This window comes from Pseudomonas siliginis, assembly GCF_019145195.1.
In the GTDB taxonomy this organism is placed as follows: Bacteria; Pseudomonadota; Gammaproteobacteria; order Pseudomonadales; family Pseudomonadaceae; genus Aquipseudomonas; species Aquipseudomonas siliginis.
In genome coordinates, this window is sequence record NZ_JAHSTW010000011.1 from 1 (window position 1) to 55,195 (window position 55,195).

General features: G+C 59.7%; 54 protein-coding genes, 2 tRNA genes, 1 pseudogene and 1 riboswitch (1 of these 58 cut by a window edge). Of the genes and pseudogenes, 31 read left to right on the plus strand and 26 right to left on the minus strand.

What is annotated here, in order from left to right:
- The 5 genes from KVG87_RS21060 to KVG87_RS21080 all read left to right on the plus strand — a co-directional run.
- Window positions 1-443 (plus strand): hypothetical protein (locus KVG87_RS21060; protein ID WP_217852397.1); only part of this gene is annotated, 443 nt, incomplete at its 5' end.
- Window positions 443-823 carry a pyocin activator PrtN family protein gene (locus KVG87_RS21065; RefSeq protein WP_217852399.1) on the plus strand — a complete coding sequence of 127 codons (381 nt, stop codon included), beginning with the start codon at window positions 443-445 and terminating at the stop codon, window positions 821-823. The genes KVG87_RS21060 and KVG87_RS21065, both read left to right, overlap by 1 nt.
- Window positions 820-1,272, plus strand: coding sequence for a hypothetical protein (locus KVG87_RS21070; RefSeq protein ID WP_217852401.1), 453 nt, complete (start codon window positions 820-822; stop codon window positions 1,270-1,272). The genes KVG87_RS21065 and KVG87_RS21070 overlap by 4 nt, the downstream gene beginning before the upstream one ends.
- Window positions 1,269-1,484, plus strand: a complete 216-nt coding sequence (gene xisR / locus KVG87_RS21075) for an excisionase family protein (RefSeq protein ID WP_217852403.1) — start codon at window positions 1,269-1,271, stop codon at window positions 1,482-1,484. Before KVG87_RS21070 ends, xisR begins: the two co-directional genes overlap by 4 nt.
- The gene (locus KVG87_RS21080) at window positions 1,481-2,698 is read left to right on the plus strand and encodes an Arm DNA-binding domain-containing protein (RefSeq protein ID WP_217852405.1); all 1,218 of its coding nucleotides are present in this window, start codon (window positions 1,481-1,483) and stop codon (window positions 2,696-2,698) included. Before xisR ends, KVG87_RS21080 begins: the two co-directional genes overlap by 4 nt.
- 111 nt (window positions 2,699-2,809) lie before the next feature.
- On the opposite strand, the gene KVG87_RS21085 is transcribed toward KVG87_RS21080, so the two are convergent.
- The 5 genes from KVG87_RS21085 to dapA form a co-directional block, all read right to left on the minus strand.
- A tRNA-Ser gene (locus KVG87_RS21085) sits at window positions 2,810-2,899 on the minus strand.
- A gap of 84 nt (window positions 2,900-2,983) precedes the next feature.
- Window positions 2,984-3,697 carry a phosphoribosylaminoimidazolesuccinocarboxamide synthase gene (purC, locus tag KVG87_RS21090; RefSeq protein ID WP_016771262.1) on the minus strand — a complete coding sequence of 238 codons (714 nt, stop codon included), beginning with the start codon at window positions 3,695-3,697 and terminating at the stop codon, window positions 2,984-2,986.
- A gap of 28 nt (window positions 3,698-3,725) precedes the next feature.
- A complete protein-coding gene (locus KVG87_RS21095) occupies window positions 3,726-4,487 on the minus strand; it encodes an MBL fold metallo-hydrolase (RefSeq protein WP_024012002.1) in 762 nt (253 codons plus the stop codon).
- Between the two features lie 6 nt (window positions 4,488-4,493).
- A complete protein-coding gene (gene bamC, locus KVG87_RS21100) occupies window positions 4,494-5,609 on the minus strand; it encodes an NlpB/DapX family lipoprotein (RefSeq protein ID WP_016771264.1) in 1,116 nt (371 codons plus the stop codon).
- A 17-nt stretch (window positions 5,610-5,626) separates the two neighbouring features.
- Complete coding sequence (dapA, locus tag KVG87_RS21105; RefSeq protein ID WP_016771265.1) at window positions 5,627-6,505, minus strand: 4-hydroxy-tetrahydrodipicolinate synthase; 879 nt, start codon at window positions 6,503-6,505, stop codon at window positions 5,627-5,629.
- Window positions 6,506-6,833: 328 nt separating this feature from the next.
- On the opposite strand from dapA, the gene KVG87_RS21110 reads away from it, so the two are divergent.
- Both KVG87_RS21110 and KVG87_RS21115 read left to right on the plus strand, forming a co-directional pair.
- The gene (locus KVG87_RS21110) at window positions 6,834-7,394 is read left to right on the plus strand and encodes a glycine cleavage system transcriptional repressor (protein ID WP_024012001.1); all 561 of its coding nucleotides are present in this window, start codon (window positions 6,834-6,836) and stop codon (window positions 7,392-7,394) included.
- Between the two features lie 10 nt (window positions 7,395-7,404).
- Window positions 7,405-7,878 carry a peroxiredoxin gene (locus KVG87_RS21115; RefSeq protein ID WP_217852407.1) on the plus strand — a complete coding sequence of 158 codons (474 nt, stop codon included), beginning with the start codon at window positions 7,405-7,407 and terminating at the stop codon, window positions 7,876-7,878.
- Between the two features lie 119 nt (window positions 7,879-7,997).
- Here KVG87_RS21115 and KVG87_RS21120 read toward each other — a convergent pair whose 3' ends face one another.
- Both KVG87_RS21120 and KVG87_RS21125 read right to left on the minus strand, forming a co-directional pair.
- On the minus strand, window positions 7,998-9,068 hold the full coding sequence (locus KVG87_RS21120; RefSeq protein ID WP_041478862.1) for an AI-2E family transporter: 1,071 nt from the start codon (window positions 9,066-9,068) through the stop codon (window positions 7,998-8,000).
- A gap of 31 nt (window positions 9,069-9,099) precedes the next feature.
- The gene (locus tag KVG87_RS21125; protein WP_041478863.1) at window positions 9,100-9,339 is read right to left on the minus strand and encodes a sulfurtransferase TusA family protein; all 240 of its coding nucleotides are present in this window, start codon (window positions 9,337-9,339) and stop codon (window positions 9,100-9,102) included.
- 96 nt (window positions 9,340-9,435) lie between these two features.
- Here KVG87_RS21125 and KVG87_RS21130 point away from each other — a divergent pair, with 96 nt between their 5' ends.
- Window positions 9,436-10,869 carry a M48 family metalloprotease gene (locus tag KVG87_RS21130; protein ID WP_076566399.1) on the plus strand — a complete coding sequence of 478 codons (1,434 nt, stop codon included), beginning with the start codon at window positions 9,436-9,438 and terminating at the stop codon, window positions 10,867-10,869.
- A gap of 81 nt (window positions 10,870-10,950) precedes the next feature.
- Here the strand turns inward: KVG87_RS21130 and KVG87_RS21135 are convergent, their stop codons facing one another.
- The 4 genes from KVG87_RS21135 to rpoE form a co-directional block, all read right to left on the minus strand.
- A complete protein-coding gene (locus KVG87_RS21135) occupies window positions 10,951-12,384 on the minus strand; it encodes a DegQ family serine endoprotease (RefSeq protein WP_016771271.1) in 1,434 nt (477 codons plus the stop codon).
- A gap of 208 nt (window positions 12,385-12,592) precedes the next feature.
- Window positions 12,593-13,558: a MucB/RseB C-terminal domain-containing protein gene (locus KVG87_RS21140; RefSeq protein WP_056783536.1), complete on the minus strand. Its 966-nt coding sequence runs from the start codon at window positions 13,556-13,558 to the stop codon at window positions 12,593-12,595.
- Between the two features lie 8 nt (window positions 13,559-13,566).
- Entirely contained in the window at window positions 13,567-14,154 is a 588-nt protein-coding gene (locus KVG87_RS21145) for a sigma-E factor negative regulatory protein (protein WP_008077804.1), read from the minus strand.
- A gap of 30 nt (window positions 14,155-14,184) precedes the next feature.
- Window positions 14,185-14,766, minus strand: coding sequence for an RNA polymerase sigma factor RpoE/AlgU (rpoE, locus tag KVG87_RS21150; RefSeq protein ID WP_003172477.1), 582 nt, complete (start codon window positions 14,764-14,766; stop codon window positions 14,185-14,187).
- Between the two features lie 556 nt (window positions 14,767-15,322).
- On the opposite strand from rpoE, the gene nadB reads away from it, so the two are divergent.
- Window positions 15,323-16,939 (plus strand): L-aspartate oxidase, encoded by a 1,617-nt coding sequence (gene nadB, locus KVG87_RS21155; RefSeq protein WP_217852409.1) that lies wholly within the window; start codon window positions 15,323-15,325, stop codon window positions 16,937-16,939.
- Here nadB and KVG87_RS21160 read toward each other — a convergent pair.
- Both KVG87_RS21160 and KVG87_RS21165 read right to left on the minus strand, forming a co-directional pair.
- Window positions 16,908-17,360: a protein YgfX gene (locus tag KVG87_RS21160; protein WP_217852411.1), complete on the minus strand. Its 453-nt coding sequence runs from the start codon at window positions 17,358-17,360 to the stop codon at window positions 16,908-16,910. The two genes, nadB and KVG87_RS21160, sit on opposite strands and share 32 nt — an antisense overlap.
- Window positions 17,344-17,598: an FAD assembly factor SdhE gene (locus KVG87_RS21165; protein WP_007911418.1), complete on the minus strand. Its 255-nt coding sequence runs from the start codon at window positions 17,596-17,598 to the stop codon at window positions 17,344-17,346. The genes KVG87_RS21160 and KVG87_RS21165 overlap by 17 nt, the downstream gene beginning before the upstream one ends.
- 150 nt (window positions 17,599-17,748) lie before the next feature.
- Here KVG87_RS21165 and ygfZ point away from each other — a divergent pair, with 150 nt between their 5' ends.
- Complete coding sequence (gene ygfZ / locus KVG87_RS21170; RefSeq protein WP_150742394.1) at window positions 17,749-18,690, plus strand: CAF17-like 4Fe-4S cluster assembly/insertion protein YgfZ; 942 nt, start codon at window positions 17,749-17,751, stop codon at window positions 18,688-18,690.
- 34 nt (window positions 18,691-18,724) lie between these two features.
- Window positions 18,725-19,546, plus strand: a complete 822-nt coding sequence (locus KVG87_RS21175; protein ID WP_056783523.1) for an HDOD domain-containing protein — start codon at window positions 18,725-18,727, stop codon at window positions 19,544-19,546.
- Window positions 19,547-19,675: 129 nt separating this feature from the next.
- Here the strand turns inward: KVG87_RS21175 and KVG87_RS21180 are convergent, their stop codons facing one another.
- Complete coding sequence (locus KVG87_RS21180; RefSeq protein ID WP_024011993.1) at window positions 19,676-21,061, minus strand: sensor histidine kinase; 1,386 nt, start codon at window positions 21,059-21,061, stop codon at window positions 19,676-19,678.
- Window positions 21,054-21,725, minus strand: coding sequence for a response regulator (locus tag KVG87_RS21185; protein ID WP_024011992.1), 672 nt, complete (start codon window positions 21,723-21,725; stop codon window positions 21,054-21,056). Before KVG87_RS21185 ends, KVG87_RS21180 begins: the two co-directional genes overlap by 8 nt.
- 444 nt (window positions 21,726-22,169) lie before the next feature.
- On the opposite strand from KVG87_RS21185, the gene KVG87_RS21190 reads away from it, so the two are divergent.
- The 4 genes from KVG87_RS21190 to KVG87_RS21205 are packed head-to-tail and all read left to right on the plus strand — an operon-like array spanning window position 22,170 to window position 26,204.
- Window positions 22,170-23,147, plus strand: coding sequence for a Bug family tripartite tricarboxylate transporter substrate binding protein (locus KVG87_RS21190; protein WP_016771275.1), 978 nt, complete (start codon window positions 22,170-22,172; stop codon window positions 23,145-23,147).
- A 55-nt stretch (window positions 23,148-23,202) separates the two neighbouring features.
- A complete protein-coding gene (locus KVG87_RS21195) occupies window positions 23,203-23,661 on the plus strand; it encodes a tripartite tricarboxylate transporter TctB family protein (protein WP_016771276.1) in 459 nt (152 codons plus the stop codon).
- 1 nt (window position 23,662) lies between these two features.
- Window positions 23,663-25,177, plus strand: coding sequence for a tripartite tricarboxylate transporter permease (locus KVG87_RS21200; protein WP_016771277.1), 1,515 nt, complete (start codon window positions 23,663-23,665; stop codon window positions 25,175-25,177).
- Complete coding sequence (locus tag KVG87_RS21205; protein WP_056783516.1) at window positions 25,170-26,204, plus strand: AbrB family transcriptional regulator; 1,035 nt, start codon at window positions 25,170-25,172, stop codon at window positions 26,202-26,204. The genes KVG87_RS21200 and KVG87_RS21205 overlap by 8 nt, the downstream gene beginning before the upstream one ends.
- A 119-nt stretch (window positions 26,205-26,323) precedes the next feature.
- Here KVG87_RS21205 and ung read toward each other — a convergent pair whose 3' ends face one another.
- Window positions 26,324-27,016 (minus strand): uracil-DNA glycosylase, encoded by a 693-nt coding sequence (ung, locus tag KVG87_RS21210; RefSeq protein WP_024011989.1) that lies wholly within the window; start codon window positions 27,014-27,016, stop codon window positions 26,324-26,326.
- Window positions 27,017-27,148: 132 nt separating this feature from the next.
- On the opposite strand from ung, the gene dspII reads away from it, so the two are divergent.
- Entirely contained in the window at window positions 27,149-28,261 is a 1,113-nt protein-coding gene (gene dspII, locus KVG87_RS21215; protein WP_217852413.1) for an enoyl-CoA hydratase/isomerase DspII, read from the plus strand.
- Window positions 28,262-28,325: 64 nt separating this feature from the next.
- Here the strand turns inward: dspII and KVG87_RS21220 are convergent, their stop codons facing one another.
- The 4 genes from KVG87_RS21220 to KVG87_RS21235 all read right to left on the minus strand — a co-directional run bounded on the left by KVG87_RS21220 (window position 28,326) and on the right by KVG87_RS21235 (window position 36,561).
- A complete protein-coding gene (locus KVG87_RS21220) occupies window positions 28,326-33,857 on the minus strand; it encodes a calcium-binding protein (RefSeq protein WP_217852415.1) in 5,532 nt (1,843 codons plus the stop codon).
- A 2-nt stretch (window positions 33,858-33,859) separates the two neighbouring features.
- Complete coding sequence (locus tag KVG87_RS21225; protein WP_217852417.1) at window positions 33,860-34,714, minus strand: hypothetical protein; 855 nt, start codon at window positions 34,712-34,714, stop codon at window positions 33,860-33,862.
- Window position 34,715: 1 nt separating this feature from the next.
- Entirely contained in the window at window positions 34,716-36,020 is a 1,305-nt protein-coding gene (locus KVG87_RS21230; RefSeq protein ID WP_225930966.1) for a glycosyltransferase family 4 protein, read from the minus strand.
- A 136-nt stretch (window positions 36,021-36,156) separates the two neighbouring features.
- Complete coding sequence (locus KVG87_RS21235) at window positions 36,157-36,561, minus strand: hypothetical protein (RefSeq protein WP_039760873.1); 405 nt, start codon at window positions 36,559-36,561, stop codon at window positions 36,157-36,159.
- Window positions 36,562-36,911: 350 nt separating this feature from the next.
- A riboswitch (guanidine-I (ykkC/yxkD leader) is annotated at window positions 36,912-37,012 on the plus strand.
- 63 nt (window positions 37,013-37,075) lie between these two features.
- Between KVG87_RS21235 and KVG87_RS21240 the strand changes: the two genes are divergently transcribed.
- The 12 genes from KVG87_RS21240 (at window position 37,076) to KVG87_RS21295 (ending at window position 50,969) form a co-directional block, all read left to right on the plus strand.
- On the plus strand, window positions 37,076-38,143 hold the full coding sequence (locus KVG87_RS21240) for a putative urea ABC transporter substrate-binding protein (protein ID WP_217852419.1): 1,068 nt from the start codon (window positions 37,076-37,078) through the stop codon (window positions 38,141-38,143).
- An 18-nt stretch (window positions 38,144-38,161) separates the two neighbouring features.
- On the plus strand, window positions 38,162-38,977 hold the full coding sequence (locus KVG87_RS21245) for an ABC transporter permease (RefSeq protein ID WP_024011982.1): 816 nt from the start codon (window positions 38,162-38,164) through the stop codon (window positions 38,975-38,977).
- The gene (locus KVG87_RS21250; protein WP_217852421.1) at window positions 38,974-39,762 is read left to right on the plus strand and encodes an ABC transporter ATP-binding protein; all 789 of its coding nucleotides are present in this window, start codon (window positions 38,974-38,976) and stop codon (window positions 39,760-39,762) included. The genes KVG87_RS21245 and KVG87_RS21250 overlap by 4 nt, the downstream gene beginning before the upstream one ends.
- A gap of 13 nt (window positions 39,763-39,775) precedes the next feature.
- Window positions 39,776-40,501, plus strand: coding sequence for an urea amidolyase associated protein UAAP1 (locus KVG87_RS21255; protein WP_217852424.1), 726 nt, complete (start codon window positions 39,776-39,778; stop codon window positions 40,499-40,501).
- Window positions 40,502-40,512: 11 nt separating this feature from the next.
- A complete protein-coding gene (locus KVG87_RS21260; RefSeq protein ID WP_125917748.1) occupies window positions 40,513-41,154 on the plus strand; it encodes an urea amidolyase associated protein UAAP2 in 642 nt (213 codons plus the stop codon).
- A 283-nt stretch (window positions 41,155-41,437) separates the two neighbouring features.
- Window positions 41,438-45,085 carry an urea carboxylase gene (gene uca, locus KVG87_RS21265; protein WP_217852425.1) on the plus strand — a complete coding sequence of 1,216 codons (3,648 nt, stop codon included), beginning with the start codon at window positions 41,438-41,440 and terminating at the stop codon, window positions 45,083-45,085.
- Window positions 45,086-45,110: 25 nt separating this feature from the next.
- On the plus strand, window positions 45,111-46,883 hold the full coding sequence (atzF, locus tag KVG87_RS21270; protein ID WP_217852427.1) for an allophanate hydrolase: 1,773 nt from the start codon (window positions 45,111-45,113) through the stop codon (window positions 46,881-46,883).
- Window positions 46,884-47,100: 217 nt separating this feature from the next.
- Window positions 47,101-48,588: a sensor domain-containing diguanylate cyclase gene (locus KVG87_RS21275; protein ID WP_217852429.1), complete on the plus strand. Its 1,488-nt coding sequence runs from the start codon at window positions 47,101-47,103 to the stop codon at window positions 48,586-48,588.
- Window positions 48,581-48,811, plus strand: coding sequence for a cysteine-rich CWC family protein (locus tag KVG87_RS21280; RefSeq protein WP_076566367.1), 231 nt, complete (start codon window positions 48,581-48,583; stop codon window positions 48,809-48,811). Before KVG87_RS21275 ends, KVG87_RS21280 begins: the two co-directional genes overlap by 8 nt.
- Before the next feature lie 33 nt (window positions 48,812-48,844).
- Window positions 48,845-49,537: a pseudouridine synthase gene (locus KVG87_RS21285; RefSeq protein ID WP_217852431.1), complete on the plus strand. Its 693-nt coding sequence runs from the start codon at window positions 48,845-48,847 to the stop codon at window positions 49,535-49,537.
- Between the two features lie 316 nt (window positions 49,538-49,853).
- Complete coding sequence (locus KVG87_RS21290; RefSeq protein WP_076566363.1) at window positions 49,854-50,738, plus strand: alpha/beta fold hydrolase; 885 nt, start codon at window positions 49,854-49,856, stop codon at window positions 50,736-50,738.
- Between the two features lie 157 nt (window positions 50,739-50,895).
- Window positions 50,896-50,969, plus strand: a tRNA-Gly gene (locus KVG87_RS21295).
- A 147-nt stretch (window positions 50,970-51,116) separates the two neighbouring features.
- Here KVG87_RS21295 and KVG87_RS21300 read toward each other — a convergent pair.
- A complete protein-coding gene (locus KVG87_RS21300) occupies window positions 51,117-51,287 on the minus strand; it encodes a hypothetical protein (protein ID WP_217852433.1) in 171 nt (56 codons plus the stop codon).
- A gap of 186 nt (window positions 51,288-51,473) precedes the next feature.
- The gene (locus KVG87_RS21305; protein WP_217852435.1) at window positions 51,474-51,716 is read right to left on the minus strand and encodes a helix-turn-helix domain-containing protein; all 243 of its coding nucleotides are present in this window, start codon (window positions 51,714-51,716) and stop codon (window positions 51,474-51,476) included.
- A 209-nt stretch (window positions 51,717-51,925) separates the two neighbouring features.
- Between KVG87_RS21305 and KVG87_RS21310 the strand changes: the two genes are divergently transcribed.
- Window positions 51,926-52,228, plus strand: coding sequence for a type II toxin-antitoxin system HigB family toxin (locus KVG87_RS21310; protein WP_076566359.1), 303 nt, complete (start codon window positions 51,926-51,928; stop codon window positions 52,226-52,228).
- On the plus strand, window positions 52,228-52,584 hold the full coding sequence (locus KVG87_RS21315; protein ID WP_076566357.1) for a helix-turn-helix domain-containing protein: 357 nt from the start codon (window positions 52,228-52,230) through the stop codon (window positions 52,582-52,584). Before KVG87_RS21310 ends, KVG87_RS21315 begins: the two co-directional genes overlap by 1 nt.
- A 66-nt stretch (window positions 52,585-52,650) precedes the next feature.
- Here KVG87_RS21315 and KVG87_RS26045 read toward each other — a convergent pair.
- Window positions 52,651-52,779 (minus strand): annotated as a pseudogene (locus KVG87_RS26045) (DUF6124 family protein); the annotation flags it as partial.
- A gap of 267 nt (window positions 52,780-53,046) precedes the next feature.
- Window positions 53,047-53,817: a trans-aconitate 2-methyltransferase gene (tam, locus tag KVG87_RS21320; RefSeq protein WP_217852437.1), complete on the minus strand. Its 771-nt coding sequence runs from the start codon at window positions 53,815-53,817 to the stop codon at window positions 53,047-53,049.
- Between the two features lie 176 nt (window positions 53,818-53,993).
- On the opposite strand from tam, the gene KVG87_RS21325 reads away from it, so the two are divergent.
- Window positions 53,994-54,404, plus strand: coding sequence for a low affinity iron permease family protein (locus KVG87_RS21325; protein ID WP_016771301.1), 411 nt, complete (start codon window positions 53,994-53,996; stop codon window positions 54,402-54,404).
- 74 nt (window positions 54,405-54,478) lie between these two features.
- Here the strand turns inward: KVG87_RS21325 and KVG87_RS21330 are convergent, their stop codons facing one another.
- Together KVG87_RS21330 and KVG87_RS21335 are read right to left on the minus strand one after the other, a co-directional pair.
- On the minus strand, window positions 54,479-54,982 hold the full coding sequence (locus KVG87_RS21330; RefSeq protein WP_217852439.1) for a DUF4142 domain-containing protein: 504 nt from the start codon (window positions 54,980-54,982) through the stop codon (window positions 54,479-54,481).
- Window positions 54,983-55,134: 152 nt separating this feature from the next.
- Window positions 55,135-55,195, minus strand: the final stretch of a protein-coding gene (locus tag KVG87_RS21335) for a sensor domain-containing protein (protein WP_217852441.1). The gene runs 1,289 nt beyond the window's last position; only the last 61 of its 1,350 coding nucleotides appear in the window; its start codon lies off the right edge, out of view; its stop codon occupies window positions 55,135-55,137.

A 55,195-nucleotide genomic window follows, 5' to 3' on the forward strand; every position in this document is an offset into this window, starting at 1 on the left:
TGCATGGGCTTACTCCAAAAGGAAAAGAACACATGAATAACCATCTGATGGATCAGTACCTCATTGACCTTTTATGCACGCCCGCAAAGCAGCGTAGCCGTCACAAGATTCACGAGGTGATCACTCAAATTGCCGCGATTGCACAATTGGAGGAGCGATTTGAGATCAAGGCAGACTGGACGCAGTACCAGCTAATGGAGCTGCAGCGTGAAGCAATGGAGCTAGAAACCATTGCTGAGTTACTCAATGCGACTCCGACGTTCGACCACGGGGATTTTGCATTCAACATTCGCAAGACGGAACTCGACTGGCGTGCCTCGCTCACGATGCTGCTGACCAACGCAGGGGCCCAGGCTGGCAATAAATACATATCGAGGCATGGAGGCACCGCTGAAGAGGCAGTGCTCAACCTCAGAACGACAGTCAGGACGTGGATAAGCTAATGACAGCCGCTAACCAGAACCCACTTCGTCTGCACGCTGCACCGGAGTCAGCCACTGTTGAACTGCTCTACCGCATCTTCGGCGACGTCCTGGTCCCCCTGGAAAAAGTGCGCGAGCAGTACTTTCGCAACCTCAACGAACAGTCCTTCGTGGCGGAAATCCAGAGCGGCAGAATTCAGCTGCCGATCACTACGCTGGACACCAGTCGTAAAGCGCTGAAGTACGCGCACATCCGCCACGTTGCCTCGCTGATCGACATCCGCGCCTACAAGGCCGATGAACACATGCAGCGCCAACAGGACGGCCAACGCAATGTCGCCCCCACATCACTGACGGCTGTCACCACCAGCCAACAACAATCTCAGGAGCACACCACATGATGACCCCAATACAAATCGGCGCACTCGTCATCCTGATAGTTTTAGCCGCCTTGCTTGTCTGGGGCGGTTACATCATGGGCCGCAGCGATGGACGAAAGACCGGCCTACGCGAGGGTGAAGACATCCAGCGCGCCGCAAGTGCCAAAACCATCCGAGAGCTTCAGTCCTCTCTGCAGTTCATCCGAGCCGATTACACGCGCCTGGCACAAGCCTGCAAACGACTTGAAGCAGCTCCGCTCTTCGGACCGGCCGAGCGCCAGACGCTGGTCGCCATCGGCGAGATGCTGCGGGTCGCGGCCGAGACCTTCTGCGCCTTTCGTACCGGCAAGAAGCTCGAGCGCGACGCCAGATCTCTACAAAATCAAGCGCTTCATATGGCAAAACGCCTGGTGACTGAAAAAGAACCCGATGACATGAGAGGCATTCAGCTAAAAGGAGTGAAAGCATGAGCGCCGCAGAAAAAATTGATTTCCACATTTCTCCAGGCGCTTGGTTTCGGCAGGACCTACTGTATCCAGTTTTTGGACTAAGCACGGAAGCAGTTCGTAAGTACCGGTCCCGTGGGATTTGGCTAGAAGGGAAGCACTATCGAACGGACCCAGCGAACGTGCTTGTTTACAACAAGGAGGCGATTGAAAAGTGGATGGCAGGCCAACTATGACTGACAAGATGCCTACAGGCGTCGAGATGAATGGCAAGCAATTACGCATTTGGTTCATCTTCAACGGCCAACGTTGCCGAGAACCTCTCGAAGGAATCTCGAAAGTAAACAAAGCCGCAATTGCATATGCCGACAACAAACGGCGCACCATCCTGGCGGAGATTAAAGAGGGCCGCTTCGATTATGCGGCTCACTTTCCCAACTCACCAAGGGCCGCCATGTTCACGGGCACAGGCGGCCCCTCCCTAAAGCGTACAGTCAAAGAAGGCATCGACCGCTGGCTGGAGGTTCAAAGGGCGCTTAAAGCATCTAGCACCGTCGTCAATTACGTGAGCAAATCAAAACACGTGGAGACCAAGTTTGGCAGGCGCCGAATCGTCGATATCAGCAAGAGCGATTTAGAGCTTTTTCAAGCACATCTACTGAAACAAGGTCTTTCCCCGAAAACCGTAAATGACATTTTCACTGTAGTACGGGGCGTCTGGGGTGACGCTTTTGGCGACGGCATTCTTAAATCCAATCCGCTAGACAGGGTTAGCAATGTGGGGTCGGACGTCGATCTTGAGCACGCTGACCCGTTTACTCGCACTGAGATTGATCTAATTGGTAAAGCAGATCCCGCCCGCAGACCCGATAGCAGGATGATTGAGTTCAACTGTTGGGCTGGTCTCTCTCTGTCCGAGCTTATCGCACTCGCTGTCGAAGATATCGATCTTGAAGCAGGCCTAGTGCAAGTTCGGCGCGCATTGGTTGTCGGGGAGTTCAAGGTACCGAAGGAACGCTCTAGAGTTAGAGTGATCGAGCTAATCGATCCAGCTTTGCAGCTGATGCGAGAGATTGTTGCTGCAGCTAAAGACGCGCCAGCAGAGGAAATCACCGTAATTCAGCGCGACAACATCACATCCAAAAAGATGAAAGTCAGATTTCTTTTCCGTAGCTCCACCAGCGGCTTGTTATGGAGCGGCAAAACCCTCAGCAACTGGTTTACTGCACATCTGAAAATGGCAGAAGTCCGGCACCGGGGCGCCAATCAATGTCGTCACACTTTCGCCAGCCAGATGTTGTCTAGCTACGTCCCCGTTGAATGGGTGGCGAGGCAGCTTGGACACGCTGACACAACGATGGTGAGAAAACATTATGGGAGGTGGATCCCCAAAGACACCAAGAGCATGGCGGGTGTTGTGTCAAAAATGCTGGGGTTTAGACAGGACTAGAGCGGCATGTCGGGCAAGGTTTATGCCCTAGAAATGCCCTAAATGAATTCACAGAAACGAAAAAGCCCCCGTAATCAGAAATGATTACGGGGGCTTCGTCTTGTTCAATAATGGCGGAGAGATAGGGATTCGAACCCTAGGTACCGGTGAAGGTACAACGGATTTCGAATCCGTCCCATTCGGCCACTCTGGCATCTCTCCAACGGCGCGCATCATAACAACACTTTCGTCGGTTGCGAACCCCCCAAACGAAATTTTTTCCGTGCTATCAGATGCTTGCGTCGATTAAAGCGGTACGCCCAGACGAGCGGCGACTTCTTCGTAGGCTTCGATGACGTCACCGAGGCCCTGGCGGAAGCGGTCCTTGTCCATCTTCTTCTTGGTGTCCTTGTCCCACAGACGGCAGCCGTCCGGGCTGAACTCGTCGCCGAGGACGATGGAGCCGTCGCTGAACACGCCGAATTCAAGCTTGAAGTCGACCAGCAGCAGGCCGGCGTCGTCGAACAGTTTGCTCAGGACTTCGTTGACCTTGAGCGACAGTTCCTTCATGCGCGCCAGTTGCTCGGCGGTGCCCCAACCGAACGCCACAACGTGGGATTCGTTGATGAACGGGTCGCCCTTGGCGTCGTCCTTCAAGAACAGTTCGAAGGTGTACGGGTTGAGCTTCATGCCCTCCTCGACGCCCAGACGCTTGACCAGGCTGCCGGCGGCGTAGTTACGCACGACGCATTCCACCGGGATCATGTCGAGCTTCTTCACCAGGCATTCGTTGTCGCCCAGCAGTTTGTCGAACTGGGTCGGCACGCCGGCCGCTTCGAGTTTCTGCATGATGAAGGCGTTGAACTTGTTGTTCACCATACCTTTGCGATCAAGCTGTTCGATGCGCTTGCCGTCGAACGCCGAAGTGTCGTTGCGAAACAACAGGATCAAGCGGTCAGCGTCGTCGGTCTTGTAAACCGATTTGGCTTTGCCGCGGTAGAGTTCTTCACGTTTTTCCATGATGGGCTCCGCTTGCTAAGTAGGTGGGCTAGGCGATGTGGCGCCAGTCGAGCCCTGAATCTTGATCGGCCAGTTGCAGCCAGTCCGGGTCGCACCCGAGGGTGTCGACAAAACATTGCCGGGCCAGCTGCGGCAGGTTGTTCTTGCTGCTCAGATGGGCCAGCACCAGGTGTTGCAAACCCTGCCAGCCCAACTCGGCCACCAGGAATGCCGCCTGATGGTTGTTCAGATGTCCGCGTTCGCCGCCCACCCGCTGCTTGAGAAAGTACGGGTAGTGACCACGGGCCAGCATGTCGCGGCAATGGTTGGACTCGATCATCAATGCATCGAGGTCCCGATAGCCATCCAGCACCCGCTCGCAGAACGACCCCAGGTCGGTCAGCAGGCCGAAGCGCCGCTGTTCCTGATCGCTGAAGACGTACTGGGTCGGCTCCTGCGCGTCATGGGCCACGGCAATGACCCCGACGTTCAGTGCGCCGATCTGCAGTTGCTCGCCGCCGGCCAGAAAACCTGCCGGTTCAAGCGGTTTGCGCATCCCGCGCAGCGTGCCGCGACTGAGGTAGACCGGCAGATTGTAGCGCCGAGACAGTAAACCCACGCCATGCACGTGGTCGGCATGTTCGTGGGTCACGAGTATCGCGCTCAGTTGCGCCGGGTGCACACCCAGGCGCAACAGACGTCTTTCGGTTTCCCGCAGGGAAAAACCACAATCCACCAGCACGTACGTATCAGCACTGGCGATCAGCGTGCCGTTCCCTTGGCTACCGCTGCCGAGAACGGCAAAACGCATATCGGATCAGCCCAGGTTGTCCTGAATCACGCTCAACACTTTACGCGCGACATCGGCCGGCGCGACGGTGTTGATGTTCTTTTCGACGGTAACCTGGATGTTCTCGCCCACCTTGCTCAGGCGAACCTGATAACGCTCGGCGCGGGCTTCGACTTCTTCCTTGCTCGGCGCACTGCCGAACAGGCTGCTGAAGAAGCCAGGCTTGTCGTCTTTCTTCTCGGCTTTTTCGGCCAGGTTGATGTAGTACAGGCCCAGGCTGCGGTTGATGTCTTCAACGCGCCATTCGCCCTGTTCCAGCGCACGGCCGACGCTCGACCAGGCGCGGTCCAGATCGGTACCGACGTTCAACACCGGGTTGCCGCTGCCGTCTTCGTTCAGGCTGACACGGCTCGGCGCATCGAAATCACGCGAGGCCAGCATCGACACCGAACCGCCCTTCTCGGACGTGCGGCTCATGCTCGCGAGCATGTCGTCGACCAGTGCAGCGTCCAGGCCAGTGTTGACCGAACGGTTGGTGAAGGCCACGTCGGCCGTGCTGCCGGCAGGACGCTCGGCGCTGACCACGTAGATCTCACTGGTGTTGCGCTGCACGCCCGGCTCGATACGCACGCGCACGCGGGTTTCGCTGTCGCTGGCGATACCGGCCGCGCTCAGGCGCTTGGCCATCGAAGCGGACAGCTCGTCGGAGTGCTGCCAGGTGGTGGTGAATTCACCGGTCTGCGGACGTTGTTCATCCAGACGGAAACCGTTGTCCTGGAAGAACTGCAGCGCCACTGGCCAGACTTCGGCCGGTGGGTGCTGGGCCACGACCCAACGCGAATCACCGCTCTTCTGCAGCGAGTAATCCGTGGCATCGGCAACCGCCGACAGCGGCTGAGGACGCGGCACGACGTATTCGCCCGTCGCGGTGTCATCGGCCACGTTGCGCGGGATCGGCAACAGCGGATCGAGACGTTTGGCAGTGCTCACATCCGGTGGCAATTGCATCGGTGCAGTCTGTTGCGCTTGCAGGTAATCGCTTCCACGGTCGCGGAAATAACCTTCCGGCCCCCAGACCCATCCGCAGCCACTGGTGCTGGAGATAATCAAGGCAAGTGCGGAAAGTCCGGCCATTCGCTTCATGCGTTGTACTTCCTCAATTAAACCAGGACGTTGCACTGGCGCAGGGCCGAGCGCAGCGTTTCATGACAAGGGGTGCTCAGCCAGGTCAGTGGCAGGCGGATGCCTTCGTGCATCAGGCCCATTTCGACCAAAGCCCACTTCACCGGAATCGGGTTGGCTTCGATGAACAGGTCCTTGTGCAGCGGCATCAGTTTTTCGTTGATCGCGCGTGCGGTATCGGCGTCGCCCTTCAGCGCGGCCTCGCACAGGTCAGCCATTTCGCGCGGGGCGACGTTGGCGGTGACCGAGATGTTGCCTTTGCCGCCCAGCAGGATCAGCTCGACAGCGGTCGGATCATCGCCGGATAGCACGATGAAATCCTTGCTCACGCCATCGATGATCGCTTTGGCGCGTTTGAGGTCGCCGGTGGCTTCCTTGATGCCGATGATGTTCGGCACGGTGGACAGGCGAATCACCGTCTCGGCCTGCATGTCGCAGGAGGTGCGGCCGGGAACGTTGTAGAGAATCTGCGGAATGTCGACCGCTTCAGCGATGTGCTTGAAGTGCTGGTACAGGCCTTCCTGGGTCGGCTTGTTGTAATAAGGAACCACCAGCAGGCAGGCATCGGCGCCGGCGGCCTTGGCGTTGCGGGTCAGCTCGACGGCTTCGCGGGTCGAGTTGGCGCCGGTGCCGGCGATGACCGGAATGCGCCCGGCAACCTGTTTGACCACGGCTTTGATGACGGCGATGTGCTCTTCTACATCAAGGGTGGCCGACTCGCCGGTAGTACCGACGGCGACGATGGCATGGGTGCCGTTCTTGAGGTGGAAGTCCACGAGTTTGCTGAGGCTGTCCCAGTCAAGACGCCCTTGTGCATCCATGGGAGTGACCAGTGCCACCATACTGCCCGCAATCATGAAACCGCTCCTGCCGGAAAAAGAGAGCGGTAATGGTACTGGCGCCAAGATGCTTGCACAAGCGAAGTACTGCGCCGCCGCCATTCCCCTTGGCGCCGCTTTTCGCTACCCTTCAGACTTTGATCGGTACAGATCAGCTTGTACGCCGGGTTTCAGCCTCCCCTTTCGGCCTCCCAGGCCCCGTTCCTGCGTCGCATCGACGCGCTCCCGCACAGTGGAGCGAGCCGCGAACGCTGGCCGGGGCTCTTTATACGGACCGCCAGAACAGGCACGCCCGGCCACCAACGCCCGTCGACCTACCGACCGCTCATCGCTTTAGGAATGCTGCATGTCCACCCCCACAGTTCGCGAACAATTCCTTGTCATCAGTGCCCTCGGCGCCAACCCCATGGAGCTGACCAACGTCCTGTGCCGCGCCAGCCATGAAAACCGCTGCGCCGTCGTCACCTCTCGCCTGACCCGCCACGGCGAGTGCAGCGCTCTGGTGCTGGAAGTTTCCGGTAGCTGGGACGCCCTCGCGCGCCTCGAAGGCAGCCTGCCATTGCTGGCCAAGCGTCACGCTTTCACCGTCAACGTGGTGCGCAGCGCCGCTCTGGAAAATCGCCCGCAGGCGCTGCCTTACGTGGCTTACGTCAGCTCGGCGTATCGCCCGGACATCATCAATGAGCTGTGCCAGTTCTTCATGGACCACAACGTCGAACTGGAAAACCTCACCTGCGACACTTACCAGGCTCCCCAGACCGGCGGCACCATGCTCAACGCCACGTTCACCGTGACCCTGCCGGCCAACACCCAGATCAGTTGGCTGCGCGATCAGTTCCTCGATTTCGCCGACGCGATGAACCTGGATGCCCTGATCGAGCCTTGGCGCCCACAAAACCCAATGTAAGGAAGCTTTCATGGCCGTTGTCATCGACCAACCGGTTGCGGATTTCACCGCGCCTGCGACCAGCGGGCAGAACGTCAGCCTGTCCGAACTCAAGGGCAAGCAAGTGGTGATCTACTTCTACCCGAAGGACAGCACCCCGGGCTGCACCACTCAAGGCCAGGGCTTTCGCGATCAATATGCGGCATTCAAGGCTGCCAACACCGAAGTCTTCGGCATTTCCCGCGACAGCTTGAAGTCGCACGAAAACTTCAAAGGCAAACAGGAATTTCCGTTTGAGCTGATCAGCGACAAGGACGAAGCGGTTTGCCAGCTGTTCGACGTGATCAAGCTGAAAAAGCTCTATGGCAAGGAATACCTGGGCGTTGATCGCAGCACTTTCCTGATTGATAAGGACGGTGTGCTACGTCAGGAATGGCGTGGTGTGAAGGTGCCGGGGCATGTTGATGCCGTGCTGGGGGCGGCTGAGGCTCTGAATAAAGCCTGATGTTTTTGCTGCGTCGTCACCGACGCCATCGCTGGCAAGCCAGCTCCCACAGGGTTCAGCACATACAAAACCTGTGGGAGCTGGCTTGCCAGCGATGAGGCCAAAAGCCTCACCCCGATCTAAAGCAACGGCGCCACCACCGGCTCCTTCCGCGGCCACGCATCGAGCACAGCCTTGAACAGCGTCGCCAGCGGGATCGCAAAGAACACACCCCAGAATCCCCACAATCCGCCAAACAGCAGCACCGCGCAGATGATTGCGACCGGATGCAGATTCACTGCTTCCGAAAACAGCAATGGCACCAGCACGTTGCCGTCCAGCGTCTGAATGATTCCGTAGACCGCCATCAGGTAGATGAACTGATCGCTCCAGCCCCACTGGAACAGCGCAATCAGCAGCACCGGCACGGTCACCACTACCGCACCGACATACGGCACCACCACCGACAAACCGACGAGCAACGCCAGCAGCGCCGCGTAGTTCAGGCCCAGCGCGATGAAGGCGATGTAGGTCACGCCGCCGCAGATCACTATCTCGATGCCTTTGCCACGTATGTAATTGGCGATCTGCCGGTTCATTTCCTGGGCGACGCGGGTGATCAGCGCGCGCTCGCGAGGCAGATAGCCGCGCACCCACTCGCCGATCATGGCCCGATCCTTGAGGAAGAAAAACACCAGAATCGGCACCAGTACCAGGTAGATCATGATGTTCACCAGCAGCGGCAAACTCGACAACGAGAAAGTCAGTGCCCACTGACCAAACTTGCCAATCTCGCCCCGCGCCGCTTCGATCGCTTGCAGGACTTGCTCGTCAGACACCAGATGCGGATAGCGCTCGGGCAATAGAAGCAGCAGCGATTGCCACTTGGCGAGCATGCCCGGCAACTCGTTGAACAGCGTGATCAACTGATGCCACAGCAATGGCAGCACCACGACGATAAACAGCATCAGCGCGCCCATGAACAGCGCAAAGACCAGCCCCACCGCCACGCCGCCCGGCACGCGCAGTCGCTCGAGCGTCACCACCAGGCCTTGCATCAGATACGCCAGCACCATCCCCGCCAATACCGGCGCAAGCATGCCGCCGAGGGTGAGCACGGCGGTGAAGGCGAGAACCAGCAGCACCGCCAGCACCACGGCTTCTTCATCGGAGAAGTAGCGCTGAATCCAGTCGCGTAACACTTTGAACATCAATAATCCCTTCGATTTTAGGCGCGGCGCTTCAGGCTTTTTTCAACCAGTATCGGTAGACGCCAGCCTCGTCTTCTTCGCGCAACAGCGCATGACCGGCGAGTTTGGCAAAGGTACGGAAGTCGCGTTGCGAGCCGGCATCGGTGGCGATCACCTTGAGCACAGCGCCGCTGTGCAGTTTGTTGAGTTCCATTTTTGCCTTGAGCAACGGCAACGGACAGTTCAGGCCACTGGCGTCCAGTTCCACGTCATGGGCTACAGCGTCAGTCATTGCGTCACTCCGGTTCGTTGTCGAGCTGCCTAGAATATCTGGTCGCGGCTTCGGTGTCCGGCTACAGTAAGGTCTTTGTCCTCCAAGGCTTTGTGCATGACTTTTCTGCGCCCTACCCTGCTGACGCTCGCTTGCCTGCTCGCCTCACCAGGCTTTGCCGACGATCTGCCGTCACTCGGCGACGCCAGCTCTGCCATTGTCTCGCCGCAACAGGAATACCAGCTCGGCCGCGCCTGGTTGGCCATGCTGCGCAGTCAGGTTTCCCAGCTCAACGATCCGCAGCTTAAGGATTACGTCGAATCCAGCGTCTACAAGCTGGTCGAGACCAGTCAGGTCTCCGACCGACGCCTGGAATTCATCCTGATCAACAGCCCACAACTCAACGCCTTTGCAGCGCCGGGCGGCGTGGTCGGGGTCAACGGCGGTCTTTTCCTCAACGCCCAGACCGAGGGTGAGTACGCCTCGGTGCTCGCTCACGAATTGGCGCACTTGTCGCAACGCCACTTTGCTCGCGGGGTGGAAGCCTCACAAAGAATGCAGGTGCCGATGATGGCCGCGTTGCTGGCCGGCATTGTCATTGCGGCGGCCGGCGGCGGTGATGCCGGCATCGCCACCATCGCTGGCACCCAGGCTGCGGCGTTGCAGGAACAACGGCGCTTCTCGCGACAAAACGAACAGGAGGCGGATCGCATCGGCATCCTCAACCTGGAAAAGGCCGGTTACGATCCGCGCTCGATGCCGACCATGTTCGAACGCCTGATGCGCCAGTACCGCTTCGACGCCAAGCCGCCGGAATTCCTCCTGACTCACCCGGTTACCGAATCGCGTATCGCCGATACCCGCAACCGCGCCGAGCAGGCGAAACCGGGCGGCATCGAAGACAGCATGCGCTACCAGTTGATTCGCGCGCGGGTGCAGTTGATCTATGAAGAAACCCCGGGGCTGGGCGCCAAGCGTTTCCGCGCCCTGCTCGATGAGAACCCGAAAAACGATGTGGCGCGTTACGGCCTCGCCATCGCGCAAATCAAGGGTGGCCAGCTCAACGAAGCCCGCGAAAATCTCAAGCAATTGTTGGCCAAGTCGCCGAACGAGATCATCTACAACCTCGCTCAGGTCGATCTGGACATCACCAACAATCGCCTGCCCGATGCGCAGTCACGGGTCGACCGCATGCTCACGCAGTTCCCGGGCAACTATCCGCTGAATCAGGTGCGTGTCGATCTGCTGTTGAAACAGAATCGCGCCGCCGATGCCGAGAAGGCGCTGGACAGCCTGCTCAAGTCCCGCCCGGATGATCCGGACGTCTGGTATCAGGTTGCTGAAACCCGTGGCTTGTCGGGCAACATCATCGGCCTGCACCAGGCGCGAGCCGAGTATTTTGCGCTGGTCGGCGATTACCGCCAGGCCATTCAGCAGTTGGACTTCGCCAAGCGCAAGGCTGGCAACAACTTCCCGCTGTCCTCGCGCATCGATGCCCGCCAGCGTGAGCTGATGGAGCAGGAGCGTATGATCAAGGACATGATGGGCTGAGTCTTTCCCGACAAGACAAAAACTTCAGACACAAAAAAACCGCCTCTTCCGAGGCGGTTTCTTTTTTACCTTGTTGCTGGCTTATTCAGCCAGTTTGAAGGTGATGAAGCTGGCACGGCCCTGACGCAGCACGCGCATCGACACCGAACGGTTCTTCGGCAACGCCTTGGCGATGTCGGTGAACTCCTTGGCCGAGCCGATGGCCTGATTGTTCAGGTGGGTGATCACGTCACCCGGTTGCAGACCGATCAGGGCCGCAGGACCGTCCTGCACTTCCTTGATCACCACACCACCTTTGAGGTCGTAGGTTTTCTTCTGCTCGGCAGTCAATTCACCGACCGCAACACCGAGGCGGTTGCTGCTGCTTTCAGCGCCGGATTTCGGCAGACCTGCCAGCTCCTTGTCCTCGTCCGGGATTGCGCCGACGGTCAGCTCGACGTTCTTGCGCTTGCCTTCACGAATCACTTCCAGATTGGCTTTGGCGCCAGCCTTCAGCGCGCCGACCAGATGCGGCAGATCGGCAGACATGACGATCGGCTGACCGTTCATGCTCAGGATCACGTCGCCAACCTGCAGGCCGCCCTTGGCCGCAGGGCCGTCATCCTGGATCTGTGCAACGAGAGCGCCGGCCGGCTTGTCCAGACCGAATGACTCGGCGAGGTCCTTGTTCACTTCCTGAATGACCACGCCCAGCCAGCCGCGGCTGACTTTGCCACCGCTCTTGAGCTGGTTGGAAACATCCATCGCCACGTCGATCGGAATGGCAAACGACACGCCCATGAAACCACCGGAGCGGGTGTAGATCTGCGAGTTGATGCCGACCACTTCACCGTTCAGGTTGAACAGCGGGCCACCGGAGTTGCCTGGGTTGATCGGCACGTCGGTCTGAATGAACGGCACATAGTTTTCGTTCGGCAGGCTGCGGCCGACGGCGCTGACGATGCCTTGGGTCACGGTGTGGTCAAAGCCGAATGGCGAACCGATCGCGACGACCCACTGGCCGGCCTTCAGGTCCTGGGATTTGCCGAGCTTGAGCACCGGCAGATCCTTGCCTTCGATTTTCAGCAACGCCACGTCAGAGCGGGGGTCGGTGCCGACCAGCTTGGCTTTCATCTCACTGCGGTCAGCCAGACGGACGAGGATTTCGTCAGCATCGGCGATCACGTGGTTGTTGGTGAGGATGTAACCATCCGGCGAAATGATGAAACCCGAACCCAGCGATTGCGCTTCCCGCTGGCGTCCATCGCCACGTGGCGAGCGCTGCTGAGGCGGCATGCCGCGCTCGAAGAATTCACGCAGCATCGGTGGCAGGCCTTCCAGATCCGGCATCTGCTGATTGACCCGACGGTCCGGCAGTTTCTGCGTGGTACTGATGTTCACCACCGCTGGCGACGCTTGTTCGACCAACTGGGTGAAATCAGGCAGATCGGCCGCTTGCGCAGCAGGGACCGCCTGACCGAGCAACAGCACGGTGGCGAAGATGGAAAGATAAGACTTCAAACTTGGTATCGACATACAGCTCCCGTTACGACGAGCAGGGTTAAGCGATATGGAGCAAAGGAACACCGGAAACCACAGACCGGCATTTTTGTTCCGGGAACAACAAACAAGGCCAGAGCCGTGAGGCTCTGACCTATAAAAAATTTTCAGGGGTTTTGCAAATGAAAATGCTCAGCAAACATTTCGACGTCTCAACGACGAAGTGGAAATGACTGAAATCAGCTCACTGCTTGCTGGTCGCAGCGCCATCGTTGTTACGCATCGATAGAGCGATTCGTTCGGCGGTGCCAATCGGGATTTCGCCGACCACCGTGACCATCATTTCACCCTGCGGCGTGGTCAGGCGACGGGATACCGCGACGGTCGGGCCCAACTGAGTGCGGGTGTCGGTGACGGTTGCACCGTTCAACGGCTCAAGGAACACCGAGAAACGCGCCAGACCATCGTCATACATCAGGCTGCTGACCTGGGTCTTGGTCTGCGCATCCTTGTGCGAACTGCTGCTGGTCAGCTCAAAGCCTGGCGGGAGCCAGTCCGAACGCCAGTTTTGCACGGTTTTAGCTGCAGAAGCCTTGTCGCTTGCGATGTTGATCGGCTTGCAATCGGCGTCTGCCAACAAGTCCTTGTCCGACGGGATTTCATCCGTGTCGAGGCTGGTGAACTGGAAACGCTCGAGCAACTGCCCCTTGTCGTTCAAAAGCAACGACTTGAGCGGCAGCCCGGTTTTCCTGTCCAGATGCAACTCGAAACCATAACGGTGCTGATCACGAGGCGTCAGCGACACGATCACTGCATCACGGCCGGCCACGCGCGACTTGCCAATGACGGCAAGGTCATACCAATTCTTCAGCTTTTTGGGGTCCAGCGCACGGGCGGCAGCGTTGGGTGAATCACCCAATCCCGCAATCAGGGTGCCGCTGACGCATTGAGTACGTCCATCAATGCGCACGACTTCCTGAGCCGAACCGTCGAGCTGCAATAACCGCTCGCGGACCTGGCCATTCTGGACGCGATGCCAGATGTTGTGCGTGGAAAAACTGCCGTTGCGCTCGTAAACGAAAGTACCGTGAAAGCTTTGCTGCTGCTCGGCCTGGCCCAGACGGGTCAACCAGTCCTGGGCCTCGTCAGCGTGGGCTGGAACGATGAACCAGCCACTGAGCAGAAGCGAAAGTAGAGGGATGGCGCGCATGATCCTCCTTAACGGTTTTCCAGGCTTGCGGCACGTGCGTATGGCAGCGCGCTTTCAGTTCCTTTGAGTGCAGCCTGCTGAGCGTGCTGACGCAGATAGCCTGGCAGACGCTGATCATGCCAGCCTGGCTGGCCTTGCAGAACGCCGTTAGCCATAGGACCAGTCGCTTCCGAGCTTTCGCTGTAACCAGCCAGAACTGCCGGACCTTTGACCTGTGGAGTGGCCAGAGTAGGCTGGTTCGACTGCTGGGCCAGTTCAACACCGGCGATTTCGTCCTGGTTGTACAGGCGAACACCGGCCAGAACGGCCACGGTCACCGAAGCGGCAACAGCGAGGCGACCCAAGTTGCGCCATGGGCTGCGGGATACTTTGGCCGGAGCCGTTTCGTCTTCCAGCGCAGCGGACACTGCCGCAGCGATATCCAGACGCGGAAGCAGCAGATCCTTGTGCATGGCTGCCCGAGCGATCTGGTAACGAGCCCAGGTCTCACGGGTATCAACATCATCCAGTGCGCTAAGCACTCGACGCAATTCCAGTTCGTCCGCTTCGTTATCCATCACTGCGGACAGCGATTCCTGCAGGGCTTCACGACTCATGGCGTTCCTCTCTTGGCTGTCGCCGCTGTCTCAGTTTTCCTGCAACAACGGTTGCAGGGCTTTGTCGATGGCCTCCCGAGCGCGGAAAATCCGGGAGCGCACGGTACCCACCGGACACTGCATGACGCTCGCAATGTCCTCGTAACTCAGACCATCGAATTCACGTAAAGTTAAAGCCGTACGCAAATCCTCTGGCAGTTGCTGGATGGTCCGATGGACGGTGCCTTCGATCTCATCCCGCAGCAATGCACGTTCTGGTGACTCGAGATCCTTGAGGCCGTGATCGCCATCGTAGAACTCTGCATCCTCTGAACTTACATCGCTATCCGGCGGCCGACGGCCGCGGGAAACCAGGTAGTTCTTTGCCGTGTTAATGGCAATACGGTACAGCCACGTATAAAACGCACTGTCACCGCGGAAATTTCCAAGTGCCCGATACGCCTTGATAAAGGCTTCCTGAGCAACGTCTTGGGCTTCATGGGTGTCGTGCACAAAACGCACGATCAACCCGAGAATTTTGTGCTGATATTTCAGCACCAGCAGATCGAAAGCTCGCTTGTCGCCACGCTGTACGCGTTCGACCAGCTGCTGATCCTCTTCCTGGGTTAGCATGAACACTCCTCGATAAGCCCGGAGGAGACTTGCATTACTAAACGACCAGACTTGCAAACATAGACTCGGGCTTTTCGCAAAAGTTCTCCCCCTCCAAGCAAGTTTCCTGCGAGCTCTGATTTGGCACGCACGAAAAACGCAGCGCGGGATAAACCGGCTGCGCGAATAATCTTGTTATCGGTTTCGCCGGCAGGAATCCAAACGCAGATTCCGCACTGAAGCCGACACTGTCCCTGGTTTCTGGCACCGTCTATTGATCTTGGGCCTTTGGCAAAAGTTCCAATTATTTATAGCCGTACCCACCTGACATTGCGCAACCCTGCTCGGAAAAGACTGTTTCAGCGCCGATACAGGTGTCTTTTTCCCAAACCGGCAAAAAAACTTCCGACGAAGCACAGCGCTTTTTACCGCGCAGTAGTCTCACAATGCCATCTGGGCCCGGCTATTGTGCCGCCCAACCCCTCTATATACTAGTGGGCTGTGTGGCTGTCTTGACTCGCCGATCCAGCTGTCTTGCGCCAACCCCGACCCGGGTCGCTTTGAGCGGAATCCTGAAATGAGCCAACAGTTCCAACACGATGTTCTGGTGATTGGCAGCGGTGCTGCCGGTTTGACTCTCGCTTTGACCTTGCCCGGTCATCTGCGCATTGCCGTATTGAGCAAGGGCGACCTCGCCAACGGTTCGACATTCTGGGCCCAGGGCGGCGTTGCCGCCGTGCTCGACGATACCGACACTGTCGAATCCCACGTCGACGACACCCTCAATGCGGGCGGCGGCTTGTGCCATGAAGACGCCGTACGCTTTACCGTTGAGCACAGCCGCGAAGCCATCCAATGGCTGATTGACCAGGGCGTGCCGTTCACCCGCGACGAACAGTCCGGCACTGAAGACGGTGGTTTCGAATTTCACCTGACCCGCGAAGGCGGCCACAGTCATCGGCGCATCATCCATGCTGCCGACGCCACCGGCGCTGCGATCTTCAAGACCTTGCTGGCCCAGGCCAAAGAGCGCGAGAACATCGAACTGCTGGAACAGCGGGTGGCCGTTGATCTGATCACCGAGCGCCGCTTGGGCATGGAAGGCGATCGTTGCCTGGGCGCTTACGTGCTGAACCGCGCCACGGGCGAAGTCGACACCTACGGCGCACGTTTCGTGATTCTGGCCTCGGGCGGCGCAGCCAAGGTCTACCTTTATACCAGCAACCCCGACGGCGCTTGCGGTGACGGCATCGCCATGGCCTGGCGTTCCGGTTGCCGGGTGGCGAACCTGGAATTCAACCAGTTCCATCCGACCTGTCTGTATCACCCGCAAGCCAAGAGTTTCCTGATCACCGAAGCCCTGCGTGGCGAAGGCGCGCATTTGAAGCTGCCCAACGGCGAGCGCTTCATGTACCGCTTCGACAAACGCGCCGAGCTGGCGCCTCGTGACATCGTCGCGCGGGCCATCGACCATGAGATGAAGCGCCTGGGTGTCGACTGCGTATATCTCGACATCAGCCACAAGCCTGAATCGTTCGTCAAAAGCCACTTCCCGACTGTTTATGAACGCTGTCTGGGCTTCGGCATCGACATCACCAAACAACCGATCCCGGTGGTCCCGGCTGCGCACTACACCTGTGGCGGGGTGATGGTCGATCAGCACGGTCGCACCGACGTGCCTGGCCTCTACGCCATCGGCGAAACCAGCTTCACCGGTCTGCACGGCGCCAACCGCATGGCCAGCAACTCGCTGTTGGAATGCTTCGTTTATGCCCGTTCGGCAGCAGCGGATATTCTTGCGCAACTCGATGACGTCGCGGCGCCAACCGCCCTGCCCGTCTGGGATGCCAGTCAGGTGACCGACTCGGATGAAGACGTGATCATCGCGCACAACTGGGACGAATTGCGCCGATTCATGTGGGACTACGTCGGCATCGTGCGCACCAACAAGCGTCTGCAACGGGCGCAGCACCGGGTGCGTCTGCTGCTGGATGAGATCGATGAGTTTTACAGCAACTATAAAGTCAGCCGCGACCTGATCGAGCTGCGCAACCTGGCACAAGTCGCCGAGTTGATGATCAGCTCAGCCATGGAACGCAAGGAAAGTCGTGGCCTGCATTACACCCTCGACTACCCGGACCTGCTGCCCGAAGCGCTCGACACTATTCTGGTGCCGCCCACCTACGCCGGCTGAACTTGAGCCGCACTCGCAGGCGTCGGTGCAGATCCGCCGCCTGCGAGTCACGTGGTACGCAGATCGACCTGACCCGCCACTCTCCGCGCAGGCGAAAGCGCAGCACTACGATCAATGGCAGCGCCAGACTGTCCGGGCGCAGTTGCACCGCTTGCCAGCCATCAGCCTCATTCCACACCTGCCAGCCATCGCCGTCGCGGCGCAACCCGCAAAATGCTTTTGGATGATTCAGCAGAATCTGCCGTGGCAGCACCCAAAAACCGTGCAGCGCACAGGCGCAAGCGCCGAGCAGACTGGCCCAGAGTGGAATCGACAGCAGAAACAACGAGCCCATGGCGAACGCCTGGGCCAGCAGATACGCCGCCAGCAACTGCCGTGAGGCATGCCAGCGGCATTCGAACGTATTACTTGGGCTGGACACGATCCAGAATCATCCGGACCATGCGTTGCAGCTCCGGATCTTCCGACTCGCTGCGCTCCATGAACCAGCCGAACATGTCCTGATCCTCACAGGTCAGCAAACGCACGTACAGATCGCGATCCACTTGATTCAACGTCGCGTAAACCTCCTGCACGAACGGCACCAGCAGCACGTCAAGCTCAAGCATGCCGCGACGGCTGTGCCAAAAGAGGCGATTCAGTTCAACTTGTTCGACCATGGAGCCCTCCTCGAATTTGCCGGGCAGTATACAGCCCCGGCGCGGGCCGCACAGTCGGCTTTGGTCGGGCACCCGTGATCCTTTATCAACTACCCATTTCAACCCTGCCCCCTTATGATGTGCCCCAGTCTATTTACCCTGCGATGACCCATGGCCGATTCTGCTTTTTTCTGCACCCTGTCTCATGAAGGCGTACTCGCGGTTCGCGGTGCGGACGCCGGAAAATTCCTGCAAGGCCAGTTGACCTGCAATATCAATTACCTGAGCGACACCCGCGCCAGCCTCGGCGCCCGCTGCACGCAGAAAGGCCGGATGCAGTCGAGCTTCCGCATCCTGCTTGAAGGTGACGGCGTGGTGATGGCGATGGCCAGCGAACTGCTGGAACCGCAACTGGCCGACCTGAAAAAGTACGCAGTGTTCTCCAAATCGAAACTGACCGATGAAAGCGCCGCATGGGTGCGCTTCGGTCTGGCACATGGCGATGCAGCCCTGACCAGCCTCGGTCTGGCACTGCCGGCCGAAACCGACAGCGTTGTGCGCAATGAAGGCCTGATCGCAATTCGCGTCTCGCCCGAGCGCGCCGAACTCTGGGTGCCTGCCGCTCAGGCGCAAAGCGTGCAAAGCCAACTGTCGACCGCCCTGCCTGAGGCCGAACTGAATCAATGGCTGCTGGGCCAGATCCGCGCCGGTATCGGTCAGGTCATGCCTTCCACTCGCGAACTGTTCATCCCGCAGATGCTCAATCTGCAGGCGGTCGGCGGGGTGAGCTTCAAGAAAGGCTGCTACACCGGCCAGGAAATCGTTGCGCGCATGCAGTACCTGGGCAAGCTCAAGCGGCGCCTGTACCGCCTGCGCCTCGACGCGGCCGAGTTGCCGGAGCCCGGCACTCAACTGTTTGCCCCCAGCCACAACAGCTCGATTGGCGAAGTGGTCCTGGCAGCGAACGCCGAAGGAAACATTGAACTCCTGGCCGTGTTGCAGGCCGAAGCTGCCGAAGCCGGTGATTTGCGTCTGGGCGCCCTCGAAGGCCCCGCGTTGCACGTGCTCGACCTGCCTTACGAACTGGATCGCGACCGCGAAATCCAGCGTTGATCGCAGCATTGTTGCAACACCCTAGAGAGTCCAAATGAGCGAACTGGCGGAAAAGGTCCAACAGGATTTGGTTGCGGCCATCGATAACGATGACCTGGTTCTGCCAACGTTGCCGGAAGTGGCCCTGCAGATTCGCAAGGCTGCCGAGGATCCGGAAATCAGCGTCAGCGATCTGAGCAAAGTCATCGGCCGCGACACCGCGCTGTCGGCGCGCCTGATCAAAGTGGTCAACAGTCCGCTGCTGCGCGCCGCGCAGGAAGTCACAGACCTGCACACCGCCATCACCCGTTTGGGCATCAACTACAGCAGCAACCTGGCGATCGGTCTGGTGATGGAGCAGATCTTCAATGCCCGCTCCGAGGTGGTCGAACAGAAGATGCGCGAAGTCTGGCGCAGCAGTCTGGAAATCGCTGGCGTCAGCTATGCGCTGTGTCGTCGCCACACCCAGCTCAAACCCGATCAGGCGGCACTCGGCGGACTGGTGCATCAGATTGGCGTGTTGCCGATTCTGACTTACGCCGAAGACCACAATGAACTGCTCTCGGATGCGGTCAGCCTGACCCATGTGATCGAGCAGATTCACCCATTGCTGGGCGAGAAATTGCTGCGGGTCTGGGAGTTTCCCGAGCGCCTGGTGCATTTGCCGTTGCTGTATCAAGACTTCAGCCGCGACTCGGCGCGCATCGATTACGTCGATATCGTGCAAGTGGCCAACCTGTATTGCCGCAAGGACACCGATCATCCGTTTGCGCGGATTGACCCGTTTAGCGTGCCGGCGTTCAGGAAGCTGGGGATTGACCCGGAGAACAAGCAGTTCTGCGCGGATCTGGAAGAGTCGCGGTCGATGTTCTACTGACCTGTAGTGAGGGGATTTATCCCCGTTGGGTTGCGAAGCGACCCTAGACTCTGCGATCCGAACCGCGACTGCTGCGCAGCCGAGCGGGGATAAATCCCCTCGCCACAAAAAACCCTTGCCACAAAAGTATTACCCGGCAATAAAACTGACCCGCACCTTCAACCCTGCCTGCTCGCCATCATGCAAGGTGATCTGCGCCAGATGCGCGCGACAGATCTCGCCGACAATCGCCAAGCCCAGACCTGAACCGGCAACCTGCTGATTGCGCCGATAAAACCGTTCGAACACTCGATCACGCTCGTGCAGCGGGATGCCCGGCCCGTCGTCCTCAACCTCAAGCACCGCCGGGGCCGTGACCCGCAGAATCACATTGCCGCCCGATGGCGTATGCGCCAGCGCGTTGTCGACCAGATTGCTCAGCAGCTCATTGAGCAGCGTCGGCTCACCGCGCAGCCACACCGGTTCATCCGCTTCAAGCGCCAGCGCCACGCCGCGCTTGTGCGCCAAAGGCGCCATGGCCATGCCCAGTTCACGAGCCAATTGACTCAGATCGAGCAACTGCGCGCCGCCCTCGGCAATCGCCCGCGCACCGTTTTCGACCCGGGCCAGCGATAGCAGCTGATTGGCCAGATGGGTCAGGCGATCGGTGCTTTGCGCGGACGATTCAAGGGTGGTGCGCCAGGTTTCCGGTTCGTTTGAGCGCAGGCCCAATTCCAGGCGTGCCTTGAGTGCCGCCAGCGGCGTGCGCAACTCGTGAGCGGCATCGGCGATGAACTGCGCCTGCCGCTCGAACTGGCCGCGCAGACGCTCGGTGAAATGATTGAGCGCGCGCACCAACGGCCCGAGTTCATGCTGCACTTCCACCAGCGGCAGCGGCCGCAAATCGTCGGGCTGGCGTTCCTCAACAGCGGTTCTTAACCGCTCCAGCGGGCGCAGCGCCGCACTCACCGCGAACCACACCAGCAGCAATGCACCCACGGCCAGCATGCCCAAGCGCAACAAGGTGTCAGCCGCCAGACTGCGCGCCATGCTGACCCGCGCTTCGTCGGTTTCAGCCACGCGGATTTCCGCCATGCCGTTCATGTTCGGCTCGCTTACCGCTTTGAGCAGGCTGACCACACGCACGTTCTGGCCGTTGTACTTCGCGTTGTAGAAGCGCGCGAGGGCCGGATAGCTGTCGGTACGCGGCGTGCCGGGCGGTGGTCCGGGGAGATTTTCGTAGCCGGAAATCAGCTTCTGGTGAATGTCGTTGACCTGGTAATAGATGCGCCCGGCGCTGTCGTAGGCGAAGGTGTCCAGCGCCACGTAAGGCACATCGGCGCTGAGGCTGCCATCACGCTGCGACAACCCGGCAGCGATGGTGCGTGCCGAGGCCAGCAGCGTGCGGTCATACGCGGTGTCGGCGGCTTCGCGACCGTTCCAGTAAGCGCTCAAGCCGCTGGCGAGCATCAGCACCACCAGCAACCATCCAAGGTTCCACAGCAACCGCCAGCGCAGGCTGCTGGGCTTATGCATCGCGGCTTTCCAGCAGATAGCCGAGGCCACGGAAGGTGACGATGGCCACGGGCTGGCCATCGAGTTTCTTGCGCAAGCGGTGCACGTAGATTTCGATGGCGTCGGGGCTGGCTTCTTCGTCGAGGCCGAACACCTGCGCGGCCAGTTGTTCCTTGCTCATCACTCGCCCCGGCCGCGCGATCAACGCTTCGAGAACGGCCTGCTCGCGCGAGGTCAGGGTCAGCAGTTCGTCGCCGAGGGTGAAGCGCCGCGTATCGAGGTCGTAAGCCAGCACGCCACAACGCTGCTGACGCTCGCCGCCCAGCACACTGCGGCGCAGTAAGGCTTTGACCCGCGCTTCCAGTTCCGTCAGCTCAAACGGCTTGGCCAGGTAGTCGTCAGCACCGAGATTGAGGCCATGCACGCGATCCTTGACGTCACTGCGCGCGGTCAGCATTAACACCGGCAGGTTCTTGCCCCGCGCACGCAGCCGCGCCAGCACCTCGAAACCGTCCATGCGCGGCAGGCCGACATCGAGGATCGCCACGGCGTATTCCTCACTGCCCAGCGCCAGGTCGGCGGCCACGCCATCGTGCAACACATCCACCGTCAGACCGGTGCTCTTGAGCGCCTGAGCCACGCTTTCGGCCAGTTGCAAATGGTCTTCGACGAGCAGGACACGCATGGATTTTTACCTCGTTCAGGGTTGGCCGACGCCGCGCTTTGTCGCGGAGTTTACAGCCGCAACCGCCGCTGTGAAGCCGAAAAACCGTGAAAGACAATTGAAAGGTTGTTGAAAGGTTAGCCGGTTAGAGTCGGCCCACGGACAGTTTCGACTGTCGCCGCTGCTGCCACACAGCGCAACGAAAAACGCCATGAAGCGTTTTCGACTCATAAGAACAATAACGGAGTACCCCAGCATGCCCTCCATGCGCACCAAGGCTGTAATGCCTGCTCGCTTTGCTCGATTCCACCGTTGCACCGTCGGCTTCTCGCCGCAGTCCTGTATCCCCTCCGTTGTTTCAGTCGTTGCGCGCGCGCCGCGAGAAAACTGCGCCTGCCGCTAGGCTTTCGCGTTGCCCTTTGGTCATTCGGTCCACCCATAACAACAACTCCTCTGGAGACTCAAATGAACGTATCACTGCGTAAAGTTGCTCTCGCCGCTGGCGCGATGCTGTTTGCCGGCCAACTCATGGCCGAGCCGAAACGTCCGGAATGCATCGCCCCCGCCTCCCCCGGCGGTGGTTTCGACCTGACCTGCAAACTGGTGCAGAGCGCACTGGTCAACCAGAAGCTGTTGAGCAAACCGATGCGCGTGACCTACATGCCCGGCGGCGTCGGCGCGGTGGCGTACAACGCAGTAGTGGCGCAACGTCCGGCGGATGCCGGCACGCTGGTGGCGTGGTCGAGCGGTTCGCTGTTGAACCTGGCCCAGGGCAAGTTCGGCCGCTTCGATGAAACCAACGTGCGCTGGCTCGCGGCCGTCGGCACCAGCTACGGCGCCATCGCAGTGAAAAGCGATTCGCCCTACAAGACCCTCGACGATCTCGTTCAAGCGTTGAAGAAAGATCCAGGCTCGGTGGTTATCGGCTCCGGCGGCACCGTCGGCAGCCAGGACTGGATGCAGACCGCACTGATCGCCAAGGCTGCCGGGATCAACCCGCGCGAGCTGCGTTACGTGGCACTCGAAGGCGGCGGTGAAATCGCCACGGCCCTGCTCGGCGGCCACATCCAGGTCGGCAGTACCGACATCTCCGACTCCATGCCGCACATCCAGAGCGGTGACATGCGTCTGCTCGCGGTGTTCTCGGACAAGCGTCTCGACGAACCGGAAATGAAGGACATCCCGACCGCTCGTGAGCAAGGCTACGACATCGTCTGGCCGGTGGTGCGCGGCTTCTACCTCGGGCCAAAAGTCAGCGACGAAGACTACGCCTGGTGGAAAGACGCGTTCGACAAACTGCTGGCTTCCGACGAGTTCGCCAAGCTGCGCGATCAGCGTGAGCTGTTCCCGTTCGCCATGACCGGCCCGGAACTGGACACCTACGTGAAGAAGCAGGTCGCCGACTACAAAGTGCTGGCCAAAGAGTTCGGCCTGATCCAGTGATCGTCTCTGTCTAGTGGCTGCGTCTCCTACGCGGGGACGCAGCACAGGAGCTCCCATGCTTATTCAACGCATTTTCGCCTCGGTGTTACTGCTGGTGTGTGCCGGCCTGGCACTGATGGCGTGGCCGTACCAAGCGGCTTTTTCCTATGAACCGGTCGGCCCGCGCGCCTTTCCGCTGCTGATGCTCGGCCTGATGGGGCTGGCGCTGCTGTACATGGTGTTTCGCCCGGCGCCGATCAAACACAACCCGGATGAGCCGCCGCTGGATCGCGAAACCCTGACCAAGATCGGTCTGTGCGTGGTGTTGCTGCTGGTGTTCGCCGGCACCTTCGAACCCCTTGGCTTCATCGTGGCCAGCATCATTACCGGCGTACCGATGGCCCGTCTCTATGGCGGCCGCTGGCTGCCGAGCGTGGTGATCATCAGCCTGATGGCGGTTGGTCTCTATCTGCTGTTCGATCGCTTGATGGATGTTCCGCTGCCCCTCGGCCTGCTCAGCGTCCTGGAGAACTGATATGGATACCCTTGGCTATTTGGGTCAGGGCTTCGGCGTCGCGCTGAGCCCGTACAACCTGGTGACCGCACTGTGCGGCACCCTGATCGGCACCGTCGTCGGCCTGTTGCCGGGCCTTGGTCCGATCAACGGCGTGGCGTTGCTGATTCCGATCGCGTTCGCGCTCGGCCTGCCGCCGGAGTCGGCGCTGATCCTGCTCGCGGCGGTGTATCTGGGCTGCGAATACGGCGGCCGGATCAGCTCGATCCTGCTGAACATTCCGGGTGAAGCCTCGACTGTAATGACCACCCTCGACGGCTACCCGATGGCCCGCAAAGGCATGGCCGGTGTCGCGCTGTCACTGTCGGCGTGGAGTTCGTTCATCGGCGCGTTCATCGCCACCTGCGGCATGGTCCTGTTTGCGCCGCTGCTGGCGAAATGGGCGATTGCCTTCGGACCGGCGGAATACTTCGTGTTGATGGTGTTCGCGATTGTCTGTCTCGGCGGCATGGCCGGTGATCGACCGTTGAAGACCTTTATTGCGGCGCTGATCGGCCTGTTCCTTTCCACCGTCGGCATCGACGCCAACAGTGGCGTGTACCGTTTCACCGGCGACAACATTCACCTGACCGACGGCATCCAGTTCGTCGTTCTGGTGCTGGGTCTGTTCTCGATCAGCGAAATCCTTCTGCTGCTGGAAAAGACTCACCACGGCCAGGAAGCGGTGAAAGCCACCGGCCGGATGATGTTCAACTTCAAGGAAGCGGCGTCGGTGTTCGTCGTCAACGTGCGCTGCGGCGTGCTCGGTTTCATCATGGGCGTGCTGCCCGGTGCCGGCGCAACGCTCGCCAGTGCCGTGGCCTACATGACCGAGAAGCGCATCGCTGGCACCAGCGGCAAATTCGGTGAAGGTGATCCCCGTGGTCTGGCCGCGCCAGAGACCGCGATCGGCGGCGCGGCGTGCGGCGCTCTCGTTCCGATGCTGACCCTCGGCGTTCCGGGTTCGGGCACCACTGCGGTGATGATCGGCGCGCTGTCGCTGTACAACATCACCCCGGGTCCACTGCTGTTCCAACAGCAACCGGACATCGTCTGGGGTCTGATCGCGTCGTTGTTCATCGCCAACGTGATGCTGGTGATCCTCAACATCCCGATGATCCGCGTATTCACCCGCATCCTCGCCGTGCCGAACTGGGCGCTGGTGCCGATCATCGCGATCATCACCGGGATCGGCGTTTACGCGGTGCACGCGACCACCTTCGATCTGTTCCTGATGATCGGTATCGGCATCTTCGGTTACATCCTGCGCAAGCTGGATTTCCCGCTGTCGCCGCTGCTGCTGGGCTTCATCCTCGGTGGCCTGATGGAGCAGAACCTGCGTCGCGCGCTGTCGATCTCCAATGGCGCGCTGGAGATTCTCTGGTCGAGTCCGATCACCTTCGGTTGCTGGATCCTCACCGCGATCATGCTGCTGATGCCGCTGATTCGCATCTGGCGTAAACGTTCGGCGGCACGGCGCGTCATTGCCGATGTTTGATCGCTTGTCCCTGAAAGCCTGGTGGGGCACCCCGCTGGTCGGTCTGCTTGGCGGTTTCATCGCCAGCCAGATCGGCTGGCCGCTTCCGTGGATGGTCGGCTCGTTGCTGGCGATCATCCTGGTGCGCTGCCTGACGCCGTGGCAACTGGCGGAAATCCCTGGCGGGCGCAAGTGCGGCCAGTGGATCGTCGGCATCGGCATCGGCCTGCACTTCACCCCGCTGGTGATGGAACAGGTGCTCAGTCATTTCGGTTTGATCTTCTTCGGTGCATTGGTCACCAGCCTTTCGGCGGTGGTCGGCGTGTGGCTGATGCGCCGCACCGGCGAGGATCGCGCCACGGCTTTTTTCTCAAGCATGCCCGGTGGTTCCGGGGAGATGGTCAACCTCGGCGCTCGTAACGGTGCACTGCTCAGCCATGTCGCGGCCGGGCAGAGTCTGCGGGTGTTGGTGGTGGTGTTGTGCGTGCCGGCGGCGTTCAAGTATCTGCTCGGCGACGGCACGCCGATTTCTCACGCCGGCAGTGTCGATTGGCGCTGGCTGGCGATTCTGTTTCCGGCGGGCGCCCTGCTCGCCTGGCTCTGGCAGCGTCTGCGCCAACCCAATCCATGGCTGTTCGGGCCGTTACTGGTCAGTGCGGCGGTCAGCATCACCTGGGATCTGCACATCGGTTTGCCCAATGGCGGCAGTCAGATCGGCCAATGGCTGATTGGCAGCGGTCTGGGCTGTCACTTCAATCGGCAGTTCTTCCGCCGCGCGCCGTCGTTCATGGGCCGGACGTTGATCGGCACGGCGCTGACCATGTTGATCGCGTCGCTGGCGGCGCTGGGCTTGAGTGCATTGACCCATCTGGATCTGCGTTCACTGACTCTGGGCATGATGCCGGGCGGGATTGCCGAAATGAGTCTGACGGCGGAGACCCTGCAATTGTCGGTGCCGCTGGTGACGGCGATGCAGGTGATGCGGCTGTTGTTTGTACTGTTTCTGGCGGAGCCGTTGTTCAAATACTGGAATCGTCATCCCGCCTAAGTCTGCGAGATCGGGTCGCTCTTTTCGCGAGCAGGCTCGCTCCCACAGGGGGGTTGTGGCTTGTACACAATTCCTGTGGGAGCGAGCCTGCTCGCGAAGGGGCCAAACCGGTCGACACATCAAATCGGTGGCAAGCGCCAGTCGATCGGCGTTTCGCCATTCTGTTCGAGAAACTTGTTGGTCCGGCTGAAATGCCCACAGCCCAAAAACCCGCGATAGGCCGACAACGGCGACGGATGCACCGAGGTCAGCACCAGGTGCTTGGTCGCGTCGATCAGCTTCTGCTTGCTCTGCGCATGGGCGCCCCAGAGCATGAACACCAGATGCGGCTGCCGCTCGCTGACCACCTCAATGATGCGGTCGGTGAAGTGTTGCCAGCCCTTGTCCTTGTGCGCGTTGGCGTTGGCGCGCTCAACCGTCATGGTGGTGTTGAGCAGCAGCACGCCCTGTTCGGCCCAGCTCTGCAGGTAGCCGTGGTTGGGAATGTCGATATTGAGGTCGCGTTTCAACTCTTTATAGATGTTGACCAGCGACGGCGGTGCCGGCACGCCCGGTTGCACCGAGAAACACAGACCGTGGGCCTGGCCCGGGCCGTGGTAAGGGTCCTGGCCGAGAATCACCACTTTCACCTTGTCCAGGGGCGTTGAGTTCAGTGCGTTGAAAATCATCGGTCCCGGCGGATAGATCTCCTTGCCGGCGGCCCGCTCCTGCTGCAGAAAGCTGCGCAACTCTGCCATGTAAGGCTGGTCGAACTCAGCACGCAGTGCCTCCTTCCAGCTCGGTTCGAGTTTGATACGGTCGTCAGCAGTCATGGTCATTTCCGGCAAAAACAATGGGGCGAACCCTAGGAAAGCCGACCACGCTTGTCAATTGATCTGACGCAGATCCGGCACTTTCCCCCATAGCGATCATACTGTTCGCTCAAATTCCCGATCGAGGTCACGATGAATCTGCACTTCGAAGAACTTACCGGCACCGACGGCGCCCGCATCGGCATCGCCAGCCTGGATGCCGAAAAATCGCTGAACGCGCTGTCCTTGCCGATGATCAACGCGCTCAGCGACAAATTGAACGCCTGGGCCAATGACCCGCAAATCGTCTGCGTGCTGCTGCGCGGTAACGGCAGCAAAGCTTTCTGCGCCGGTGGCGAGGTGCGCAGCCTGGTCGAAGCCTGCCGCGCTCACCCCGGCGAAGTCCCGCCGTTGGCCGCGCAGTTTTTCAGCGCGGAATATCGCCTCGATTACAGCCTGCATACCTATCCGAAGCCGCTGATCTGCTGGGGTCACGGTTATGTGCTCGGTGGTGGCATGGGCCTGTTGCAGGGCGCCAGCACGCGGATCGTCACGCCGAGCAGCCGTCTGGCGATGCCGGAAATCACCATTGGTCTGTATCCGGACGTCGGCGCCAGTTGGTTTCTCGCCCGATTGCCGGGCAGGCTCGGCTTGTTTCTCGGCCTGACCGGCGCGCACATCAACGGCCGTGATGCGCTGGATCTGGATCTGGCCGACCGCTTCCTGCTCGACGAACAGCAACCGCAATTGATCGAAGGCTTGCTGCAATTGAACTGGCAGGAACAGACCGCCATGCAGCTCAACAGCCTGCTCAAGGCTTTGCAGCAGGAAGCACTCGAACAAATGCCCGAAGCGCAGTGGCTGCCGCGTCGTCAGCAGATCGACGAACTGCTCGATGTCAGCGACGTTGCCTGTGCGTGGAGAGCCATCAGCCTGCACCGCGACAGCAGCGATCCGTTGATTGCCCGCGCGGCGAAAACCATGACCGAGGGCTCGCCGCTGACCGCGCATCTGGTCTGGGAACAGATCAGCCGCGCGCGGCACATGTCGCTGGCCGAAGTATTCCAGATGGAATACACCCTGAGCCTCAATTGCTGCCGCCATCCGGAATTCAGCGAAGGCGTGCGTGCGCGGTTGATCGACAAGGATCAGAAACCGCACTGGCACTGGCCGGATATCAGTAGCGTGCCGGATGCGGTGGTCGAGGCGCACTTTCATAAAGTCTGGGAGGGGCGGCATCCGTTAGCGGATCTGACCCAGTATTGAGGTGACGCGAGGCCCGCGATGGCGACTGGATTGCCATCGCGGGCCGGCTCAATCGGTCATCTTGTCAGACATTCAGTTCGTAGAACTCAATGATTTCCTTTATGGCCCGCTGCGCTTCATCGTCGCCCTTTATCAAAATTTCCTCGACATCTCTCAGTGGCGGAAGCGGGTGCAGACGTTCAGCAATTTGCCTTGCGCTGTAGTCTTGAATCGCTGGTCCTTCGCTGACTCTTATGAAGCCAATAGCGCTTTCACCTTCGGCAAAGTGCCCGGAAACCCGGATTTTCGGTGCCATGCCGTAGTCGACCACGATCACCAGATCATCGCGCTCACGGTGAAACTTCAAGTTGTCGATCGTCAGCCTGCGTTCGGAAAAATCGATCCCGTCCAGGCCGCCTCCGTTGTTGATGATCACGTCTCTGCCGAGGCCATCGTATCGGTAGATATCATTTCCCGCGCCGCCGGCCAGCGTGTCATTGCCCGGCCCACCCAGCAGCAGATCATCACCGAGGCTGCCCGTGAGCACGTCATCCCCGTGCATGCCTCGGATCTCCCCCGCGCCGCTTATCGTGTCGTTGCCGCGACCGCCCACGAGTGGCAGCGCTCGTCCGTCTCGCAAGGAAGTTGAACGGGTGGGATGGTTGACGATGACACCCGTATGAAAAGTCTCGGGCGCAGGGCCGAGCTGACTTGATTCCAGGAGCTGCTTCAAATTTTCGACCGACCCATCGGCGAACTTGACGAGCTCAATACCGGCGCCCTCAAGTTCACCGCTGTGGGGCCAGACGATGCGGACTTTCTGTGTCCCGCCCCATTGGATATCGAGTGTCGGATGAAGCATTTTCGCTCTCGGCGGGTTGCGGTAAGCCGCGCGATCCGGGTTGGGCTCCAGCTCGACATGGGTGGTCTCTATCAGCGCAGCACCCCAGCTCAATTGCAGTGCATCGCGCTGCGCGCCTGCGGGAAGGACAACCGTGTCCTGATCGATCAATCCGTACTCGTCTTTCCACCCCGCTACGCCAACTTCTGCTCGGTGGAAAACAGGGTTGAGCACGTCCGCAATCGTGGTTGTCGCCCCGGCATGCGCTTGCACGACGTAGGTGTCGGCGCCGTCTTCGCCGTAGAGCCAGTCATCACCCGAGCCGCTGAGCAGATAGTCGGCGCCCTCGGAGCCCAGCAAGGTATCGTCACCTGCCCCGGCGGATAAAAACACGCCCGGTGTTCTGTCGCCGACAGTGCCGTAGTCAAGTGGGGAGCCTGCATAAGCGACGATCAGATCGTCTCCCGCGCCGCCGTGGAAAACGTTTTCCACTTCGACGTTGACTCGCCCGCCGGCATTGTCGCCATGGACGATTTTGCCTTTGATCATCGTGCTTTCGACCTCCCAGCGGAATTGCTTGCGCACCGTTGCGGCCGAACAGAAGCTTGCCGCCGGATAGACGTACCAGCCTTCAAGCGCGCCGGATTCCTTTCGGTCTTCAACCAATACATCGCCCGTATTGAATGAAAACCCGTTGGCCGAACCGGATCGATAATAGCGAGGCGCCTGAGCAGAGGAAGGCATTGCTCCCTCGGCTCTCACCTGCTTATTTTCGATACGGATTGTGGTTGTCGACTGCCTTTCACTGACCACAGCGTGCCCTGCATCAGCCTTCATCCATGGCGGCGTTTCAGACAGTGTCCCCGCTTCGACGCTGCCATCGATCAGCTCGGTGTGAGTGGTGTAACCGGTGTCGCTGGTGGTGACATGACTGCGCACCCAGACGCCTTGCTCATTCAAGGTAAAACCTGTGGCGTGTCTGCGGGCGGAGCGTTTTGACTTGGTGTGCGCGAGGAACTCATCGGTCCAGTTGACCGTTTGAACAGACGCCACCGGGCCTTGCGCCGCAGCGGTGACATCGTCTGGCTTAACCGGATCCTCAACTTTGCTTTCAGGGGTTGCCGGGGCGGTGACAGGTTCCGGTACGGGTGGCTCGGACATCTCTATCGGTGGCAATGTTTTGCGCAGGACATCTGCGTAATCCAGTACCCCGCCGTCGCTGAAATTGAATGTGGAATCCTTCCACCGCTCGTGATTCTTGATGAGTATCGCGTCGCCCGTGCCATTGGCCAGTCGCAACACCGTGCCGACGGTAACTTCGATAACGTCGGCCTTCAGGCTTTGCGCGCAAAACCCTGCACCGAACCTGATGATGTTGCGGCCGCCGGCATCGGTGACGATATCCAGACCGTCGCCAGCGCCGAAATAGTAGATGTCAGCGCCATCCATGCCATCCAGCACGTCAGCACCGGGACCGCCATCAAACACGTTGTCGCCAGAATCGCCGCGAAGGTAGTCCGTCCCTTCCCCGCCCAGCAAGGTGTCGTTGCCAGCGCCTCCGAGCAGCGTGTCGTTGCCTGAGCCACCGTGCAGATAATCGGCATTCTGCTCGGCTTCAGCGCTGTTTTCGTAATCGCCGGCAAGGATGTCGTCACCCGCGCCGCCGTACAGCGTGTCCGCACCGAAGCCACCCTGTAACGTATCGTTTCCTTCTCCGCCCTGAAGAACGTCATTGTTGCTTCCGCCCGGTTGCAGGTCAGATACGTCGCCATCGAGGAAATCAGCCCCTGCGCCACCCGTCAGCGTATCCGCGCCACCCATGCCTCGCAGGGTGTCGTCCCCCGCGCCGCCATCGAGAAAGTCGTTGCCGTGATAGCGAACCGGATGCTCAGGGCTATCGCCGATCAGATCGTCATTGCCTTCGCCGCCGAAGAGCAAATCATCGCCACCGCCGCCCCAGAGCGTGTCATCACCGGAGCCACCGTCCAGCAGATCATCGCCAAAAAAATGCGCGGCATCGCCTTCGACGCCGTCCAGTACGCCGTCATCACCCTGCAAAATGTCGTTGCCAGGGCCGCCATACAAAGCGTCGCTGCCACCGTTACCGCCGAGTGAATCATCACCACTGCCGCCGTCCAGCACATCGTTGCCATGGTGTCTGCTGGGCAGGCCACCGCCCCAATCGAGGTTGTCACCAAGCATCACGTCGTTGCCGCTGCCACCGGCCAGGGTGTCGTTACCTTGATCGCCTTTGAGAAAATCGTCGTCAGCTCCGCCGTCAAGCAGGTCCTCTCCCCAGCCGCCGTCGATAAAATCCTTGCCACCCTGCCCGTACAGCACGTCGTCACCGCCCTCGGACGCACTGTTTATCGAGGCCTTTGAAAAGACCGTTCGGTGACTGGTGACACCACCAGCTATGGGGACGTCAGCGCGTTTGACCGCCCAACCTTGTTCCAGCGCACCGGTGGTTTCGTCTCCTGACAAGACATCGTCACCAGCACCGCCGATCAAGGTATCCCGGTCATTGCCACCGAGCAGAACGTCTCGCGATGCCGTACCGATAAGCAAATCGTCACCTTGCCCGCCGTCGAGCCAGTCTCCGCGATTTGCCTTGCCTTTGGCGTCACCGTCGGCCATGGCCTTTTCGATTGTCGTCTGCTTGTCGCCGAATAACCGATCGTCTCCAGCCTTGCCGAACAATCGATCAGAACCGCCCATGCCAAGAATGACGTCGTCTGCGGCGGAACCGTAAAGTACGTCGGCCTTGTTGCGCTGTTTGACCTTGGGCAGCAGCACCACGTTGCCCAGCTCATCAAAGGAGGGCTGATCGCCAGGGACGGTGGGATCAGCGTCTTTGGCTTTCCAGTCGCCCTGAAGCGTCAAATCCGCAGCAGTGAGCGGCTGCCCCTCATATTCAGGGAGGCGGATGCCAAGCATCCCGGGCTGGAAGTTTTTGATCACCACCAGATCGCCCTGGCCGTATTTGATGTTGAGGGTGTTTTCAACAAGCGCCAGGGTGATGGACCGATCCTCGGTAGACCAGATATTGCTCAGAGGCGCGCGGCGTTTGAGATGGGGAATCGGCGCGCCGTTGATCCACAGTTGCCCATCGGCGTTGGCATCAAGAATCTCGTCGATGCCATCGCCGCTGGCGAATTCATAACGGTCGTTGCCTTCGCCCCCGATCAAGGAGTCGTTCCCCTTTCCTCCGATCAGAACATCATCACCGGCCATCCCGTACAACACATCATTGCCGTCACCTCCGGTTAGCGAGTCATTGCCGAGACCACCTTCAATGACATCGTGACCGGCCATCCCATGGATCGAGTCATTGCCCACGCCGCCATACAGATGATCGGCATTTGCGCCGCCGGCGAAAGATCGCCCGCCGTCATCACCGAACAGGGCCAGCGGGTTCAACACACCGGTGGTCATCGGCGCCTGTTTGCCTGAGGCGAGATCGGAGTAGGAAAACTGCTGCAGCGAGTGTTCTCCAAACGAGGCTTGGGTTCGGGCAATCAACCGCGCCAGCATTTGCGCTCGATCCGCCAGCCACTGCGCGGTGATAAAACCTTCGCCAGTGTGCGGATCGTAAAGCTCGAGGTTGCGGTCGGGATAACCGTCGGCTCGCTCTATGACGACTTCACTCAGTTGCTGCAAAGAGTTGCGCAACGCCAGACCGAGCGGCGTCGCCTCGCCTGCCAGTTTTGCCCATGCATTGGCATTGCCGAACTCGCTTATTGTCCGGGTGACGATGCTTTGCGATTGCTCTGGGGAGAATGCCGAGAAGAAGGCGTAAGCATTGCTGGCGAAGGTTTCGTTGGTGGTGGGTGTGGCAGCAGAATCGCCGTCGTGAGTGCGCTTGAACATGTCGAGAAATTCGTTCTGGCCGTAGCGCAAGATCAGCTCGACCACGGCGGCAACAGGCGTGCCTTTGACTACATGCTGAATCAGCGGATTCACACTGCCACTGGCCAGCGCGATATTGATTTGCTCGGGTACGACCGAGAGCAGACTTTGCAGTGGATTGACGCCGAAATTACTGATCGCCGCTCGCAGGCCGACGCTATAGGCGTCGATGGCGAAGAGAATGTTTTTATAGTCGTCGAGCCGGTTGGCTTTTGCCTGGATGGGTGGGCCGTCATCTTCCCCGTTCGAATCACCGGCGGAGATCAACCGCCAGGTTTCATAGGGAGGCTTTCCACCTAACAAGCTGAAACCGACCGTTCCAGACCAGCCGGCGTTACGTTTCACGGCGGTGTCGTCCTCCCCGCAAACCTCCTTGAACAGGGCCTCGCCAATCGCGCTGGCGTCGATTTCAGCGATCTGGCTGATTGACGGAACCGTCCACGGCGCCAGTTGACCGCCAAGGGATCCGTTGATCAGGGTATTGATGAAGTTGACGGCAACCTGGTTGGATGAAAGCTGCATCAGGTCTTCACTGAAAATTGTATTCAGTCTCAGTTCACCCTGGCGGGAGGTGTAACCACGAATCAGGGCAGAGTAGGCACCGTTTCCACCGTTGGCATCAATGGCCACGGCAAGCCAGAGTCTGGCGCTTTTCAGCACTTCTCCGGCCTCTTTATCGGCAGTTACAACGTCAGAAACTTTCTCACCAATAATATCGAACAGCTTTTGGTACAGGGGGGCGCAGCTTGCCCCTGCTATTTTCAGCGCATCGTACTGAATTTGTTTTGAGCTCAGCCTCATTCCTTTGCAAATATTAGCCGCGTTGAAAATCTCTGATTTTTCCATATCGCTAAAAACATAACTCATTGTTACTTCCTTGTAATAACAGCCCGTGAAAGATAACCACTGAGATACTTGAGCATCTCAGGTGCTTCGCGTAATGACGCTAATCCGAGTTTTACGCCACCGTGCCCACCAGCGAAGTCGAAGTTATCCAGATTGATAGCGCAGAAGAAATTCAGTTTGCCGAAATCAAGATTTTCCAATTCAGTTCTGCTGAACCTTGCCAGTTTCTCGTCAGTCAGCTTTTCCTCCGAAGCCGGGCGAATCAAGCCGTCACAGTTGATCAACCGAGGGGTTCCATCTCGCCGCGGCCAGCCGGTAATGACAAACGTTCTAACCGAATCTTCATTCTTGAAATGCGGCGGAGGTGCATCGAGCCAAATCTCCAGCCCCGGATAATTCTTTAGTTTCACAATCAACTCATCCGGCCAGTTGACGTGCCGATAACCGCGCTCATGGGGTTCGGTGGTTTCTTTCCTGGTAAAAAGTCCGGCGTTCAATTTATAGAGCCGCCAACTTTTGGGGATCGACTCTGCGCGCTGATCCTGGTACCGGTGCAGCCCCGTCCCGGTCCACCAGAAAAGCCCCTTCAGAGCAATCGCCAGACACGCTTTCTTGTTCACCATTTCAGGCATGCCTACATAAAACTCAGGGACTAGCGTCTTATCTATATAGGCGCCGCCTAATATCGGCACTTGCTGCATGCTCGCCAGCTTGTTCTGGCAAGCTTTCTCGTTTGCCTGGTGAATAGCCGCCGACTCGGCAGTTTGTTCTTTGCGAATATAAAATTCCGCTACGCAGTAACAGACATAAAAGAACAATCCATACTTCAACAACCTTTTAAACCACTTGATCGCCTGCTTACGCGACTTCCTGGACATTTCAAACCTCCCGCTCAAACTGCGGAACGGTTGGTATGTCGCTATGCCCGGATATCGCGCTTGCAAAAACCTCAAAATATTGGCTCACGCCCGATTCCACACTGAACCGACCTGCCGTCAACTTCGCGGCGCTGGCAAGACCATCGTACTCACCTGCCGACTTCAAAACCTTGCATACACTTCTGGCAATTTCTTGATGGTCGAAGAAATCCACCAATATGCCATTCGCCCCCTCGACAATGACTTCCCTTACCGGAGCCGTATCCGACGCAACAACCACACAACCGGACGCCATCGCCTCCAGTAACGACCAGGACAAGACAAACGGATACGTCAAATAGACATGAACTTTCGAACACCGCAGAACCGCTCGATAAGTCTGGTAAGGAAGTTTCCCTGTGAAATGCACTCTGGAGTGATCGAAACTGACCTCCGCCTCCATCCTGCTGCGCCAATCCGGGTACCCGACCGGCTTACTCCCATAACTGACACCGTCACCGCCAACCACGATGATCTGCGCGTCGGGGCACTCGGCCTGAATAAGCGGGATAGCTCGCATGAAACTGTGAAAGCCGCGATAAGGCTCAAGGTTTCTGGCGACATAGGTAACGATCGGCTGTCCGGCTTTGACCTCGATTCCATTGGGCAATCTGACTGCCCCGACTTTCGCCAGGTCAGAATTTTGAATCACACCTTCGTGAATGACCCGAATCGCCGACCGGTAAGCGGCCGGAAACAGGCTGCGCTGCCACTGCGTAGGCGCGATTGCGATATCGCATTGTTGAAGATTCAACAGATGCAGCGAGTTGAGCACTCGCAGCCGTGACGACTCCCTTGCGGCTCGCCGGAATTCAGGGTCGAACCCGCAATCGGCGCCCTGCGCTCGATAGTAATACTCGCAATAGTGAATCAGCGGCGTATCGGCATAGACGTCCTTGGCAAACAGCGTCTCTCCCCATCCGGGATGAGCAAGAATCACGTCTGGCTGATAGCCCGAACGTTTCAGCCTGCCCAGGATTTCAAAAACCTTCTGCCCGTCGATCACCGCTTGTTCGTAGCGGATCAGATACGGGTGAATATTGCCGGGCGCTCGGCTGGTCGCTCGATATCGATGGATTTCCACACCGGCGACGCCCGGTGCAGTGTCCCGACCTATCGCCACAACCTCATCACCGCGCTCCAGCGCCGCCAGCACCACATGACGGAACTGACCCGGAAAATTTTGGTGAATAACCAGAAGCTTCATAGCGCTGAACGTCCATTTTTCGCCGCTATCGAGCTGAGGATTGCTCGCCTCGTTCGGCATCCACGAACGCTAACAAACGCCACGAAATGAAACTGTAGGACGCTTCCGGGAATCTCCTAGGAGATGGCCAACGGAACAACTTTTCGCCGGGCAAAAAAAAGCGGCGCTTGATGCGCCGCTTGTTCATTGCAGAGATTTACCAGCGGTTGCCACGGCCGTTGTAGTCACGGCGACCGCTGTGACGATCATAGTTGCCGCGACCGCGGTGGTCATTATCCCAACCGCCGCGACGGTGGCCGTCCCAGCGTCCGCGATCATTGCCGTGCCAGCGCCGGCTTTCGTAGTAACGCGGGGCCGGTTGGTAGTGCCGTGGCGCCTGGTAATAACGCGGTTGCTGGTAGTAACGCGGCGCTGGCTGGTAGTAGCGCGGCTGGGTGTAATAGGTGCCGCCGCTGCGGTAATAGGAGCCGCCACCGCTGTAATAGGCCGGTGCGGGTGATGTGTAGACCTCTGACCTGTAGTAGCTGTCTCCATAGGAATAAGGAACGCATCCGCCAAGGGAAAAAAGCATCACGGCAAGCAGTACGATTCGGCGATACATGGCGGCCTCCTGGACCGCGGGTTGGCCATACCAGCGACGCTGGCAGGCGACCGTCAGCAATTGCGTGACTGTCGAAGAATCAGACAGCGATTTCAGAATCTGGTGCGTTCCTGCAACAAGTTGAAACAAGTGATTATGAAATCTTGTTTATCCGCAAAATCCGCGACCCGTGAAGCGTAACCGCGCTGCATGACGGTGCAACCACGCACCACCACGATGCGCCGTCGCTCGCCCCGCTCACCTCGGCAATCCAGCAGATCCCCGCCGCAGAGGCCTCGGCCCGACTTGGCACGCCTCTCGCTTTAGCAAACCCGTGCAGGAGTCATCACAGGTTCGCGGCACCACAATTTGCAATGGCTGACTAGGGTTCCGGCTCGCAAGCGCGAGTGGCTGGTCCGAGAGTTGGCGACCTCCAGTTGAGGTTACACGGCGGGACAAAAGCCCGGGAGACAAGCCACCGTTCGCGGTGCCGCGTTGCCTTCCTGTCCGCCCTCGATCAACTGGAGAATCCGCAATGATCCGACTACGTTTCCCCGCCCTGCTCGCCGCCGCCTTCGCCGCGCTCATCAGCACGCAATCTTCCGCCGCCCAGAAAGACCACTTCAGCGTGTGCTGGACGATCTACGCCGGCTGGATGCCATGGGAATACGCCGGCAGCCAGGGCATCGTCGACAAATGGGCGAAGAAATACGGGATCAAGATCGACGTCGTGCAACTCAACGACTACGTCGAATCGATCAACCAGTACACCGCCGGCCAGTTCGACGGCTGCACCATGACCAACATGGATGCGCTGACCATTCCGGCTGCCGGTGGTGTCGACAGCACCGCGCTGATCGTCAGCGATTTCTCCAACGGCAACGACGGCATCGTGCTCAAAGGCGAAGGTAAAAAAGTCGCTGATCTGAAAGGCATGGACGTCAATCTGGTCGAGCTGTCGGTCTCCCATTACCTGCTGGCCCGGGCGCTGGACTCGGTGGACCTGACCGAGAAAGACCTGAAGGTGGTCAACACCTCCGACGCCGACATTGCCGCCGCGTTCAACACCGACGACGTCCACGCCGTGACCACCTGGAACCCGATGCTCTCGGATATCAAGGCCAAACCCGGCGTCACCGAAGTGTTCAATTCCAGCCAGATTCCGGGCGAGATCATGGACATGATGGTGGTCAACAGCGCCACCCTCAAAGACAACCCGGCCCTGGGCAAAGCGCTGACTGGCGCGTGGTTCGAAGTGGTCGCTTTGATGAACGCAAAAAATGCCGCGAGCAAAGCGGCGCTGGAGCACATGGCCAAGGCCTCGGGTACTGATCTCGCCGGCTTCCAGGCGCAACTGGACACCACAAAACTGTTCGCCACGCCAAGCGAAGCGCTGAATTTTGCCACCAGCAAACAACTGCCGGACACCATGCGCAAGGTCGCCGAGTTCTCCTTCGAGCACGGCCTGCTCGGCGAAGGCGCGAAAGACCCGAGCGCGGTCGGCATGTCTTTCGCCAACGGCGTGACCAGCGGCGACACAGCCAATCTCAAGCTGCGTTTCGATCCGACCTACGTGCAGATGGCCGCCGACGCCAAGCTGTAAGCCACGGAGGATTTGGCCATGCGCCTGATCAATCGCCACCCCGATCGCCCGAGCCGCCTGTTGTTGGTGATCCTGCCGTTCGCGCTGGTGCTGTTCGCCTACTTCACAGGCTCGGCCGAGCGCTTGGCGGACAACCCCAACGACAAACTGCTGCCCAGCGCCGTGCAGATGAGCGACGCGGTAAAACGCCTGGCCTTCAACGCCGACAGCCGCACCGGTGAATACCTGTTGTGGCAAGACACTGCGTCGAGTCTGCGGCGCTTGGCCATCGGCCTCGGCATCGCGGCGCTGGCGGGTCTTTGCCTCGGTATTGCGGCGGGCACCCTGCCGCTGTTCGGCGCGCCGTTGTCGCCGCTGCTGACGGTGCTGTCGATGGTGCCGCCGCTGGCGATCCTGCCGATTCTGTTCATCGTCTTCGGCCTGGGCGAGTTATCGAAAGTCATGCTGATCGTCATCGGCATCACCCCGGCGCTGGCCCGAGATCTGGAACAGCGTGCCCGCGACATTCCGGTCGAACTGCTGATCAAGGCGCAGACCCTCGGCGCCTCGACCTGGACGCTGATGCTGCGCGTGGTCTTGCCGCAGCTGTTGCCGCGCTTGCTGATCTCGCTGCGCTTGATGCTCGGTTCGGCGTGGCTGTTCCTGATTGCCGCCGAAGCGATCGCCTCCACCGATGGCCTCGGCTATCGGATCTTTCTGGTGCGGCGCTACCTGGCCATGGACGTGATCCTGCCCTACGTGGTGTGGATCACCCTGCTCGCCTGGCTGATGGACTGGGGCTTGAAACAGCTGACCCAGCGCGCTTTCCCTTGGTACGAGGGAGCGGCGAAATGAGCTTCATCACAGTAAAGAACGTCTGGCAGCAGTACGCCGATCAAGTGGTTCTGGAAGGCTTGAACCTGAGCGTCAACGAAGGCGAGTTCTGCACCTTGGTCGGCGCCTCCGGTTGCGGCAAATCGACCTTCCTGCGCCTGCTGCTCGGCCAGGAAAGCGCCAGTCGCGGGGAGATTCTGCTCGACGGCCAGCCCTTGGCCAGCGAGCCGGATGCCAGCCGTGGCGTGGTCTTTCAACGCTACTCGGTGTTCCCGCACCTGAGCGTGCTCGACAACGTCGCCCTCGGTCTCGAATTGCCGCGCGCGCCCTTGCTTGGCCGGCTGTTCGGCAGCGCCAAACGCGAGGCGCGCGAACAGGCTGCAGCACTGCTGAGCAAAGTCGGCCTAGGCCATGCGCTGGACAAGTACCCGGCACAGCTGTCCGGCGGCATGCAGCAACGCTTGGCCATCGCTCAGGCGCTGATCATGAAGCCGCGCGTGTTGTTGCTCGACGAGCCGTTCGGCGCGCTCGATCCGGGCATTCGCAAAGACATGCATGCGCTGCTGCTGGAGCTGTGGCGCGAGACGCAACTGACGGTGTTCATGGTCACCCACGACCTGTCCGAGGGCTTCAGCCTCGGCACGCGCCTGCTGGTGTTCGACAAGGTGCGCCTCGACCCGCACGCCCCCGGCGCCTATGGCGCCCGCATCACCTACGACATCCCGTTGAACAGCGACCGCCGCGCCCAGCGCGCCGCCGTCGAGGCCCTGCCGCTGCCGCTGGCGGGCACCCTTCGCACTGCTTGAGAGGACTGCTCCAATGACTGATTCAATCCAACTCTTTCCACCCTTTGCTGAAGAACTGCTGCCCGGCGGCGGCCACCGTTCGTTCGTGCTCAAGCGCGGCCAATTGCTGCGCCTGACCGACCTGCGCGGCGGCGCCAATGTCAGCCTGACCTTGCTCAATGCCAATGAAAAAACCGAGCGGCTGAACCTGCCCGACAGCCTCAAATGCCAACACACCGCCAAGCTCACTGCCGGCCACTGCCTGTACTCGGACATGGGCCGCGTACTCGCCGCGATCACCGCCGACACCTGCGGTTGGAGCGACAGCCTCGGCGGTGTGCTTTGCGCACAGGAAGTCGCCGAAAAGTACGGTCAGGGCCGCTATCAGGAACTGCGCAACGGCTTCTTTCGCAACGGCACCGACAACCTGCTGGTGGAACTCGGCAAGTGGGGCCTGGGCCTGTCCGACTTGCTGATGACCCTCAATCTGTTCAGCCGCGTGAGCGTCGATGAGGCCGGGCGTTTCCACTTCGTCGAAGGCAACTCGAAGGCCGGTGACTACATCGAGTTGTACGCGCCGATGGACACCCTGGTGGTGCTCACCGCCTTGCAACATCCGATGGACCCGTCCCCCGAATACGCCCCGAAACCCTTGAAGCTGAGCTGGATGAACGCCGACGCCAGCGTCGCCGAACACTGCCGCACTTCGCGCCCGGAAAACGAGCGCGGCTTCATCAACACCGACCGTTTGTTCGCCTGAGGATCGCTGCCATGTCACTCGCAATCGCCACTTCGCACAAGCAAGCCGACAGCGCGATCTACCGCGCGACCATTCCCGCCGGCGAGCCCTGGCTGATGGAAGTCAAGGCCGGGCAGACCCTGCGCATCCTCGATCTGGAAGGCAATCAGGCCGTCGACACTTTGTTTTACAGCCTCGCCAACCCCAAGGAACGCTACGACGTGCAACGCACCTTGCGCCGGCAGAACAGCGTCTACCTGAGCACCGGCAGCGTGCTGTATTCCAACCTCGGCCAGCCGATGCTGACCATCGTTGCCGACACCTGCGGGCGCCACGACACCCTCGGCGGCGCCTGCGCGCAAGAGAGCAACACCGTGCGCTACGCCCTGGAAAAACGCTACATGCACAGCTGCCGCGACAACTACCTGCGCGCCTGCGCCCACGACGGCCGATTGAGCAAAGGTGACATCGGGCCGAACATCAATTTTTTCATGAACGTGCCAGTGACGGCGGACGGCGGGCTGACGTTCGAGGACGGTATTTCCGCGCCGGGCAAGTACGTTGATTTGCGCGCGGAGATGGACGTCATCGTGCTGATTTCCAACTGCCCGCAGCTGAACAATCCATGCAATGCCTACAACCCGACCCCGGCGGAGTTGCTGGTATGGAACTGACCATCAGCCGTTTACGCCGTTGGCTTTTTGCCCTGTGCCAGGCGCGTTCCGGGCAGTGCCTGAAATCCACCAGACAACCCTAACCCCTGTGGGAGCGAGCCTGCTCGCGAATGCGCCGTGTCATTCAGCATTGATGTGGCTGATCCACCGCCTTCGCGAGCAGGCTCGCTCCCACAGGGTGTTTGTGGTGGGTTTGAGTGAAGTGTGTTTTTTCCATCCGGGACGGCCCGGATGTCTGCCGAAAAACAGCGGGACGGCCCGCTCCCCCTTCAGGGGTTATGCCATGTTCGAAAAAATCCTCATCGCCAACCGTGGCGCGATTGCCTGTCGCATCCTGCGCACGATCAACGTGCTGAAGGCACAAAGCGTCGCCGTGTACTCAGAAGCCGATGCTGCCAGCCTGCACATCTCCCAGGCCGCTGAAGCGCACAGCCTCGGCGAAGGCGCGGCGTCGGCGACGTATCTGGCCGTCGATAAAATCCTCGCTATCGCCAAACAAAGCGGCGCCACGGCGATTCATCCCGGCTACGGATTTCTCTCCGAGAACGCAGCGTTCGCCGAAGCCTGCGAAGCGCAGGGCATCGCCTTCATCGGGCCGACGCCGGAGCAATTGCGGGTATTCGGCCTCAAGCACACTGCTCGCGCGTTGGCCAAACAGCATGGCGTACCCATGCTCGAAGGCACCGACCTGCTCGACAGCCTCGATTGCGCGCTGAGTGCCGCCGAACAGGTCGGCTACCCGGTGATGCTGAAAAGCACCGCTGGCGGCGGTGGCATCGGCATGCGCGTATGCCGCAGCGCGAGCGAATTGAGCGAGTCGTTCGAAGCGGTGAAACGCCTCGGTCAGAACAACTTCAGCGACGCTGGGGTGTTCATCGAGAAGTACATCGAACGCGCGCGGCATCTGGAAGTGCAGGTGTTCGGCGACGGCTGCGGTGAAGTCATCGCTCTCGGCGTGCGCGACTGTTCAGTGCAGCGGCGCAACCAGAAAGTCCTCGAAGAAACCCCGGCGCCAAACCTGCCAGAAGGCATGGCCGATGAGCTGTGCGCAGCGGCGATCAAACTGGCGCAAGCGGTGAATTACCGCAGCGCCGGCACCGTCGAATTCGTCTTCGACAGCGAAGCCCAGCGCTTCTATTTTCTCGAAGTGAACACGCGCTTGCAGGTCGAGCACGGCGTTACCGAACAGGTGTGGGACGTGGACCTGGTGCGCTGGATGATCGAGCTGGCCGCTGGTGATCTGCCGCCGCTGAACGAGTTGTATCAAGGCCTGGAACCGCAGGGCCATGCGATTCAGGCACGTCTGTATGCGGAAGATCCGGGGCGTGATTTCCAGCCGAGCCCGGGCCTGCTGACCGCTGTGCAGTTTCCGCCCGCCAACGGCGTTGAGTTGCGTATCGACACCTGGGTCGAGGCCGGCGTGGAAATCCCGCCGTATTTCGATCCGATGATTGCCAAGCTCATCGCTTGGGCGCCGAGCCGCGAACAGGCTCGCGCCGAACTCCATCAGGCATTGGGCGATAGCCTGCTGTATGGCGTGGAAACCAACCGCGATTACCTGCGCCAGATTCTGCTCGATGCTCCATTCGCCAGCGGCCAGCCGTGGACCCGTTGCCTGGAAAATCTGCTGTATCACGCCAATACCTTCGAAGTGCTCAGCGCCGGCACGCAAACCAGCGTGCAGGACTATCCCGGCCGCCTCGGCTATTGGGCCGTCGGCGTGCCTCCGTCGGGGCCGATGGACAGCCGAGCACTGCGTCTGGGTAATCGCCTGCTCGGCAATGAACAAGGCGCAGCCGCGCTGGAAATCACCATGAGCGGGCCGATCCTGCGCTTCAATTGTGACGCGGTGGTCGCGGTGACCGGCGCGCCGATTGCCTTGACCCTTGACGCTGAACCGGTGCCGATGAACACCGCGCTGCTGATTCCGGCCGGCGCGACATTGCAACTGGGCAGCATCAGCGGCGCCGGCGCGCGCAGCTATCTGTGCCTGCGCGGCGGCGTGCAAGTGCCGGATTATCTGGGCAGCAAAAGTACCTTCACTCTCGGCCAGTTCGGCGGGCATGGCGGTCGCGCGTTGAGGGCCGGTGATGTGTTGCATGTGCCGGCATTGACCGAGCGCAGCGCCGGCCAGCAAATGGCCGAACAGCTCATCACTGCGCTGCCGAGCGTGCGCCAGATCCGGGTGATCTACGGCCCGCACGGCGCCCCGGAATACTTCAGCGGAAACTACATCACCACGTTCTTCGCGACCCAGTGGGAAGTGCACTTCAACTCCAGCCGCACCGGCGTGCGCCTGATCGGACCGAAGCCTGAGTGGGTGCGTGAGGATGGCGGTGAAGCGGGTCTGCACCCGTCGAACATCCATGACAATCCGTATGCGATTGGTGCGGTGGACTTCACTGGCGACATGCCGGTAATTCTCGGCCCGGATGGCCCGAGCCTGGGTGGGTTTGTCTGCCCGGTGACGGTGATTGAGGCGGATCTGTGGCAGCTGGGGCAGCTCAAGGCCGGCGATAAAATTCAGTTCATTCCCGTCGACCTCAAGACCGCCCGCGATCTCGCCCTGAAATGGGATTCCCCCTGTGGGAGCGAGCCTGCTCGCGAAAGCGTCGCCCCAGACAAATCGATATTGACTGACACGGCCTCTTCGCGAGCAGGCTCGCTCCCACAGGGTTTGGTGTCGCCTGTGGTGTTGGCGTTGGGCCAAGGCGATCAGCGACTTGTTGCACGGGTTTCTGGTGACACTCATCTACTGCTGGAAATCGGCGCGCCGGAGCTTGATCTGGTCCTGCGCTTTCGCGCCCACGCGTTGATGCAGGCGCTGGAAAGCCAAGCCCTGCATGGGGTGATCGACCTCACCCCGGGCATTCGCTCGCTGCAAGTGCACTACCAGCCCGAGCAACTGCCGCTGGCCGATCTGCTCGGCATCATCGCCGGCGAATGGGACGCGGTGTGCGCCGCCAAGGACTTGCAAGTGCCGTCGCGCATCGTGCACTTGCCGCTGTCGTGGGACGACCCGGCCTGTCAGTTGGCGATCGAGAAATACATGACCACCGTGCGCAAGGACGCACCGTGGTGCCCGAGCAATCTGGAGTTCATCCGGCGCATCAACGACCTGCCGAATCTCGACGAAGTGCAGCGCACGGTGTTCGATGCGAGTTATCTGGTGATGGGCCTTGGCGACGTTTACCTCGGCGCGCCGGTGGCCACGCCGCTCGACCCGCGTCATCGTCTGGTGACCACCAAGTACAACCCGGCACGCACCTGGACCGCCGAGAATTCGGTCGGCATCGGCGGCGCCTACATGTGCGTGTACGGCATGGAAGGCCCGGGCGGTTATCAGTTTGTCGGGCGCACCCTGCAGATGTGGAATCGCTATCGCGAAGTCGCCGCGTTCGACGGCAAACCGTGGCTGCTGCGCTTCTTCGATCAGATCCGCTTCTACCCGGTCAGCGCCGAAGAACTGCTGCGCATTCGCCGCGATTTCCCGTTGGGGCGCTTCGATCTGAACATCGAACGCAGCCAGCTCAACCTCGCCGACTATCAGGCATTTCTCAGTCAGCAAGCCGAGGGCATCAGCGCTTTTCGTGCGCAGCAACAGGGCGCGTTCAAGGCTGAACGCGAGCGCTGGATCGCCAGTGGCCAGGCGCATTTCGACAGCGAAGAAGCCGTGCCTGACGCCAGCGAAGAAGCACCGCTGCAAAGCGGTGAACACAGCGTCGACAGCCACATCGCCGGCAATCTCTGGCAGGTGCAGGTCGAGACCGGCCAGCGCGTCGCGGCGGGCGATGTGCTGGTGATTCTCGAGTCGATGAAGATGGAAATCCCTGTGCTCGCGCCGCTGGCCGGTGTGGTGCGAGAGATCCGCGTGCAACCCGGTTCGGCGGTGCGTGCCGGACAACGGGTGGTGGTGCTGGAACTCGACTGAAGCCATTTTTTATAAGGATCAACCGATGAATCTGCAACTCGATGCACTGCGCCAGGCCTATCGCAATGGCGACACCACACCGCGCCAACTGCTGCTGCAATTGCGCGAAAAAGCCGCTGCGCTGAATCCCGACTATCACCTGTTCATCCACCTGCTCAGCGTCGATGAACTGGAGCCGTATCTGGCCGCCCTCGACGGTCGTGACCTCGACAGCCTGCCGCTGTATGGCGTGCCATTCGCGATCAAGGACAACATCGATCTGGCCGGCATTCCCACCACAGCCGCGTGCCCGGCGTTTGCCTATGTGCCGCAGCAGTCGGCGACCATCGTCGAGCAACTGTTGGCGCTGGGGGCGATCCCGCTGGGCAAGACCAATCTCGATCAGTTCGCCACCGGCCTCAATGGCAGCCGCTCGCCTTATGGTGCGTGCCCGAACAGCGTATTGCCCGAATATCCGTCCGGCGGCTCCAGCGCCGGCTCGTCACTGGCGGTGGCGCTGGGCCTGGCCAGTTTTGCCTTGGGCACTGACACCGCCGGTTCCGGGCGAGTGCCGGCGGCGCTGAATAATCTGGTGGGTTTGAAGGCGAGCAAAGGCCTGATTTCCACCGCTGGCGTGCTGCCGGCGTGCCGCACGCTGGACTGCGTAACCACCTTCACCGCGACCGCCCGTGAGGCCAGTCAGTTGCTGGCGTTGACGGCCAAACACGATCCTCGCGATGAATACAGCCGAGGCAACCCGGCATGGAACGACGGCTCGGCGTTCGGCGCGCCACGGCCGTTTCGCTTCGGCGTGCCACGGGCGCAGGACCTTGAATTTTTCGGCTGCAACGAGGGGCCACAGTTGTTCGCAGCGGCCATCGAACGGCTCAAGGCCTTGGGTGGCGAAGCCGTCGAGCTGGACTTGTCACCGTTTCTGGAAGCGGCGCGGTTGCTTTACGACGGGCCGTGGGTGGCCGAACGTTACAGCGTCGCCGGTGAGCTGCTGGAGCAGAATCCCGAAGCAGTGCTGCCAGTGATCCGTGCGGTGCTGGCCAAGGCTCCGGCAGTGACTGGCGTGCAGACCTTCCGCGCGCAATATCGATTGCAGGCGCTGAAGGCCCTCTGCGACGAGGCCCTGGAAAATCTCGACTGCGTACTGACGCCGACCATCGGCCGTCCAGTGACGTTGGCCGAGCTTGAGGCCGAGCCGGTGCTGCGCAATTCTGAACTGGGCTATTACACCAACTTCATGAACCTGCTCGACTACGCCGCCGTCGCCGTGCCGACCGCGTTCATGAGCAACGGTTTGCCGTGGGGCGTGACGTTGTTCGGGCGGGTATTTACCGATCAGTATCTGTTGAGCGTGGCCGATGCCTTGCAGCGCCAGCAGGACAGTGCCCTGCCAGCTCCGGCGAACCCTGCGCGCAATGACCGCGCTCGATTGGTGGTATGCGGCGCGCACCTGCAAGGGCTGGCGTTGAACTGGCAACTGACCCAGCGTGGCGGGCGCTTGCTGGAAACCACGTTCAGTTCGCCGGACTATCGACTGCACGCCCTCGCCGGCGGCCCGCCATTGCGGCCGGGGATGGTGCGGGTCAAGGACGGCGGCGTGGCGATTGCCGTGGAGGTCTGGGAGTTGCCGAGCAGCGAGCTGGGCTCGTTTCTCACCGGGATTCCGGCGCCGCTCGGGTTGGGCAAGGTGCAACTGGCGGATGGGCGCTGGGAGAGCGGGTTTATCTGCGAGCCTTATGGCCTGGAGGGTGCGGTGGATATCAGTCATTTCGGGGGATGGCGGGCATACCTCAAAACCCTGGCCTGAATCTGTCGACCTGTGGGAGCGAGCCTGCTCGCGAATGCGGTATGTCATTCAACATGGATGTGGCTGACCCAACGCTTTCGCGAGCAGGCTCGCTCCCACAGGTTCTGGCGCACCACCCCCGAATAAAGGAACGACCATTCACGCCGCACAGGGAGCAGTTATTTGCGCGCAGTGCCACTAGAATGCATCCCATCGGGCCACTGCCAACGGATCTGCCATGCCGCTTCGTTCTCCCTTGTACTCGCAACGTTCACTGGTGCTCACCCTCGTCGCCCTGCTCGGCGCCGGGTTTCTCGCCACCTCGCTGTTGAGCTATTTCGCGTCCCGCGAGTCGATCCGCGACAACATCGTCAACACTGAACTGCCACTGACCTCCGACACGGTCTATTCGGAAATCCAGAAAGACCTGGTCCGGCCGATCCTGATTTCCTCGATGATGTCCCGCGATACGTTCATGCGCGACTGGGTGGTCAATGGCGAACAGAATCCCGAGCAGATGACCCGCTATCTCGACGAGGTCATGACCCATTACGGCGCCTACACGGCGTTCTTCGTTTCCAATGCCACGCTCACCTACTACCACGCCAAAGGCGTGCTCAAACAGGTCAAAGTCGATGAGCCGCGCGACACCTGGTACTTCCGCGTGCGCGACATGCAGGACCCGTACGAGATCAACGTCGACCCGGATCTGGCCAACAAGGACAACCTGACGTTCTTCATCAACTACAAGGTCTACGACTACCACAACCGCTTCATCGGTGCGGCGGGCGTGGGCCTGACCGTGGACGCGGTGATCAAGCTGATCGACAAGTATCAACAGCGCTATCAACGCAGCGTGTACTTCGTCGACACCTTCGGCCGCCTCGTATTGACCGGTGCCGAGGGTGGCCCGGAAGGCGCGCACATCGGCCAGAGTCTTGGCGAACTGGAGAGCATGAAAAGTCTGGTCAGCCAGTTGCCCAAGCCGCACAGCGGCAGCTACGAATATTCCACTCAGGGCCAGGGGCATTTTCTCAACGTGCGGTTTATCCCCGAGTTGAACTGGTACCTGTTCGTCGATAAACGCGAAGACGGCGCGCTGAGCGAGATCCGCCAGTCGCTGTATCTCAATCTGCTGATCTGCCTGTTGGTGACGTTGATCGTACTGGCGCTGCTCAATCGGGTGATCAAGCGCTTCCAGGCGAAGATCCAGGCGCACGCCACCCTCGACAGTCTCACCGAACTGCCGAATCGACGCGGCTTCGACATCCTCGCCGCGCAAGCGCTGCACGAGGCCCAACGGGAAACCAAGCCGCTGACCGCGTTGCTGCTCGACCTCGACCACTTCAAAGCCTTGAACGACACCTACGGCCACATGGCTGGCGATCAGGTGTTGATCGGTTTCGCCCGCGACCTGCAAAGTTGCCTGCGCCACGCCGATATCGTCTGCCGCTGGGGCGGTGAAGAATTCATCGTTCTGTTGAAAGACACCGACGGTGAGACCGGGCAGAAAATTGCCGAGAAGATCCGTCAACACGTCGAACAACACGAATATGCCTACGATGGCCACAGCCTGCATCTGACCGTGAGCATCGGCGCCACCACCGTGCAACGCGATGACACCTTGCACACTCTGCTGTCGCGGGCCGATCATGCGATGTACCGCGCCAAGCAAACCGGGCGCAACCGCACCTGCATGGAAATGCCGCACTCGACCTATGCCTGATAACGACGTCAAACCCGACCACTGCCCGGCCTGCGGTGCGCGCAACGATTGCAGCCTCGCCGACCCGCGCACCGCCGACCGCGAATGCTGGTGCTATGGCGTAACCATCGACCCGGCGGTGCTCGAAGCGCTGCCGGCCGCGCTGCGCAATCAAGCCTGCCTGTGCCCGCGCTGCGCCCAGGTCGAAGCGCAGTTGCAAGCAGGCCGGCTGCCGATCCCGTAAGATGCGCGGCCCTTTGTCCGTTGAATCCTGACCATGCGCGTCGACCGCTTCCTCAGCAATCTGCCCCGCTACAACCGTCAGCAGGTGCGCCTGTTGCTGGTGGAAAAGCGCGTGCGGATTGACGGAAAAGTCGTCAGCGACCCGCACAGTGAGGTGCTGGAATTCAGCCGGGTCGAAGTTGACGATGAGGTGCTGCAAAGCGGTAAGCCGGCGCGCTATTTCATGCTGCACAAACCGCCGGGTTGCGTCAGCGCCACCCGCGATCCGCAGCATGCGACCGTGCTCGACCTGCTCGTTGAACCGCACAAGGACGATTTGCACATCGCCGGGCGTCTGGATTTCAACACCACCGGGCTGATGCTGATCACCAATGACGGCACCTGGTCGCGACGCCTGACGCAGCCGCAAACCAAACTGCCGAAGGTCTATTACGTCGAAACCGAGCAGGACATCGACCCGAGCTACGCGCTGAAATTTGCCGAGGGCATCTACTTCGCTTTCGAAGATCTGACTACGCAACCGGCGCAGCTTGAGCTGCTCGGCCCACGCTCGGCACGGCTGAGCATCGTTGAAGGCCGCTACCATCAGGTCAAGCGCATGTTTGGGTTCTTCAACAACAAAGTCCTGCGCCTGCACCGCGAATCCATCGGCGAACTGACCCTTGATCACGCGCTAAAACCGGGCGAATACCGCGCTTTGCGCACCGAAGAGATTCATTTGTTCTAAGCCGGCGACCGCTCAGCCGAAGTTGTCGAACAATTCGCCGAAGGCACTTGCGTGATCCTGAGTCTCCTGCTTGAATCAGGACGTCGGCCGAAATGTGACCGATGAGTCACCACATACTTCCAAGAAACTTTTTGTCGGTCGTCTGCCCTCAAGGGCTGCGCCTCAGCCGGCAATCTGCCCGCCAATAACAACACCCGTCGACCTGCCGTACCGGATCGACATGGGCCAGCAAATTTCAGGCGTATGCCTACCTGTCACAAAGCTCGTGCAATCTCGATTGCGCGCATACCCGCTTGCTTGCCAGGAGTCTTATGACATGAGGCCAGAAATCGCTGTGCTGGATATACAGGGTCAGTATCGGGTTTACACGGAGTTCTATCGCGCAGACGCCGCAGAAAAGACCATCATTCTGGTCAACGGCTCGATGGCCACGACTGCGTCGTTTGCACAGACCGTGAAAAACCTGCACCCGCAATTCAACGTGGTCTGCTACGACCAGCCCTACGCGGGTCGGTCAAAAGCCCACAACCGGCATGAGAAACATCTGACGAAGGAAGTCGAAGGGCAGATTCTGCTGGAGCTGATCGACCACTTCGCCGCCGAACACGTGCTGTCGTTCTCCTGGGGCGGCGCCGCCACTCTGGTCGCCCTCGCCCAGCAGCCTCGGCGCATCGAAAAAGCCGTGATCAGCTCGTTCTCCCCGGTGATCAATGCGCACATGCTCGATTACCTTGAGCGCGGCGTCGATTACCTCGGCAGCCGCGACGGCGATCGGGTCGGCCATCTGGTCAACAACACCATCGGCAAACACCTGCCGTCGCTGTTCAAGCGTTTCAACTATCGCCACGTCAGCAGTCTCGCCGAGCATGAATACGGACAGATGCATTTTCATATCAACGACGTGCTGCACAGCGATCGCCAGTGCTATCTGAATGCGGCGAAAAAGATCAACGTGCCGGTGCTGTTCCTGAATGGCGAATGGGACGAATACACCGCCGCTGAAGACGCACGCCTGTTTGGCAATCACGTAGCGCACAGCAGCTTCACCACCCTGCAAGCCACCGGGCACTTCCTCGACATGGAGCACAAAGCCGCCTGCCGCGACAGCCAGAACGCTCTACTCGGCTTCCTGAAACCTGCGCCGCAAGCCAGCCGAACGCGCTACTCGTTTGTGCAGGATCACCATGCCCTGGCCATTTGAAACAGCGTCATCGCGGGCAAGGCTGCAAGCTTGAAGTGCCTGTTGCACCGGCGCAGCCCTTGCTCGCGATCGACCGATTTCTGCGCGGCAAAGCCCTCGCAGAGAAAAGAAAACTTCAAATCCGTGGCCGAGTCTGGTACAAAGTCAGCCGCTCTGAGCGGGTATAGTTTAGTGGTAGAACGAAAGCTTCCCAAGCTTTAGATGAGGGTTCGATTCCCTCTACCCGCTCCACCGAATATTGATCTCGCGTTGTGTTGTCCGACGAGGGATGCAGGAATAGAAAAAACCGGCCTTGATGGCCGGTTTTTTTGTGTCTGGAAGTTGAAGCGTGTTGGCGGTGAAGACTTCCAGAAGATCGCTGAGCCCTTCCTCCCCGGATTACTTCTCGAAATCCAGATGCAGCCTCGCCAGTACATTGAAGATCGGCTCCCCGGCTTTGTGCGGGACATTCAATCGAGTGAATACCTTCTTCCAGTCGGCGAGCGCAGCGAGAGTCTGCTCGATGTATTCCTCGGCCTTGAGGCATTTGTAATCCTTGCAGATCTCCATGATTCGCTTGCGTGTAGGCGTGCCGGGAGTGCGGCCACCGAAGTCAGCGGCCCGCGACTTTGATCAGCTCACCAACCTTGGCGCCCTCTTTCAAAACATTCAGCGCTTCTGTGTGTTTGAAAGGCTTGATCATCAGCGCATCCCTCTCTTGCGCCTGGCATTCTTCAGCTCATCCAGCGAGCTCGGCTACTCTGGTTTGAACAGCTTGGTCACAGCGTTGAGTTCATCAAGCGCAGTGGCTATCAGGATCAAAGCCTCCAACGTCACGAGCCCGGTCGCTTCGAATCGCTTGATGGTGGATTCGGAAACCCCCGCCTTTTCTGCGAGCGTCTTGCGGGAAAGGTTTTTGGAGAGCCGCAGGATTTTGGCGTTTTCTCCGACATTTCTAGCGATCTCAGCCGGCGAGTGAAGCAAATGCATGAATGACATGGCAAACCCTTCAAGGCTTAATTGGTCTTTATGGAGCCATTGTGGATCGTTATGCTGAATTACGGATCTTTTATGAACCATTGCAAGAAAATTCGTATGACCCATACATGCTTTGCAATTCAATGTTGAACGCCCGTTCACAAAGCACATTCAAGATTGCCCCTCCACTCAGTAACGACTAGTATCTCCCGTATCGGGAGGAGGCATGGATGCGGATAATTGCAAGAGCGACGCTAAGACAGTTTTGGGAAAGCACACCAGCTCATGCTGATGCCCAGACACCTCTCGTTGAATGGTACCGCCATATCGAAAAGGCGATTTATCGAACTCCGCAAGAGGTTAAAGCTGAGCTGCGAACGGCTAGTGTCCTCAAGGGAGCCAGGGTGGTATTCAATATCGGCGGGAATAAATATCGAGTGATTCTGGCGATCGACTACCGACGGCAACTTGGTTTTATCCGCTTCGTTGGGACCCATGCTCAATACGACCAGATCAACGCGGAGACCGTTTAATGAACATCAAACCCATTCGTAGCCCGGAAGACCTGACCGCAGCATTGCTGCGCATGGAACAGCTGTGGGGTGCAGAAATCGACTCGCCAGAGGGCGATGAGTTGGAAATTCTCGCTCTGCTGATAGAAAAGTATGAGGAGCAGAATTTTCCGATGCCACCCTCTGATCCCATTGAAGCCATCAAATTTCGTATGGATCAGCAAGGCTTGACGCCGCGGGATCTCGAGCCCTTTATTGGCACCAGTGGCCGTGTTTCGGAAGTATTGAACCGCAAGCGCAAGCTGAGTCTGGCAATGATCAAACGTCTGCACGATGGCTTGCGTATTCCTTATGAATGCCTGCTCGCCAGTGTCTGAAGAAAACTATCGCATGCAAAACCGGTCGCAACGACCGGTTTTTTTTTGCCCGGAAATCAGCGCCGGCTAACCGACCGGCACCACATGATCCAGCACCTGATTCACCGCCAGCTCGCCCAGCATGACGACCTGGGCGATGCCGAGCAGGGTTTTGCGCTGGCTGCCGTCGAGCATGGCGGCAAAGCTGCCGAACATTGGCCCCTTCTTGATGAGCCAACAGCACGAATTCTGAACGAAGCTGCACAGTGGACACCTCTTGCCAAGACACAGGCCATCTCCTTCGCGATGAGCAATGTGTCTATTAAAATGTGTCCACCATGTCTCCGAACACCTGTCCACCATGTCTCCGGTACATACACTCCCGAGGGAGTGGGGACCGATCGGGTTGTTCTTGCGAGTTACGCCGACCTGAACCAATGCGTCGAACTCACGATAAAAAACGAGCTAGACGAATGAACATTTTCAGCGGGTTGCAACAATGAACAATCGTGGAAACGGCAACAGCACCGAGCCGTCAGCCAAGGCCGGATAAGCCTTGGCAACCTCCGCCAGATACCGCTGCAGATACTGCGCCCGCTCCTCCTCGGTCAATGGGCTCAGGAATGGAATCAACCCGCTACCCTTGAACCACTCCACCACCCCCGCCGCCCCGTCCCGAAGTTGGTGGTGATAGGTGGTGCGCCACACATCGACCCGCGCGCAGTGCGGCCGCAGCATTGAAAAATACTCACTGGCACTGGCCATGTCGGTACGCTGCCCGGCAGCGTCTGCGAGCTTGCTCGCCCACGGCCCGTTGGCGGCGACTTCACGCATCAAGCGGTGGGACGGTTCGTTGAGGTTGTCCGGCATCTGGATCGCCAGGCTGCCACCATCTGAAAGCTTGCTCGCCAGGGCTGGCAGCAACGAAGCGTGATCAGGCACCCATTGCAGCACCGCATTGGCGAAGATCACATCGAACGGACCCTCGTCAGCCCATTTGTCGACCTCCGCCACCTGAAACTGCACTTCAGGCAAGCGCTTGCGCGCGGCGGCAATCATGTCCGCCGAACTGTCGAGGCCACTGACGCTCGCCTCGGGAAAACGCTGCACCAGCAACTCGGTGGAATTGCCCGGTCCGCAACCAATGTCCACCACCGCCCGGGCCTGCGCCGTGGGTATCGCCGCCAACAGATCACGGGCCGGGCGGGTGCGTTCATCTTCGAAAGCGACGTATTGCTTGGCAGACCAACTCATTGCGTTCTCCTGTCGGGGCATGGCTTGAAACCGGGAAGTGCAGCTGCGCATACCATACAGCGATAAGGCCGATGAGCTCGCCTCGCCTCCGGCGTCCCGCCCGGTTATTTGTAATTAGAATTTTCAGCACAGCACCGATGTCTGAATTTCAAGCTTCCAAAACAAGGACTTCCATCATGAAATTCGCAAAGATTGCCCAGAAACTTGCCCTGTGGGCCGGTAGCCCGAAAACGTTCATGGGGGCGTTGATTCTGATTGGGTTGTGGGGGTTGAGCGGGCCGATTTTTGGTTACAACGACACGTGGCAGCTGATCATCAATACCTCGACGACGATCATCACGTTCCTGATGGTGTTCCTGATTCAGAACACGCAGAACCGCGATACCGACATTTTGCATTTGAAACTCGATGAGCTGCTGCGGGTGAACAAGGAAGCGCAAAACGCGATGCTCGGGCTGGAAGCGCTGGACTTGAAGCAACTTGAAGCGCTGCGCCGGCATTACCGCGCGTTGGGTGAAAATCAGGTGTTTGATCTTGAGGGGCTGGGCGACAAGAGCAAGCCAAAGCAGGATTTGAATGAGTGCTGAGCAAGTAAACACACCCTGTGGGAGCATCGCATTTCAACTGAAGGTTTCGCTCGCGCTGCAACACTACGGCGTCGTTAGCGACTGGCCTGCAACGCTCGAGCTTTCTCCAGATGGCTTTGCAGTTTCGGCAAGGTCTCATCGGCGAACGCTTTGATTTCCGGCACGTCGGTGGTCTGTGCCTGTTGCTCGATCTGGGTGATGGCCTCTTCGGTCGCCTTGACCTGACTGGCAGCGTAGGCCTGATCGAATGTGGAGCCGTCCTTCACTTCCGGCATCAGCTCTTTGGCCTTGTCGGCGAGTTCTTCGCGGGGGGCAACCGGCAGGTCGAGTTTCTTGGCGATTTTCGCCAGATGCTGGTTGGCTGTAGTGCGGTCGTTGATCACAACGATGGTGTAATCCTTGACCTCTTTCGATTCGGTCTTGCCGTGGGCCAGACGACTTGCTTCGATGTCGGCCATGCCTTTGGCAGAGGCATCGTTGATGAATTCGGCAGGCGACTGGGCGAACGCACTGCTGGCGCACAGGCACAGCAGGGTTGCAAAACTGACGTTACGTAAACGGGTGGCCATCCGGCTCATGGTCGCGCCCTCCTTTGTTGAAAATTCAAACGGGCCTTGATTCGCCCGCTGCTCAAATGTCGCGGCGGACAATTGTCCGCCTCAGTTAGGAATGTTTTAGCGGTCAAAGGTTTAGAAAATCTGCCTGAACCGCGACGAACGGCGCGCTCGCTTCAGCTGCCCAAGGCCCGATGATTGAGGCGTTTGGCCGCATACATGGCTTGATCGGCATGC

What these genes read in the sequence shown, in the direction of transcription:
- KVG87_RS21065 (WP_217852399.1), top strand. Translation starts at nt 443, where the DNA reads ATGACAGCCGCTAACCAGAACCCACTTCGTCTGCACGCTGCACCGGAG.
- KVG87_RS21070 (WP_217852401.1), top strand. Translation starts at nt 820, where the DNA reads ATGATGACCCCAATACAAATCGGCGCACTCGTCATCCTGATAGTTTTA.
- xisR (WP_217852403.1), top strand. Translation starts at nt 1,269, where the DNA reads ATGAGCGCCGCAGAAAAAATTGATTTCCACATTTCTCCAGGCGCTTGG.
- KVG87_RS21080 (WP_217852405.1), top strand. Translation starts at nt 1,481, where the DNA reads ATGACTGACAAGATGCCTACAGGCGTCGAGATGAATGGCAAGCAATTA.
- purC (WP_016771262.1), bottom strand. Translation starts at nt 3,697, where the DNA reads ATGGAAAAACGTGAAGAACTCTACCGCGGCAAAGCCAAATCGGTTTAC.
- KVG87_RS21095 (WP_024012002.1), bottom strand. Translation starts at nt 4,487, where the DNA reads ATGCGTTTTGCCGTTCTCGGCAGCGGTAGCCAAGGGAACGGCACGCTG.
- bamC (WP_016771264.1), bottom strand. Translation starts at nt 5,609, where the DNA reads ATGAAGCGAATGGCCGGACTTTCCGCACTTGCCTTGATTATCTCCAGC.
- dapA (WP_016771265.1), bottom strand. Translation starts at nt 6,505, where the DNA reads ATGATTGCGGGCAGTATGGTGGCACTGGTCACTCCCATGGATGCACAA.
- KVG87_RS21110 (WP_024012001.1), top strand. Translation starts at nt 6,834, where the DNA reads ATGTCCACCCCCACAGTTCGCGAACAATTCCTTGTCATCAGTGCCCTC.
- KVG87_RS21115 (WP_217852407.1), top strand. Translation starts at nt 7,405, where the DNA reads ATGGCCGTTGTCATCGACCAACCGGTTGCGGATTTCACCGCGCCTGCG.
- KVG87_RS21120 (WP_041478862.1), bottom strand. Translation starts at nt 9,068, where the DNA reads ATGTTCAAAGTGTTACGCGACTGGATTCAGCGCTACTTCTCCGATGAA.
- KVG87_RS21125 (WP_041478863.1), bottom strand. Translation starts at nt 9,339, where the DNA reads ATGACTGACGCTGTAGCCCATGACGTGGAACTGGACGCCAGTGGCCTG.
- KVG87_RS21130 (WP_076566399.1), top strand. Translation starts at nt 9,436, where the DNA reads ATGACTTTTCTGCGCCCTACCCTGCTGACGCTCGCTTGCCTGCTCGCC.
- KVG87_RS21135 (WP_016771271.1), bottom strand. Translation starts at nt 12,384, where the DNA reads ATGTCGATACCAAGTTTGAAGTCTTATCTTTCCATCTTCGCCACCGTG.
- KVG87_RS21140 (WP_056783536.1), bottom strand. Translation starts at nt 13,558, where the DNA reads ATGCGCGCCATCCCTCTACTTTCGCTTCTGCTCAGTGGCTGGTTCATC.
- KVG87_RS21145 (WP_008077804.1), bottom strand. Translation starts at nt 14,154, where the DNA reads ATGAGTCGTGAAGCCCTGCAGGAATCGCTGTCCGCAGTGATGGATAAC.
- rpoE (WP_003172477.1), bottom strand. Translation starts at nt 14,766, where the DNA reads ATGCTAACCCAGGAAGAGGATCAGCAGCTGGTCGAACGCGTACAGCGT.
- nadB (WP_217852409.1), top strand. Translation starts at nt 15,323, where the DNA reads ATGAGCCAACAGTTCCAACACGATGTTCTGGTGATTGGCAGCGGTGCT.
- KVG87_RS21165 (WP_007911418.1), bottom strand. Translation starts at nt 17,598, where the DNA reads ATGGTCGAACAAGTTGAACTGAATCGCCTCTTTTGGCACAGCCGTCGC.
- ygfZ (WP_150742394.1), top strand. Translation starts at nt 17,749, where the DNA reads ATGGCCGATTCTGCTTTTTTCTGCACCCTGTCTCATGAAGGCGTACTC.
- KVG87_RS21175 (WP_056783523.1), top strand. Translation starts at nt 18,725, where the DNA reads ATGAGCGAACTGGCGGAAAAGGTCCAACAGGATTTGGTTGCGGCCATC.
- KVG87_RS21180 (WP_024011993.1), bottom strand. Translation starts at nt 21,061, where the DNA reads ATGCATAAGCCCAGCAGCCTGCGCTGGCGGTTGCTGTGGAACCTTGGA.
- KVG87_RS21185 (WP_024011992.1), bottom strand. Translation starts at nt 21,725, where the DNA reads ATGCGTGTCCTGCTCGTCGAAGACCATTTGCAACTGGCCGAAAGCGTG.
- KVG87_RS21190 (WP_016771275.1), top strand. Translation starts at nt 22,170, where the DNA reads ATGAACGTATCACTGCGTAAAGTTGCTCTCGCCGCTGGCGCGATGCTG.
- KVG87_RS21195 (WP_016771276.1), top strand. Translation starts at nt 23,203, where the DNA reads ATGCTTATTCAACGCATTTTCGCCTCGGTGTTACTGCTGGTGTGTGCC.
- KVG87_RS21200 (WP_016771277.1), top strand. Translation starts at nt 23,663, where the DNA reads ATGGATACCCTTGGCTATTTGGGTCAGGGCTTCGGCGTCGCGCTGAGC.
- KVG87_RS21205 (WP_056783516.1), top strand. Translation starts at nt 25,170, where the DNA reads ATGTTTGATCGCTTGTCCCTGAAAGCCTGGTGGGGCACCCCGCTGGTC.
- ung (WP_024011989.1), bottom strand. Translation starts at nt 27,016, where the DNA reads ATGACTGCTGACGACCGTATCAAACTCGAACCGAGCTGGAAGGAGGCA.
- dspII (WP_217852413.1), top strand. Translation starts at nt 27,149, where the DNA reads ATGAATCTGCACTTCGAAGAACTTACCGGCACCGACGGCGCCCGCATC.
- KVG87_RS21220 (WP_217852415.1), bottom strand. Translation starts at nt 33,857, where the DNA reads ATGAGTTATGTTTTTAGCGATATGGAAAAATCAGAGATTTTCAACGCG.
- KVG87_RS21225 (WP_217852417.1), bottom strand. Translation starts at nt 34,714, where the DNA reads ATGTCCAGGAAGTCGCGTAAGCAGGCGATCAAGTGGTTTAAAAGGTTG.
- KVG87_RS21230 (WP_225930966.1), bottom strand. Translation starts at nt 36,020, where the DNA reads ATGCCGAACGAGGCGAGCAATCCTCAGCTCGATAGCGGCGAAAAATGG.
- KVG87_RS21235 (WP_039760873.1), bottom strand. Translation starts at nt 36,561, where the DNA reads ATGTATCGCCGAATCGTACTGCTTGCCGTGATGCTTTTTTCCCTTGGC.
- KVG87_RS21240 (WP_217852419.1), top strand. Translation starts at nt 37,076, where the DNA reads ATGATCCGACTACGTTTCCCCGCCCTGCTCGCCGCCGCCTTCGCCGCG.
- KVG87_RS21245 (WP_024011982.1), top strand. Translation starts at nt 38,162, where the DNA reads ATGCGCCTGATCAATCGCCACCCCGATCGCCCGAGCCGCCTGTTGTTG.
- KVG87_RS21250 (WP_217852421.1), top strand. Translation starts at nt 38,974, where the DNA reads ATGAGCTTCATCACAGTAAAGAACGTCTGGCAGCAGTACGCCGATCAA.
- KVG87_RS21255 (WP_217852424.1), top strand. Translation starts at nt 39,776, where the DNA reads ATGACTGATTCAATCCAACTCTTTCCACCCTTTGCTGAAGAACTGCTG.
- KVG87_RS21260 (WP_125917748.1), top strand. Translation starts at nt 40,513, where the DNA reads ATGTCACTCGCAATCGCCACTTCGCACAAGCAAGCCGACAGCGCGATC.
- uca (WP_217852425.1), top strand. Translation starts at nt 41,438, where the DNA reads ATGTTCGAAAAAATCCTCATCGCCAACCGTGGCGCGATTGCCTGTCGC.
- atzF (WP_217852427.1), top strand. Translation starts at nt 45,111, where the DNA reads ATGAATCTGCAACTCGATGCACTGCGCCAGGCCTATCGCAATGGCGAC.
- KVG87_RS21275 (WP_217852429.1), top strand. Translation starts at nt 47,101, where the DNA reads ATGCCGCTTCGTTCTCCCTTGTACTCGCAACGTTCACTGGTGCTCACC.
- KVG87_RS21280 (WP_076566367.1), top strand. Translation starts at nt 48,581, where the DNA reads ATGCCTGATAACGACGTCAAACCCGACCACTGCCCGGCCTGCGGTGCG.
- KVG87_RS21285 (WP_217852431.1), top strand. Translation starts at nt 48,845, where the DNA reads ATGCGCGTCGACCGCTTCCTCAGCAATCTGCCCCGCTACAACCGTCAG.
- KVG87_RS21290 (WP_076566363.1), top strand. Translation starts at nt 49,854, where the DNA reads ATGAGGCCAGAAATCGCTGTGCTGGATATACAGGGTCAGTATCGGGTT.
- KVG87_RS21300 (WP_217852433.1), bottom strand. Translation starts at nt 51,287, where the DNA reads ATGGAGATCTGCAAGGATTACAAATGCCTCAAGGCCGAGGAATACATC.
- KVG87_RS21305 (WP_217852435.1), bottom strand. Translation starts at nt 51,716, where the DNA reads ATGTCATTCATGCATTTGCTTCACTCGCCGGCTGAGATCGCTAGAAAT.
- KVG87_RS21310 (WP_076566359.1), top strand. Translation starts at nt 51,926, where the DNA reads ATGCGGATAATTGCAAGAGCGACGCTAAGACAGTTTTGGGAAAGCACA.
- KVG87_RS21315 (WP_076566357.1), top strand. Translation starts at nt 52,228, where the DNA reads ATGAACATCAAACCCATTCGTAGCCCGGAAGACCTGACCGCAGCATTG.
- tam (WP_217852437.1), bottom strand. Translation starts at nt 53,817, where the DNA reads ATGAGTTGGTCTGCCAAGCAATACGTCGCTTTCGAAGATGAACGCACC.
- KVG87_RS21325 (WP_016771301.1), top strand. Translation starts at nt 53,994, where the DNA reads ATGAAATTCGCAAAGATTGCCCAGAAACTTGCCCTGTGGGCCGGTAGC.
- KVG87_RS21330 (WP_217852439.1), bottom strand. Translation starts at nt 54,982, where the DNA reads ATGAGCCGGATGGCCACCCGTTTACGTAACGTCAGTTTTGCAACCCTG.